This is a genomic window from Bosea sp. (in: a-proteobacteria), from assembly GCA_023910605.1.
In the GTDB taxonomy this organism is placed as follows: Bacteria; Pseudomonadota; Alphaproteobacteria; order Rhizobiales; family Beijerinckiaceae; genus Allobosea.
Genome location: JAAVVV010000001.1, coordinates 2,380,014 through 2,435,449, shown reverse-complemented (window position 1 = coordinate 2,435,449; position 55,436 = coordinate 2,380,014). Strand labels below are relative to the sequence as shown.

Here is a 55,436-nt window from a genome sequence, read left to right as displayed (position 1 = left end):
CTGGTACTGGCTGGTGATTCCGCTCTTCATGCTCGCCGTTACGCGGCTGGCCATCACGCGGGAAGAAGCGCATCTGGAGGCACGGTTCGGGTCGGCATGGCGCGATTATGCCGCGCGCGTGCGGCGCTGGGTCTGAGGATGCATCAATCCGCGCGCTCGCGGATCAAGAGGCTGCCCGTTATGCCGACATCGCGGAGGGGGCGCCGCGGCGCCGCCTGCTGGACGGGCGCAGGCGGCCTCGGATTCATGGGGCCGACCAGCGTGCCCGCAGAGGCGCGGCGTGCCCTGGGCACCGGGTTGATCCCGGGACCCGGCTGCGCGATCCGGGAATTGGCGTTCAGCGGACGACGAGCCCCGATGTCGTATCGCCCGGCCTTCCAGTCCACGAATTGCTTCTCGTTGCCGAAGAAGGCGTTGCGATCGACGTCGCCCATGATGCCGGGCACGCGGCCCGTGGTGGTGAATTGCCAGAATTCCCACGGGCGGTTCTGATAGCGCTTCTCGGGTCGGGCCGCGGTGGAGCGTATCCAGAAGGGATAGTCGTCGAACTCGGTGGTGTCCTCAAGCACGTCGGCGTGGAAGTTGATGTCGGTGTAGATGATCGGCTTCTTGCCGTAATGGGCCTCGAAGGCGCGCAGCATCTCGCGCATCTTCTGGCGCGCCACGGCCGGCGTCGCGCGCGGGCAGCTCGACTGGTTGTTCCACTCCACGTCGAGCACGGGGGGCAGCGAGTCCGCCTCCTTCGGCACGTTGCGGATGAACCACCTTATCTGGTCGCGCGCGGGGCGGCACCAGAATACGAAGTGATAAGCGCCGCGCGGCACTCCGGCCGCGCGTGATTCCACCCAGTTTTCTTGGAACTTGCGGTCAAGCAGGTCGCCACCCTCAGTGGCCTTGATGAAGGCGAAGCGCGTGCCGGCGTCCTTCACGCGCTCCCAGTCGATGTCCATCTGCCATTTGGAGACGTCGATGCCCTGGATGACCTTGCGCTTGGCATCGCGCACGCCGTGATGGGGCTCGGCGTCGCTCTTCTTGGGGAAGGGATTGCGCGCCTCGGCCGCGCCGAACGACAGCATCGTGACCAGACATGCGAACAGGGCTGGGCGGCGGAACCGTCGGGGAGCATACGCAGACATGATCGGGTCACCTGTGATGCCCGATTGATCGAGTTATTATGGTAAAGGCGCGGTTTACGCGACCGCTCGGATTGCGCGCATGGTTTATGAAGCCCTAACGCGGCGCCCCTCGCACTCCATCGACCTCAATCCTCTGTCGCAGCCGCAGCGGCGGAGCGGGCAGGCCCCGCCGGCGCTGCGGGTGGGGTCCCGCCGCGCCGCCAGGTGCGCGCGGCGATATCGTAGTCGCCGCGCAGCCAGCCGGTGAACTCCGCATCGGTGCCATTGAAGACGTTGCGGTCGACATCCCCACGAATGCCGGGGATGCGCCCCGTGGTGGTATACTGCCAGAACGCCCAGGGGCGGGCGACGTAGCGCTCCTCGGGGCGGGCGGCGACCGAGCGAAGCCAGAAGGGATAGCGATCGAACTCCCGCTCACCCTCAAGCACCTCCTTGTGGAAGGTGATGTCGGTGTAGATGATCGGCACCTTGCCGGTATGGGCCTCAAGCTCGCGCAGCATCACGCGCGCCTTCTCCAGCGCGACCTCGCGCGGGACCTTCCGCGGGCAGGTGCGGCTGTGGCCGTTCCATTCGAGATCGAGCACCGGGGGCAGCGCATCGGGATCGCGCGGAATGTGCTGGACGAACCAGTGGGCCTGCTCGTGCGCAGGGCGACACCAGAATACGAAATGATAGGCGCCGACCGGGATGCCGGCGGCCTTCGCTCCGGCCCAGTTCCGGAGGAAGCGCTCGTCCTCATGGTCGCCGCCCTCGGTGGCCTTGATGAAGGCGAAGCGCGTGCCGGCCGCGCGCACGGCTGCCCAGTCGATCTCGGCCTGCCATTTGGATACGTCGATGCCGTGCACCGGATAACCCTGGGCCGCAGCCGCGCCAGGATGGGGACGCACATCGCTCTTGCCGGGATAGCGGCCGCTGAAATCCTGGAAGCCGCACGAGCCGAGCGCGAGCCCGCACAGGGCAGCGACGGCGGCTTTCAGCGATGTAGGCAGACGGCTCGCAGGCATTACGGCTTTCGTATCGGCAAAGGTGAAAGGTCCGGTTGGCGCAGCGTGGGCGCGCCAGCGCATCGCAGGACATTCTCCCTAAAGGATTTCATTTTTGTTGACGATGGCGCATCGGGCGCTTGATCGGCCCCCATTGAGTGGTCTGGTTGGAATGTCAGTGCATTGACGGCCTCGTCGCTCTGCGACGCGAACTGGCTCGGCTTCGCGACGGAGGCCTGTGTCTACGCGGCCACAGTGTATTTCATCTGCTGCTATGCCATGTCGAAATACAGCCAGCGCCTTGAAGTCGTGCTCAACGAGGGCCAGCGTCGCTGACCAGCTGTTGCGGGAGCGGCCGCCGTTATCAGAGCCGCAATGCGCGCGGGGCTATCAGGCCAAGCAGGCCTATGCCCAGCGCCATGGCCAGCAGCGCCGGGCCTGCGCCATAGGCGAGCTTGAGCGCGCCGACCATGACGGGGCCGAGAGCATGGCCGCAGAAAAGGGCGCAGGCGAACAGCGCCACGGCAGAGCCGCGCGCTTCGGGCGCAAGTTCGGTGGCCTGGGCCTGGAAGGTGCCGTGCATCAGGAAGAAGCCGAAGCCCTGGACGATGAAGCAGCCGATGGCTGTCCACCAGGGCAGGGACGGAATGGCGAAGACCGCGATCGCGGCCGCCATGAACAGCCCACCCAGGGTGACCATGCGCACCGGCCCCAGCCTCGCCACCAGCTGGCGCACCGTAAACCCGTAGATGAGGCCGCCCAGGCCGGCGCCGCCGACCGCGAGCCCCGCCTCGGTGGGGCCGACGCCGGCGCGTTCGGCGAGGATCGCCGCGACATAGGGCATGATCCCGAAGATCAGCGCGCCTTCCGCAATGACGAGGCCATAGAGCACCAGCGTGCGCGGGTTGCCGAAGACGTTGCGGTAGCGGCCTAAAGCCCCTGCGATGCTCAATGCCTCGCGCCTTGCATCGGAACGCGGCCTGAGCACGACCAGCACGAGCGTGGCGGCAAGCCCTGCAAGACCGGCCGCCGTGACCATCACCGCGCGCCAGCCCAGATGATCAGCGATGAAGCCCGAGGCCGCCGCGCCGGCCGTCTGCCCCACGATCATCACAGTGAGGAAGCGGCCCAGCGCCACCTGGCGCTCGGCCATGGGGGCACGGTCGCCGATTGCCGCCATGGCCACGGGAATGATGCCGCCCGCGAAGATGCCCATCAGCATCCGGATGATGAACAGCGTCTCGAACTGCACGACGAAGGCCGAGGCGAGCAGCATCAGCGAGAGGGCGGCAAGACTGACCAGAATGGTCCGCGCCTTGCCGACCGCATCGGCTACCGGCCCCAGGAAGGGCTGGCCCACCGCGTAGCTGATCGAAAAAGCAGTCGCCATCATCGCGACCTCGGGGATCGTGCGTGTGAAATCCCCGGCAAGGGTCGGCACCAGTGGATCGAGAAGCCGCATGGTGAAGGTGCTGGCGAAGCCGGCGGCGCCGAGAACCCAGATCAGGCGTTTGAGGGCCGCCGCTTCCGCCGCCGCCGGCATCTAGGCGACGGCCTTGGTGATGCGGTCATAGGCCTGAAGGCGCGTCAGCAACTGCGGCATCTCCCTCAGCGGCACCATGTTGGGGCCATCCGAGGGCGCGGCGTCGGGGTTCTCATGGGTCTCTATGAACAGGCCCGCGACGCCAACTGCCACGGCCGCGCGCGCCAGCACGGCCACGAATTCGCGTTGGCCGCCGGTGGATGCGCCCTTTCCGCCCGGTTGCTGCACTGAATGGGTGGCGTCGAAGATGACGGGCGCGCCGGTCTGCTCAGCCATGATGGGCAGGGCGCGCATGTCCGAGACCAGCGTGTTGTAGCCGAAGGAGGCGCCGCGCTCGGTCAGCATCACGTTCGGGTTGCCCGCGCCCGTGATCTTGGCTGCGACATTCTTCATGTCCCAGGGCGCGAGGAACTGGCCCTTCTTGACGTTGACCACGCGGCCGGTCCGCGCGGCTGCCTCCAGCAGATCGGTCTGGCGGCACAGGAAGGCGGGAATCTGCAGGATGTCGACCGCCTCGGCAACGATGGCGCAATGATCGCGCTCATGCACGTCGGTGAGCACGGGCAGGCCCAGGCTCTCGCGGATCTCGGCGAAGACGGGGAGGGCCGCGTCCATGCCGACGCCGCGTGCGGCGCCGCCACTGGTGCGGTTGGCCTTGTCGTAGGAGGTCTTGAAGACGAGCCCGAGCCCGAGCCCAGCGCATATCTCCTTGAGCGCCGCGGCCATCTCGAGCGCATGCGCGCGGCTTTCCATCTGGCAAGGGCCCGCAATCAGCGCGAAGGGAAGATGGTTGGCGAAGGAGACCGAACCGACGGTGACCGTGTGAGCCATCAGCAACGGCTCCAGTTCAGTCCGGCATTGTCGCGACTGTATATCGGCTCCTGCCGCGTGAGGGTGGAACCGGATGCCTCCTCGCTGAATCCTGAGGGCGCCGGCGTGAAGCCGTCGGCCACGGCGCTGCGGATGCAGGCCTCGAATCGCTCGCTGCACTGGTCCAGCGTGGAGAACATGGCGGCAGCCTGTCCGGCTATCTGATCGGCGGCCTTCATCACTGCATCGCAGGCGGCCGCGGAAAGGGCCGCGCCCTGGTGGCGCTCGGCCTCGCCCGTCGTGATCACGCCGCCCCGACATTCGCCGCGCCGCCTCACATAGGCCACGAGCCCCGCGAAGACGGCCACCAGCAGGACGAGGAGCGGCTTCATGTGGCGGGAGTGCTCCATCTGGGTGCGGAGGCGGACACGCAAGAGCGCATGGTGAGTTCGGTGGGATTCGAACCCACGACCCCATGATTAAAAGTCACGTGCTCTACCGACTGAGCTACGAACTCGCACCATGCGTGCGGTGCTGATAGGCGAGGGCGCATGGCGGGTCAACCGCTGCACCGGCGCTCTGGCGCCCGAAGCCATCAAGCATGGCTGGGTACGGTCGTCGGGCGCCGCACCCGCTCGCTCGGCGTGGAGCATGTCGGCCAGACCGGCACGACCGCCGAAATCTACAGGCATTTCGGCATCGATTCCGAGGGCATCATGCGGGCGGCTCAGGCGTTGACGCCGGGGCGGGCCATGCGCCACCTGCGGGCTCTTTGAGCCGCGCCCGGCAATCCTTAACCGCGCGTCAACCATCGCTGTCTAGCGTGCTGGCATGGTCATCCGTCGTGGTCCGTCCCGCTTTCTGGCACCGCTCGCCTTCTACGTGGCTGCGTCCGCCTGCGTGGCCTATTTCATCTATCACGCGCATAATGGCCCGCGCGGGCTCGACACGCGCCAGGAACTGACCGTCCAGATCGCCGAACTCGCCGCCGAGCTGCGGCATCTGCACGAGGAGCGCGCCGAGTGGGATGCGCGGGTTGGCCTCATGCGCCGCGACGAAGTGGATCGTGACCTGCTCGAGGAGCGCGCTCGGCATATGCTGGGGCGGGTTCACCGGAATGATGTGGTGATCATCGGCCCTTAGCCGGCGCGTGGTGCGCGAACAGGCTTGCCGCAGTGCACAACAGTTGCGAACGCGCTGATTAACTCAAATCGAGTTAAATGTGATTTATCTCGCATTAACAATGACTTGAACGTGTATTTGTGTTCAATAATTGCTCTCGCCAACTGCGTTGCGGTTGCCTATTCTGACCGCAAGAAGCCCGCAGGAGGACTCCATGGCCGTTGCCGCACGAAAAGCGAAGCCCGCCGCGTCAAGGACCGGCTCCAAGCCGCCGGTCAAGCTGATCCCCAACGTGCCGCAGATGACGCGTGACGAGGATCTCCACGGCTACAAGGAAATGCTGCTGATCCGCCGCTTCGAGGAGAAGAGCGGTCAGATGTACGGCATGGGCCTCATCGGCGGATTCTGCCATCTCTATATCGGCCAGGAGGCTGTCGTCGTCGGGATGCAGATGGCCTCGAAGCCGGGCGATCAGGTCATCACCGGCTACCGCGACCATGGCCACATGCTCGCCTGCGGGATGGAATCGCGCGGGGTTCTGGCGGAATTGACCGGACGCCGCGGCGGCTATTCGCGCGGCAAGGGCGGCTCCATGCACATGTTCAGCCGCGAGAAGAAGTTTTTCGGCGGCCACGGCATCGTCGGCGCGCAGGTCTCCCTCGGCACTGGCCTGGGCTTCGCCAACTGGTATCGCGGCGAGAACAGCGTCAGCCTCGTCTATTTCGGCGACGGCGCCGCCAATCAGGGCCAGGTCTACGAGAGCTTCAACATGGCGGCGCTGTGGAAGCTGCCGGTGGTCTACATCATCGAGAACAACCGCTATGCGATGGGCACATCGGTCAACCGCGCCTCCGCGCAGACCGACTTCTCCAAGCGCGGCCTCTCATTCAACATTCCCGGCGAGCAGGTCGACGGCATGGACATCCGCGCGGTCAAGGCCGCCGGTGAGCGCGCCATGGAGCACGCGCGCTCGGGCAAGGGCCCCTATATCCTCGAAATGCAGACCTACCGCTATCGCGGCCACTCCATGTCCGACCCGGCGAAATATCGCACCAAGGATGAGGTGCAGAAGATGCGCGAGGAGCACGATCCGATCGAGCAGGTCCGCGCCCGCCTCATCAACCAGTGGAAGGTGGCCGAGGAGGAGCTCAAGGCGATCGACGCCAGGGCCCGTGACGTCGTCAACGACGCCGCCGAGTTCGCCACGCATGATCCCGAGCCCGATCCGAGTGAGCTCTACACCGACATCCTCCTCTGAGACTCAATCAGCTTTCGGGCTTATCCCATTTCAATTCTTGACGTTTCGAGCGCAACATCATGCCGATCGACATCCTCATGCCCGCCCTGTCGCCCACAATGGAGCAGGGCAAACTCGCCAAGTGGCTCAAGAAGGAAGGCGACAAGATCAAGCCGGGAGACATCCTGGCCGAGATCGAGACCGACAAGGCCACCATGGAGGTCGAGGCCGTGGATGAAGGCATCCTGGCCCGGATACTCGTCGGTGACGGAACCGACAATGTGGCGGTGAACACGCCGATCGCGGTGATCGCAGGCGAGGGCGAGGATGTGAGCGCACCGCGCGCGCCGGCGGCGGCCCCGCCCCAGCCTTCCGCGCAGGCTGCGCCCATGCCCGACATGCACGCCGAAGGACAGGCGTCGGCTCCCGCCGCCGCGACCAGCGCGGATGTCGCTCCTGTCAACACGCCGGCTGCGCCTGCCGTGCTGCGCAACACCGAAAAGCAGGCGGCGAGTGCCGAGATCCCGGAAGGGGTCGAGATGGTCACGACCACCGTGCGCGAAGCCTTGCGCGACGCCATGGCGGAGGAAATGCGCGCCGACGGCAATGTCTTCGTGATGGGCGAGGAGGTCGCCGAGTACCAGGGCGCGTACAAGGTCACGCAAGGGCTGCTTCAGGAGTTCGGCCCCAAGCGCGTGGTCGACACGCCGATCACCGAGCATGGCTTCGCTGGCATCGCGGTCGGCGCGGCCTATGAAGGGCTGCGCCCCATCGTCGAGTTCATGACCTTCAACTTCGCCATGCAGGCGATCGACCATATCATCAACTCGGCAGCCAAGACGCTTTACATGTCGGGCGGCCAGCTGGGCTGCCCCATCGTGTTCCGCGGCCCGAACGGCGCTGCCGCCCGCGTCGGCGCGCAGCACAGCCATGATTATGCCGCCTGGTATTCCAACGTGCCCGGCCTCAAGGTCGTGATGCCCTACACGGCGGCCGACGCGAAGGGCTTGCTCAAGAGCGCCATCCGCGATCCGAACCCGGTTGTGTTCCTTGAGAACGAGATTCTCTACGGGCAGTCCTTCCCTGTGCCGAAGATGGACAACTGGCTTGTGCCGATCGGCAAGGCCCGGGTCCACAAGCCGGGCAAGGATGCGACGCTCGTCTCCTTCGGCATCGGAATGACCTACTGCATCAAGGCCGCAGCCGAGCTGGAGAAGGACGGCATCGATGTCGAGATCATCGATTTGCGCACCATCCGGCCGATGGACATCGATACGGTTGTGGAATCGGTGATGAAGACCGGCCGCTGCGTGGCGGTGGAGGAGGGCTTCCCGCAATCGGGCGTCACCGCAGAGATCGCGATGCGCGTGATGGAGCGCGCCTTCGATTATCTCGATGCGCCCGTGGTGCGGGTCACCGGCAAGGATGTGCCGATGCCCTACGCCGCCAATCTCGAAAAGCTTGCCCTGCCGAATGTCGGCGAGGTCATCGCGGCCGTGAAGGCCGTGTGCTATCGCTGAGGAGCGCGGATCATGGCCATCAACATCCTCATGCCCGCGCTCTCGCCGACCATGGAAAAGGGCAACCTTGCCAAGTGGTTGAAGAAGGAAGGCGACAAGATCAAGTCTGGCGACATCCTGGCCGAGATCGAGACCGACAAGGCGACCATGGAGGTCGAGGCCGTGGATGAAGGCATCCTCGCCAGGATCATGGTTCCCGATGGCACGGCCGATGTCGCCGTCAACGCGGTGATCGCTGTCATCGCCGCCGAGGGCGAGGAAATTGGCGCTGCGTCTGCGCCCAGGCAGGCCGCTCTCGCTGCGCCCGCAGCTGCGCCTGCGCCCGCTGCGGCTCCCGCCCAGAGCGGATTTGGCGGCTCGGCCGTCGCCGCCACGATTCCGGCTGCCCCGGCAAGCGCTGGCGGCGCCCGCGTTTTCGCGTCGCCGCTCGCCCGCCGCATGGCGAAGGAGTTCGGCATCGATCTGAGCCGGGTCACAGGCTCCGGTCCTCATGGCCGCGTGGTCGAGCGCGATGTGAAGGCGGCGCAGGCCGGCGGCGGCGCGAAGGCCGTGTCCGCTCCTGAAACGAAGTCCGCAGCTACGGCAGCGCCAGCGCAGGCTGCGCTGGCGCCGAAGCCGGTCTTGGCCGCCGGTGCTTCGGACGAGGCGATCAGGAAGCTGTTCGCGCCGGGCTCCTACGAGGAAATCCCGCATGACGGCATGCGCAAGACCATCGCGCGCCGCCTCACCGAGTCCAAGCAGACCGTGCCGCATTTCTATCTCACGGTGGATTGCAACCTTGATGCGTTGCTGGCGCTGCGCGAGCAGATCAACGCGGCGGCCCCCACGGTCGACGGCAAGCCGGCCTACAAGCTTTCAGTCAACGACATGGTCATCAAGGCGTGGGCGATGGCGCTGAAGGCGGTGCCGGACGCGAATGCGAGCTGGACCGACAACGCCATGCTCAAGCACAGGCATGCCGATGTCGGCGTCGCGGTGTCGATCCCGGGCGGGCTGATCACGCCCATCATCCGCGACGCCTGCCACAAGACGCTGTCCACCATCTCCAACGAGATGAAGGACCTCGCCGCGCGCGCCAAGACCCGCAAGCTCAAGCCTGAGGAATATCAGGGCGGCTCGACCGCCGTGAGCAACCTTGGCATGTTCGGCGTCAAGGATTTCTGCGCGGTCATCAATCCGCCGCATGCCACCATCCTTGCGGTGGGCGCGGGCGAGAAGCGACCCATCGTCAAGCCGGACGGCACGCTCGGCGTGGCGACCATCATGAGCGTGACGCTCTCGACCGATCACCGCGCAGTGGACGGGGCGTTGGGAGCGGAGGCCATCTCGGCCTTCAAGAAGTACATCGAGAACCCTATGGGCATGCTGGTGTGAGCCTGGCGGCATCATGACCACCTTCCTCATCCTCCTTGGCCTGTCGCTGTTCATCCTGCGATCGCAGCTTCTGCGCGTGGCGCTCAGGGAAATGGGCGCCAGCGCGCTGGACAAGCAGATCGACCCGGCAAGGCTTCACGCATCGCCTGCGCTGGGGCCTATGAGCGGCTGGTTCTCGTTGGGCGGCGCCGCAGCGCTGATGCTGCTGGCGCTGGTGACGTCGGGCTATCTGTGGGGTTTCGGCCTCATCGTGTTCGGCATCATGGGCGGCGTTGCGCTATCGGCCTTCATGCTGCCCACCATCGGCTCGTCCATGGCGCTCGGCCATGCGGGCGGGGAGGGAGACCGCTCCATTGCCGCCTTCAACCGTCGCTTTGGCGCGCATGTCGCGTTTGGCGTCATGGCCATCGCGCTGGCGGCCTGGGCGCAGCATCTGGGCCTTTTGTGATGGGAGCGCGGTCCATTACGAGCAGAGCGAAGCAATCCACCGCGCCGTCGGCCACAACTCCGGCATTGCCGCAAACCACCGGGCCGGGTTGCTCAGCTTCGCGCCTCGCGGTGACGACGGAATTGAAAGGATCACTCCATGTCCGCCTATGACCTGATCATCATCGGCTCCGGCCCTGGCGGCTATGTCGCCGCGATCCGCGCCAGCCAGCTCGGGCTCAAGACAGCGATCATCGAGCGCGAGCATCTGGGCGGCATCTGCCTGAACTGGGGCTGCATCCCCACCAAGGCGCTGCTGCGCTCGGCCGAGATCCTGCACTACGGCCAGCATGCCAAGGCCTATGGCCTGACCCTCGACGGCACCATCACGCCCGACGTGAAGGCCGTGGTGGAGCGCTCGCGCGGGGTGTCGCTTCGCCTCAATGGCGGCGTCGGTTTCCTGATGAAGAAGAACAAGATCGATGTCATCTGGGGAGAAGCGAAGGTCACCAGGCCCGGCGAGGTCACGGTCGGCAAGGTGATGAAGCCTGCCTTCCAGCCGCAGCCGCCGATCCCGAAGGGGGTGAAGGGCGAGGGGGTCTACACCGCCAAGAACGTCATCATCGCCACCGGCGCGCGGCCCCGCTCCCTGCCGGGCATCGAGGCGGATGGCAAGCTGATCTGGACCTATTACGAGGCGATGGTGCCGCCGGCCATGCCGAAATCGCTGCTGGTGATGGGTTCGGGCGCGATCGGCGTCGAGTTCGCTTCCTTCTACAACGCCATGGGCGTGGATGTGACCGTGGTCGAGCTGCTGCCCCAGATCCTGCCGCAGGAGGATGTCGAAATCTCGGCCATGGCCCGCAAGGCGCTGGAGAAGGCCGGCATCAGGTTCATGACCGGGGCCAAGGTCGCAAAGGTCGTGAAGGGTTCGGACAGCATCACCGCCACAATCGAGGTGGACGGCAAGACGAGCGAAATGACGGCGGACCGACTGATTTCGGCGGTTGGCGTCGTCTGCAACAGCGAGCATCTCGGGCTGGAAGCGCTTGGCGTGAAGATGGATCGCGGCGTGGTGGGCGTCGATGGGCATGGCCGCACCAACGTGCCGGGAATCTGGGCAATCGGCGATGTCGCCGGCCCGCCCATGCTGGCGCACAAGGCCGAGCATGAGGGCGTGATCTGCGTCGAGACGATCGCAGGGCTCAAGGTGCACGGCATCGAGAAGGACAAGATCCCCGGCTGCACCTATTGCCACCCCCAGGTCGCCAGCGTCGGCCTGACGGAGGCCAAGGCGAAAGCTGCCGGCCATGAGCTGAAGGTCGGCCGCTTCTCCTTCGCGGCGAACGGCAAGGCCATCGCGCTTGGCGAAGACTTCGGGATGATCAAGACGATCTTCGACGCCAGGACCGGCAAGCTGCTCGGCGCCCACATGGTCGGCGCGGAAGTCACCGAGCTGATCCAGGGCTTCGTGGTCGCCATGGGGCTGGAGACGACCGAGGAAGAGCTGATGCACACGGTCTTCCCGCATCCCACGCTGAGCGAGATGATGAAGGAAAGCGTGCTCGACGCTTATGGGAAGGTCCTGAACGCCTGATCGGAACGCCATGACGGGCGGCGCAGCCGAGTGCGTAACCCACTGGCTTCGTCCCTGATGGCCGGCGGGTGATGTGTCAACGCCTGCGCCTTTCCGCCATTTTGCGCTTGGCCCGCGCTGCCCCTATATGCGCATCAATTCATGGGAATGCCGATGCCCGTTGTCCTCGACCTCCTGAAAGCCGATCCGCGCAAGGCTGACGCGCCGAAGGAACAGCCGCGCCATCCCGAAAAGCAGCGCCGCGTGGACAACCCGGTGCTGCCTAAGCCGGACTGGATCCGCGTCAAGGCTCCCGGCTCGCCCAAATGGGCCGAGACCCATGCCATCGTGAAGGCCAACAAGCTCGTCACGGTGTGCGAGGAGGCTGGTTGCCCGAACATCGGCGAGTGCTGGGAGAAGAAGCACGCGACCTTCATGATCCTGGGGGACACCTGCACGCGCGCCTGCGCCTTCTGCAACGTCAAGACCGGCGTGCCGGGTCCTGTCGATGCGGGGGAACCGGCCAAGGTGGCCGAAGCGGTGGCCAAGCTCGGCCTCGAACATGTCGTCATCACCTCGGTGGACCGCGACGACCTCGATGATGGCGGCGCGCAGCATTTCGCCGACGTCATCAATGCCATTCGCGCCCTTTCACCAAAGACGACGATCGAGATCCTGACACCCGACTTCCTGCGCAAGGAAGGGGCGATCGAGATCGTCGTGGCCGCGCGGCCCGATGTGTTCAACCACAACCTCGAGACCGTGCCGTCGAAGTATCTCACAGTCAGGCCGGGCGCGCGCTATTTCCACTCTATCCGCCTGCTGCAACGGGTGAAGGAGCTTGATCCGACCATCTTCACCAAGTCAGGAATCATGGTGGGGCTTGGCGAAGAGCGCAACGAAGTGCTGCAACTCATGGACGATCTGCGCTCGGCAAGCGTCGATTTCATCACGATCGGGCAGTATCTTGCGCCCAGCCGCAAGCATCATGCGGTCATCCGCTTCGTTCCGCCCGACGAGTTCAAGGGCTACGAGACGGTCGCCTTTGTGAAGGGCTTTCTGATGGTCTCCGCCACGCCGCTGACGAGGTCCTCGCATCATGCCGGCGAGGACTTCGCCAGGCTGCGCGCGGCGCGCGCCGCGAAGGCCGGTGGGCGCTGAGGCCGGTGCCGCCGCAGCGCATCCTCGTGATCGGCTGCTCGGGTGCGGGCAAGTCAACCCTGGGCCGCGCGCTCGCCGGGCGGTACGGGCTGCCGCTCATCCATCTGGATCATGAATACTGGCTGCCTGGCTGGGGCGAGCCGCGCCGCGAAGTCTGGCGGGAGACGGTGAAGGGGCTGGTCGCGCGCGACGCCTGGGTTATGGAAGGCAATTACAGCTCGACCTTCGACATCCGCATGCCGAGGGCGGATATGATCGTGTTCCTCGACATGCCCGTGATCACATGCCTGCGCGGCATCCTGTGGCGGCCCTTGCGCCACTGGGGCAAGCAGCGGCCGGACATGGCGCCCGGCTGCATCGAGCGCTATGATTGGCCCTTTGTGAAATATGTCTGGCTTTTCCGCCAGAAGCAGCGGCCCGTGATCGTCGCGGCGCTTGAGCGCTACGGCAAGACCGCAAGGCTCGCGCATCTGAAAAGCCGCAGCGAGGCGCGTGCGTTTCTTCAATCCCTGCCCGGCGAAGCCGGAGCGAAAGCCGCCTGAATGCCATCGTTCCGTACCGTGCGCCATGTCGCCCATCCGCCTGAACGCATGTTCGCGCTTGTCGCGGATGTTGAGCGCTACCCGGAATTCCTGCCTTTCTGCAAAAGCCTCAGCGTACGCCGCCGCACCAAAGAAGAGGATGGGCAGGAGATCGTGGTGGCGGCGATGAGCGTCGGCTACAAGGCCATCAACGAGAGCTTCACGAGCCGTGTCAAGCTCGACCCGGAGCGACTGCGCATCGTCGCCGAGTATATCGACGGCCCGTTTTCCTTCCTCGATAATCGCTGGAGCTTCACGCCGGATACGACCAAGGGGCCCAATGGCTGCGCGGTCGAATTCTACATCATCTACGAGTTCCGCAGCCGGATGCTGCAACTCGTCGCGGGCGCGGTTTTCGACAGGATCTTCCGCATGTTCTCCGAAGCTTTCGAGGCGCGGGCGGATGCTGTGTATGGCCCGGCCAGGGCTGTGACGGGGCCGACAACGGGGAGTTAAGACAGCCCTGCTGCCTTCTGATCTCCGGTTTTCACGATCGTGGTTGCTCTCCCGGCCTTCCTGCTGTTCTCGATCCAGCCTGTTTTCACCAAGATCGTGCTGCCGCAGCTCGGCGGCAGCACGCGCCTTTGGTTCGTGGCCAGGCCCTGGACGGATGATTTCCCGAACATCCTCAAGGCCGCCTGGCTGAAGTTCAACGAGAACCTGCAATCTCGGCCATGAGGCCGAGCGCCTCGATGGCCGCGGCGCGGCGAACAGCCTCGCGGCCGATCGCGCCGTAGCGGCGTTCCGCCTCGATCAGGCGGCCATCCCGCGCGGCGCATGCGAAGTGCACGAGGCCGACAGGCTTGCGCCCGCTGCCTCCGCCGGGGCCCGCGATGCCCGTGATCGAGACCGCCACGTGGGCGCGCGAACGCTCCAGCGCGCCCCTCGCCATGGCCGCCGCAACGGCCCGGCTGACGGCCCCCTCCGATGCGATGAGGTCGGCTGGCACGCCCAGCATCTCTGTCTTGGCCTCGTTCGAATACGTGACGAAGCCCCGGTCGACGACTGCGGATGATCCGGCGATGGCGGTGAGGGCTGCTGCCACCATCCCGCCCGTGCAACTCTCCGCCGTCGCTGCCATCCAGCCTCGCGCGGCGCACAGATCAAGCACCCGCCGGGCTGCGACGTCGAGATCATCCATGGCCCGCATCCCTTTGGTCGGGCGCAGCCGGCAGCCGGGCCGTGACCGTGGCCAGCGCGGCCAAACCCTCGGAGCGGCCAGTGAACCCAAGCCTTTCCGATGTCGTTGCCTTGAGGCCCACGCATTCGGACGGAATGCCAGCGATCCTGGCAATGCGCTCGACCATGGCCAGGCGATGCGGACCGATTTTTGGCCGCTCACAGACGATGCTGACATCAAGGTGATCGATGACGCCCCCGCGCGCCCGTAGGCGCGCGCAGGCGAAGGCCAGAAACTGCTCCGAGGGGGCGCCGCGCCAGCGCTCATCGCTGGGCGGGAAGTGAACGCCGATATCGCCATCCCCGATCACGCCGAAAATGGCGTCGCACAGCGCGTGCAAGGCGACGTCTCCATCCGAATGCGCCACCACGCCGCGATCATGCGGCAGCTTCACGCCCCCCAGCCAGACGTGATCGCCAGGGCCGAAGGCATGGACGTCGTAGCCAGTGGCGACGCGGGTGATGAGCGGCGCTTCTGCATTGAGGCGAGCTTCCGCCAGCATGAAATCCTCCGCATGGGTGAGTTTGATGTTCGCCGGATCGCCCGCAAAGCTGGCAAGAGGAAGGCCGGCCCATTCAATCACCGCTCCATCATCCGTGAAGTCGGAAAGGCCGGCCTGAGCCGAGGCGTCATGGGCCTGCCGGATAGTGCAGAGCCTGAAGGCCTGCGGTGTCTGGATGGTGCGCAGCCGATCGCGGTCCAGCGTGCCGGCGATGAGCCCGGCCTTTGTCACCTGCTTCACCGTGTCCGTGACGGACAACACAGGCACGGCCGCGTGGTGGTTCGCCGCTGCCGCGACGGCGCGATCGATCAAGGCAGGGCTGAGGAAAGGCCTTGCGCCGTCATGGATCAGCACCAGCGCGTCCTCATCGGCATCGCTGAAGGTAGCCAGCGCGCGTCGCACGGTTTCGGCCCGCGTGGCGCCGCCATGGACCGGGGGGGCAAGCTTGGCGCGCAGCGCGGGCTCCAGCGCCGAAACCGCCCTCTGATAATGCGCGGCATCATCAAGATGGATCGCCACCGTGACGCGAGCGACGGCGTCATGCCCGGCCATCGCCCGCAACGTGCGCGTGAGGACCATGCAGCCGCCAAGGTCGCGGTACTGCTTGGGCACCCCCCCACCAGCGCGCAGCCCGCGCCCGGCGGCGACGATCAGCGCCATGCATCGGGGAGGGTGTGGCTCTGTCAAGGCGTTGCATCCTTCGGAGGGCAGGCTGCCGTCGCCATCGCTGGCGCCCCTTCTGTCTAGTCGCTAGGGGGGGCGGCTGTCACCAGCGCGGGTGCGGCCTTCCCCCGGTCTTGTGAATCGGCTTTACCGCAGCGCACAATAATGATTAAATGCAAGGCAGAATGCAAAACGATGAAAAAATAGGCAATTGGCCTGAGGCCTTCGTTGACCATCAGCCGGGTCCGAAGGTGGCGCTGGCGCCGATGTCGGGGATCACCGACTGCGCGCTGCGCCGCATCGCCATGCGCCACGGCGCCAGCTTCGTCGTATCGGAGATGGTGGCCTCGGATGAGTTCGTGCGCGGCCATGAGGAGACACGGCTGCGCGCAGAGGGCGAAGGCGTGACCCCGCATATCGTGCAGCTTGCGGGCTGCGACGCCAACTGGCTTGCCGAAGCCGCGCGCCTCGCGGAAGCCTCCGGAGCGGACGTGGTCGACATCAACATGGGCTGCCCAGCAAAGCGGGTCACCGGCGGCTGGGCCGGCTCAGCCTTGATGCGCAACCTCGATCACGCGGTGAAGCTGGTAGAGGCCACTGTTGCGGCGACACGTCTTCCCGTGACGGTGAAGATGCGCCTGGGCTGGGATGAAGCCAGCCGCAACGCGCCAGAACTGGCTCGCCGTGCCGTTGACGCCGGCGCCCGGGTCATCACCGTGCACGGGCGCACGCGCCAGCAATTCTACAAGGGCGAGGCTGACTGGGCAGCGATCAGCGCCGTGCGAGCGGCCGTTCCTGCGGTCCCGCTTGTCGCCAATGGCGACATCCGCAGCGCAGCCGATGCACGGGCCTGTCTGGCGCAGTCGGGCGCCGATGCGGTGATGATCGGGCGTGCTGCGCTTGGGAGGCCGTGGCTGCCGGGCCTCATCGCGCACGAACTCCGCAGCGGGCAGGCGCCGGACGAGCCTGAGCTTGCGGTGAAGCTGGCCGCGGCGCTGGAGCATTTCGAGGCGCTGGTTGCGATGATGGGCCCGGCCGGCGTCCGCCATGCCCGCAAGCATCTGGCGGCTTCGCTGGATGATGCCTTCATGCATGGGGCGGCGCGCGCTTTGGCGCTGAAGCCGGCCATCTGCACCGAGGGGGACGCCGGCCGGGTCACGAGCCTGATGCAGGAGGCTTTCCGGCCGGGGGAGGTGGGTGCGCGTGCAGCTTGAGGGGTGGAGTAGCGAGATGGCGGCGGGGGCAGTCGGGACGTCTGAAGCGGGGGCCTTCCCGGATCGGGTGTTCGGGGTCCTGCCGATTCCGATCATCGTCGTCGACGCCGAGGGGCTCGTGGGCGGCGCCAACAACGCGGCTGAGGATTTCTTCCAGTCCAGTCTGCTGATGCTGCGGCGCATGAAGCTGGCCGAGCTGTTTCCCTTCGGCTCACCGGTGCTGACGCTCATCGGGGAGGTCCGACGGCGAGCAGCCAGCGTGAGCGAGTATCGGATCGATGTCAGCTCGCCCCGTCTTGGCAAGGACAAGGTGGTGGATGTGTTTGCGTCGCCGCTGCGCGAGCCGGCCGGCCACATCGTCATCATGCTTCAGGAGCGGACAATCGCGGAGAAGATGGACCGGCAACTCACCCATCGCGGCGCTGCCCGCTCCATGACGGCGCTCGGCGCCATGCTGGCGCACGAGATCAAGAACCCGCTTTCGGGCATCCGCGGCGCCGCGCAGCTTCTGGAGACATCGGTGCCTGACGAGGACCGCGTGCTGACGCGCCTCATCTGCGACGAGACCGACCGCATCGTGAAGCTGGTCGAGCGGGTGGAGATGTTCGGCGACGACCGGCCCGGCGAGCGCGGCTCGGTCAACATCCACGACGTGCTCGATCATGTCCGCTGCCTGGCGGTCTCCGGCTTCGCAAGGCACCTGCGCGTGGTCGAAGCCTATGACCCCTCGCTGCCGCCCGCGCACGCAGTGAGGGATCAACTTGTCCAAGTTTTCCTCAATCTGATTAAAAATGCGGCAGAGGCGATCGATCTGGATGCGCCAGACGGGGAGATCGTGATCTCGACGGCGTTCCGTCCTGGCATTCGGATGCAGCGGCCAGGGCATTCCGAGCGCGTGGCGCTGCCGCTTGAGATCTGCGTGCGCGACAACGGGGCCGGTGTGCCGCCCGATATCCTGCCGCATCTGTTCGATCCCTTTGTCACCACCAAGGCGCACGGAAGTGGCCTCGGTCTTGCACTTGTTGCCAAGATCATCGGCAACCACGGTGGAATCATCGAATGCGAGTCCATTCCCAGACGCACGAGCTTCCGCGTGCTGCTGCCGATCCATCGCTCGCACGATGGCAGGCACGGCTGATGATGTCCCGCGCGGAGCGTGTGTGAACTCCCCCTATGGAGACCGGCGCGGCGGTCGACGCATGACAGGACAGATCGATGCCGAATGGCAGCATCATTGTTGCAGATGACGACGCGGCGATCCGGACAGTGCTCAACCAGGCGCTGTCCCGGGCCGGCTACGAGGTGCGGTCCACCGGGCAGGCCGCAACCTTATGGACCTGGGCGGCGCAGGGGCTCGGTGATCTCATCATCACCGATGTCGTGATGCCTGACGGCAACGCCTTCGACATGCTGCCGCGCATCAAGCGCGTGCGCCCCGATGTGCCGATCATCGTCATGAGCGCCCAGAACACCTTCATGACCGCGATCCGCGCTTCCGAGCGCGGCGCTTACGAATACCTGCCCAAGCCCTTCGATCTTAAGGAGCTGGTGGCGATCGTGGGGCGTGCATTGTCGCGGCCGCGCGGCGAGACCTGCGGGGTGCAGGGCGCGGAAGCCGAGGAAATCCCGCTGGTGGGCCGCTCTGCTGCGATGCAGGAAATCTACCGCGCGCTGGCGCGCCTGATGCCGATCGACCTGACCGTGATGATCAACGGGGAATCGGGCACCGGCAAGGAGCTGGTGGCGCGCGCGCTGCATGATTACGGCAAGCGCCGGTCCGGCCCGTTCGTGGCCGTGAACATGGCCGCGATACCGCGCGACCTGATCGAATCCGAGCTGTTCGGCCATGAAAAGGGCGCATTCACGGGCGCGCTTCAGCGCAGCGCTGGCCGTTTCGAACAGGCGGAGGGAGGCACGCTCTTCCTCGACGAGATCGGTGACATGCCGATGGAGGCCCAGACGCGGCTGCTGCGCGTGCTCCAGCAGGGCGAATACACTACGGTCGGCGGGCGCACGCCGATCAAGACCAATGTGCGCATCATCGCCGCCACCAACAAGGACCTGAGGATTTCCATCCAGCAGGGCCTGTTCCGTGAAGATCTGTTCTTCCGGCTCAACGTTGTGCCGATCCGGCTGCCGCCCCTGCGCGAGCGTGTTGAGGACATTCCCGATCTGGTGCGCCACTTCTTCACAGTGGTGGAGAAGGAGGGGCTGAGCCGCAAGCAGCTTGATTCGGAAGCGATGGACCTGCTCAAGCGGCACCGCTGGCCAGGCAATGTGCGCGAGCTTGAGAACCTCGTGCGTCGCCTCGCTGCCCTGTATCCGCAGGAGACGATCACGGCGCCCATCATCGATGCCGAGCTTGTGCCGACCGCCGCGCCGCAGACCAGCGCGGGCGGGGAGCGGCCCGATTCGATCGCCGGGGCGGTGGAACGGCACATGGCCATCTATTTCGGCGGCTATGGCGAGAACCTGCCGCCGCCGGGCCTTTATCACAGGGTGCTGCGTGAGGTGGAGGCGCCGCTGATCGCAGCCGCGCTGGCTGCCACGCGCGGCAACCAGATCAGGGCCGCCGAGCTGCTGGGCCTCAACCGCAACACTTTGCGCAAGAAGCTTCGGGAACTCGACATGCAGGTGATCCGCTCGACCCGATGAGCGCATCCTGACGAAGCCGATTTCCGAGCGCCGCAGGATCGCGGTCGCAATACTGTCATATTTTGACAACACCGTTGCGGGGATGCATCACTGGACGCGCCGGTGTTCGGCACAGGCGCGCCGAAGCGCAGAATTGGCAGTTTTGTTTGTTGGCAACTACGCAATCTCGCGATCAGGGCCAGCCCGAGACAAGGGGCAGTCGCACGGCCACCTGGGTGGGCGTGGCGCTTGTGACGCTCGCCCTCAGCTCTGCGCTCGCCACCTTCATGGTCATCTCCGGCTCCACCCGGATCGTGCCGGTGCATTCGGTGGTGGTGACGCTGTTCATGGTGAACGCGTCGATCATCCTGGCGCTGCTCATCCTGGTGCTGTGGCAGGCATTCATGTTGGTGCGCGCGCGCAACCGGGGCGCGGCGGCGGCGGGGCTGCATGTGCGCATCATCCTGCTGTTCGGGCTGGTGGCGGCATTGCCGGCCATGCTGGTCGCGGTGATCGCCACCATTACCCTGGAGAAGGGGTTGGAGCCCTGGTTCTCCGGGCGGATGCGTCAGATCATCTTCAAGTCCGTCGATGTGGCAGACACCTACACGGCAAGCCAATGCACCAATCTGGGCCGCGAGATCCGGCTGATGGCGGAAGACCTCGGGGCGGTGCGGCCCCTTTTCGAAACGGACCGCAACTGGTTCGACGGCTTTCTGACGGTTCGGGCGAGGGCGCTCGGCCTGCCGATCGTGTTCCTCGTCAGGCAGCCCTACGAGATCGTCACGCGGGCGCGGCTCAACGTCATTCCCGACCCGCCGCCGCTGGTTGACGAGGCGTTCGAGGAGGCGCGAGCCACGGAAGATCCGATCTGCTCGGCCATGGGCGAATCGCGCGTGTTCAGCGCGCTGATGAAGATGCCGGAGTTTCCAGACACCTTTCTGCTGATCGCGCGTCAGGTGGATCCGCTCGCCGTGGAGTTCCCGGCCGAGGCCCGCAACGCGGCGGCGGAATATCTCGCCATCGATGCGCGCCGGCAGGGCGTGCAGATCGCCTTCGGCTCGATGTACTTCCTGATTGCCCTCACGGTGCTGCTCTCGGCGGTGTGGTTCGGCCTGCGCTTCGCAGACCGGCTGGTCGCTCCGATCCGGCGCCTGATCCACGCGACCGATCAGGTCGCGACAGGCAATTTCTATGTGCAGGTTCCGGTCAAGCGCACGGAAGGCGACCTCGCCCATCTGGGCGAGACCTTCAACAAGATGACTGCCGAACTGCGCCGGCAGCGGGACGGGCTTGTGGCGGCAAGCGAGGTTCTCGACCGCCGCCGCCGCTTCACCGAGACTGTGCTTGCCGGCGTCTCGGCCGGGGTGATCGGGTTGGACCACGAGGACTGCGTGACGCTGCTCAACCGCTCGGCAGACGGGCTGCTGGGCGTGGATGGCGCCGGCATCGGCAAGCCGCTCAGCGTGCTTGCGCCGGAATTGAGTGACGCCATCCGCGAGGCACGGCAGATGCGCCAGCGCACGGTCAACTCGCAGGTGGTGATGATGCGCCATGGCCGCGAGCGGACGCTCAACGTGCGCGTCTCGCGGGAGGGGGAGGGGCAACTGGGCCTCGTGGTGACGCTGGATGACATCACCGACCTCGTGGCCGCGCAGCGCACGTCGGCCTGGGCCGATGTCGCCCGGCGAATCGCTCACGAGATCAAGAATCCGCTGACGCCGATCCAGCTCTCGGCCGAGCGCATCCGCCGCAAGTTCGGCAAGACCATCGTCGAGGACCGGCATGTGCTGGACCAGTGCACCGACACCATCATCCGGCAGGTGGAGGACATCCGCCGCATGGTCGATGAGTTCGCCTCCTTCGCGCGGATGCCCAAGCCGTCGCCGACCAGCGACGACATCGCGGCCATGGTGCGCGAGGTGGTTTTCATGATGCGGGTGGGCAATCCTGACCTTGTCATCGAGAGCGCCGGAGTCGACGAGCCGGTCATGGCCGTGTTCGACAGGCGGCTCGTCTCGCAAGCGCTGACCAATGTGGTGAAGAACGCCGCCGAAGCGATCCATGCGGTTCCGCCTGAAGAAGGCATGCCAGCCCGCATCGATGTGGCGCTGCGGCGGCAGGGCGGACACTGGCTGCTCGATGTGGCAGACACCGGCAAGGGATTTCCCGTGGAGAACCGGCAGCGCCTGCTTGAGCCCTACATGACCACCCGAGAGGGCGGCACCGGGCTTGGCCTCGCCATCGTTGGCAAGATCTTCGAGGATCATGGCGGCCAGATCGAGCTTCTCGACCGCGAGGATGGCGGGCGCGGCGCGCATGTGCGCCTCTGGCTGCCGGCCACCAACTCTTCCGAAACCTTTCAAACTGCACAAGAACCGCCTGGCCAGCCGGATGGCGCCGGGTATGAGACGGCACAGCACCCATGAGCTCCGCAGATATCCTTGTCGTCGATGACGAAACAGACATTCGCGAGCTGGTGGCCGGCATCCTCGAGGATGAAGGCTATTCGGCGCGCCGTGCCGGTTCTGCGGATGAGGCGCTGGCGGCGATCCAGGCGCGCCGGCCCAACCTGGTCTTCCTCGACATCTGGCTACAGGGCAGCAGGCTTGACGGGCTGCAGGTGCTCGATCTCATCAAGGAATCCGACCCCGAACTGCCGGTGGTCATGATCTCGGGCCATGGCAACATCGAAACGGCCGTGTCGGCCATCCGGCGCGGCGCTTATGATTTCATCGAGAAGCCGTTCAAGGCGGATCGGCTCGTGCTCATCGCGGACCGCGCGCTCGAGGCCTCGCGCCTGAAGCGCGAGGTCAAGGACCTCAAGACACGCACCGTTCAGGCCAGCCGAATCGTCGGGCGCTCGACCGCCGCCAACCAGCTGCGCATGACGCTGGAGCGCGTGGCGCCGACGAATGCACGCGTCATGATCTCCGGTGCGCCCGGCACGGGCAAGGAACTGGCCGCGCGCACGCTCCACGCGCTCTCCACCCGTGAGTCGGGACCTTTCGTCGTCATCAATTCGGCCACGATCACGCCCGAGACCATGGAAGAGGAACTGTTCGGGGTCGAGGCTGTGGCGGGCAAGCCGCGCCGCATCGGCGCGCTGGAAGAGGCCCATAGCGGCACACTCTACCTCGATGAAGTGGCCGACATGCCCAAGGAGACGCAAGGGCGCATCCTGAGGGTTCTTGTGGACCAGAACTTCCAGCGGGTCGGGGGGACCACCCGCGTGCATGTGGACGTTCGCATCATCTCATCGACCTGCAAGGACATCGCCTCCGAGATCGCCGCCGGGCGCTTCCGGGAAGAGCTGTTCCATCGCCTCAACGTCGTGCCGATCAGGGTTCCGGCCCTGTCGGAGCGCCGGGAAGACGTGCCGGAACTCATCGACTTCTTCATGGAGCAGCTTTCGATCGCGTCGGGGCTGCCGCGCCGCGCGATCGCGAGCGACGCCATGGCCGTGCTCCAATCCCATGAGTGGCCGGGCAATGTGCGCGAGCTTCGCAACAACGTCGAACGGCTGATGATCCTGACCAAGGGCGATCCTTCGTCCGAGGTGACGACTGAAATGCTCCCGGCGGAAGTTGGCGCGCTGGTTCCCGCTACGCCAACTGGCTCCGGCGGCGAGAAGCTGATGAGCCTGCCGCTTCGTGAGGCGCGCGAGATTTTCGAGAAGGAATATCTTGTTGCGCAGATCGCCCGGTTCTCCGGCAATATCTCGCGCACGGCCGAGTTCATCGGCATGGAACGGTCCGCGCTTCACCGAAAGCTCAAGTCGCTTGGCGTCGAATAGCGGCGCAAGGCAGCTGGATTGGGGCCCCCGTGTTGCTTTCGGCGCGTTCGGCCGCAGTGGGTTGTGGAGGCGGGCAGCGAGGCGAAGCCGGATGTCATGCGATCTTTTCGCTTGCGCTCGTTCGGCAGTTGCCCAAAATTGACATCGCGCCGCGTCAGGAGGACGTGACGCAAGAGGCGCAGGCAATCGGATCAGGCCTGCGCCGATATAAAAGAGATCCCAAAAAAGGAAGACTTCGATGGCGGCCGAAAGAGCTCAAAATCTACAGGACACGTTCCTCAACTATGTTCGTAAAAACAAGATTTCGGTCACGATCTTTCTGGTGAACGGGGTCAAACTTCAGGGGGTTGTCACCTGGTTCGACAATTTCTGCGTGTTGTTGCGGCGCGATGGGCATTCACAGCTTGTCTACAAGCACGCGATCTCGACCATCATGCCGGGCAGTCCGGTCGCGCTGTTCGAGGGGCATGAAGACGCCGACAAGTGACGCATCGCGTGTGGTGAGCGCGACCATGCGCGCGGTTTCCAGATCAGGCCGCGCCCGACGGATTCTGTCGAGCGCGACCTGATGTCGTCCGGGGCTGAGCCGTCGCGGCCGTCCAGCGTTCAGACGGCCTGCCCGTGCAGGTCATAGGCGTCGGCGCGCTCGACGCGGACGGTCACGATGTCGCCGACGCGCAGGGGGCGGCGCGATCCGACATAGACATTGCCGTCGATTTCCGGCGCGTCCCAGACCGAACGGCCCTTGGCCACGGTGGGGCCTGCCTCGTCGATGATGACCTTGAGGCGCCGGCCGACCCGCGAGGCGAGGACACGGGCCGAGATCACCTGCTGCGCCTCCATGAAGCGGCGATAGCGCTGTTCCTTCACAGCATCCGGCACCGGCGCGAGCCCCAGATCATTCGCCACCGCGCCCTTCACCGGTTCAAACTTGAAGCACCCGACCCGCTCAAGGCGCGCTTCCTTGAGCCAAGCGAGAAGAAACTCGAAATCCTCGTCAGTCTCGCCGGGAAAGCCGACAATGAAGGTCGAGCGGATGCCGAGATCGGGGCAGATCTCGCGCCATTTGCGGATGCGTTCGAGCGTCTTTTCCTGGTGAGCGGGCCGACGCATGGCCTTGAGAACATGGGGCGAGGCGTGCTGGAAGGGAATGTCGAGATAGGGCAGGACCAGGCCGTCGCTCATTAGCTGGATGACCTCGTCGACATGGGGGTAGGGGTAGACATAATGCAGCCTTACCCAGGCGCCGAGCTGGCCAAGCTCCCGCGACAGATCCAGGAACCTGGCCCTGACCTCGCGGTCCTTGAAGAGGCTCGGCGCATAGCGCAGATCGACGCCATAGGCGCTCGTGTCCTGCGAGATGACCAGAAGTTCCTTGACGCCTGCGGCGACGAGTTTCTCGGCTTCGCGCAGCACTTCGCCGGCCGGGCGCGAGACCAGATCACCCCGCAGCTTCGGGATGATGCAGAAGCTGCACCGGTTGTTGCAGCCCTCTGAAATCTTGAGATAGGCATAATGGCGCGGCGTTAGCTTCACGCCTTGCGCGGGCACCAGATCAAGGAACGGATCATGGGCTGGTGGCAGCGCCGCGTGCACGGCGCCCAGCACGCTCTCGTAAGCCTGGGGGCCGGTGATGGCGAGCACGTTGGGAAAGCGCTCCGTGATCTGTTCCGGCTCCGCGCCCATGCAGCCGGTGACGATCACCTTGCCATTCTCGGAGAGCGCGCGGCCGATGTTGTCGAGCGACTCCGCCTTGGCTGAATCGAGGAAGCCGCAGGTGTTGACGATCACCAGATCGGCGCCGGCATGGGTGCGCGTCAGCTCATAGCCTTCCGAGCGCAGCGACGTGATGATCCGCTCCGAATCCACCAGCGCCTTGGGGCAGCCGAGCGAGACGAATGAAATCTTGGGAGCGGGAGCGTTCATGGAGTTTCCGATGCGAGCGTGCGCGCGCTGTCTAGCCGAAACCGTCAGCAATGGGAACCGCGCTGCCGCTCCGCCCTGGCGAGGAACCGGCCACGGCGCCGGCGGCCGATCGCTCCAGCAGAAGCTGGCCGCGCAGGCGCTCACCGCCTCGCGGAAGGGCCAGGAGACATGGACGACGGGCGCCCAGGTTTATGTTGGCATTATACTCCAGCGTGGCGCGCCCTGGCGGGTGACGATGCCGAGGGCAGGGGGGCGATTGACATAGGTTGTTTTGGTGTCTTCAAGGAAAGCCGACTTGTGGCCTGGCCTTCCCGCAGGCAAACGATGGATGGCGGCAAGATGACAAATGCAAGGGAAGATGTGGCAGTCTGCCAGCAAGACATGCCGGACATGAAATCTGCGCGACGGGGAGGTGGCTGAATGTTCGTTGTCTGCGGAGAAGCCCTTTACGACCTTTTTGCAAACGGAAAGCCGGACCCGGGCGGCAAGGTCGTGCTGAGGGCGGTTCCAGGTGGCTCACCCTTCAATGTCGCGATTGGACTGGGGCGCATGGATGTGAGCTGCGGCCTCCTATCGGCCATCCCCCGTGATGTCCTTGGCACAGCGTTGCGCGCGCGTCTGGCCACCGAAAACGTATCGGCCCGTTTTCTTCTGGAGAGCGCGGGGCTGACCACGCTCAGCTTGGTCGGTCTCAATGATGATGGCTCTCCGAGTTATTCATTCTATCAGACTGGCCAGGATGAACGCCTGTCGATTGACAATTTGTCGCCATTCGGCGCCGATGTCGTCGGCATGCATCTGGGCTCCTATGCGGCAGTCGCACCTGTCACATCCGCATGCTTCCAGGCACTGGCTGAACGTGAACAGGGTCGCCTGGTCACCTATGACCTGAACGTTCGCCTGACGGTGGAGCCGCGCACGGCGGTCTGGAAGGCGCGCGTCGCAGCGCTCCTGCCTGTCGTCAGTGCGCTCAAGGCCAGCGACGAGGATCTGACCGCGCTGTGGCCCGACCGTGATCCCGTCGATGTCGCGCGTGAATGTGCCTTGCAGGGCCCGGCGCTCGTGGTTCTGACGCGTGGGCCGAAAGGGGCGGTTGCCTTCCACCGCAGCGGCGAGTTTGCGATGTCGGCTCCGGTCACTGAGGTGAATGACACAGTCGGTGCAGGCGACGCTTTCCAGGCCCAGCTGATCGCTGCATTGCTCGAACATGGTGGCAGGTCGCGCGCCCTGATCTCAAGCATGAGCCAGGATGAGATTGCGACGATCATCCGGCGCGCCATATGGGCAGCTTCGCATACGTGCCGTCGGCAAGGCGCTGATCCGCCAACGGCGGCAGATATTGCACCATTTCTGAGCGAGCTTGGTCGCACCGCGATGGCAGACTGACAATCGGGTTAAGAGCGTTGCGCCCAAAAGCGGGCGCCGATTTTGTGAACAATCAATGCTCACTGCTGTTGTGACGGGACGATCTGGCGCGCGTCTAGAAAGCACCCTTCAATCTGGCATAGAGGTCGCGGAAACGGGGCAGGCGCTCGGCGTAGAGCCCGGCCAGTTCGGAGTCTGGCGCGAACATGTCGCGGATCGGCGGTTTGCTGCAGACCTGGGCGACGGGCTCCTGTGTGATTGCCAGCCGGGCAAGGCGCGCTGCTCCGAAGGCCGGGCCTTTCTCGCCACCGTGGTGGCGAATGAGCGGCATGTTCAGCGCGGAGGCAATGATGGTCATCCAGAAGGTGGATTGTGATCCGCCGCCGATGACGCTGAGCGCGGAAAGCTCGGTGCCTGCGCCCGAAAGGCAGTCCCTCGCGTCGACACAGGAAAAGGCGACGCCTTCGAGGACGGCGCGGACCATGGAATACGGTGTTGTGGCCTGGTCGAGGCCGATGAAGGCTCCCCGCGCCTGTGGATCATTGTGCGGAGTGCGCTCTCCGGAGAGGTAGGGCAAGAACACGAGGCCGGAGGGGCGCGGCGCGGTCGCCTCAGTCCGATCAAGCAGAAGCTGGATGTCGCCCTCACCCAATTGCTGCGCGATCCATGCCAAGCATACGGCGCCGTTGAGCATGGCCGCCATCTGGAACCAACGGTCTGGAACGGCGTGGCAGTAGGCATGCAGAAACTTCTGCGGGCAAGGCCGATAGCTGGCGGTCGCAACGAAAAGCTGCGCCGATGTTCCGAGCGACAGAAACGCATCACCATCGTCCACCGCCCCGATGCCGACAGCGCCCGCCGCTGCATCGCCCGCGCCAGCGGCTACCGCGACGCCGTCCGGCAATCCGAGTTGTGCGGCGACGCCGGGCAGCAGCCGGCCGCTGATGGCGATGCCCTCATGGACAGGCGGCATTTGCGATGGCGCGAGGCTGGATGCCGCGATCAGTTGGGCGGACCAATCGCGGGCCGCCTGATCAAGCCAGAGGGTGCCAGCAGCGTCAGAGAGGTCGGTCGCATAGCTTCCGGTCAGCTTCAGCCGAATGAAGTCCTTGGGTAGCAGCACGTGGGCTATGCGCCGGAACAACTCAGGTTCATTGCGCTGCATCCAGAGCAGTTTTGGGGCCGTGAACCCCGGCATGGCGGGCGCGCCTGCAACCATGCCAAGGCCGGGCATCGCGCTCTCGAGCACATGGCATTCCGCAGCGCTGCGTCCGTCATTCCACAGGATCGCCGGGCGCAGCACCTGTCCGGCAGCATCAAGCGTCACGGCACCATGCATCTGGCCTGACAGGCCGATGGCCGTCACGTCGCTCCAGGCCGTGCCACAATCAGATCTCAGGCCAGCCAGCGCCCGGAGCGTGGCCATCCACCAGTCCTCCGGGTCCTGTTCGGACCAGCCGGGATGGGGCGAACGCCATTCCAGCGACGCTTCCCCCGTTGCAACAACTGTCTGGCCTTCATCCACCAGAACTGCCTTGACGGCTGAGGTTCCGATATCGATGCCGATGACATGCATGGCCGGTCAGGACGCCCCAAGCCAGCGCGACAGCGCGGCGGCCACGCCATCAGCCTGCACTTCGCCGAGTGCTTTGGCGAAGTGCGCGGCAAATGCCTCATCGGCACCGACCGCTCCGTAGATATCGCGCATGGCGAGCCACTCTGCCGGGTTGGCTTGCGCTGCATGGGCGGTTCGTGTCAGGCGCTCCCAGCCTGGATCATTGGGGGCGATGACCTCGCCGCTCTCCGTCTTTCCAAGGCAGTAGCGGCACCAGAGCGCGGACAGCAGCGCCAAACCGCTGACATGACCGCCGTTCCGCAGCGCGTCGGCAATGGTCGGTACTATGAATTTGGGTTGCCGGTTCGATCCGTCGAGGCAAAGACGGCGAATGGTGTCGCCGACCTCCGGATTGGCGAAGCGCTCGGCAATCAGGCTTTGGTAACTGGCAAGCTGCGTGCCAGGCACCGGGGGCACCTGCGGGATGATCTCATCACGCGTCAGCTTGGCCAGGAAACCTGCGATCAGCGGGTGGCTCATGGCATCGTGCACGAAATGGATGCCAAGCAGGCCAGCGGGATAGGCGATGGCCGCGTGGCCGCCGTTGAGGATGCGTATCTTCATCAGCTCGAAGGGCGTGACATCGGTCGTGAAGGTCGCGCCCGCGCTCTCCAGCGCTGGCCGACCGTTCGAAAACTTGTCCTCGAGAACCCACTGCCTGAAGGTTTCGCAAAACACAGGCGCGCTGTCCTGCAGGCCGTAATTGTTCACCAGCCAGCTGCGTTGCGCGTCGGTGGTGGCCGGCGTGATGCGGTCGACCATGCCATTGGGGAAGCGGACATGCGCGGAGATCCAGTCGGCCAGAGCCGAATCCACCAGGCGTGCAAGCCCCGTGACCGCATCGCGGGTTACCTCACCATTGTGGGGGATGTTGTCGCAACTCATCACCGTGAAGGCGGGCAGCCCCGCGGCGCGGCGCAGCGCAAGGCCTGCCACGATCCTGCCGAAGACGGTTTCCGGACTGGACATCTCCCTGGCGTCAGCCAGGATATCCGGGTGGTTGGCGTCGAATTCGCCTGTCGCGGGGTCGATGAAATACCCGCCCTCCGTGATGGTCAGAGACACGATGCGGATCTGCGGATCGGCCAGCTGCGCCAGCAGGGCCGTGACGTTGGCGGGCGCGATGAAATCGATCATGCTGCCGACAATGCGGACGGATCGGCCATGAGCATCCTGCTCGACCAGTGTTGTCAGGAAATCCTGGCCCGACAGCCGCTGTCGCATCGCCTCGTCAAACCGCGTGACACCCGCGCCGACGACCCCCCAGTTACGAGCCTCGCCCCGGTTCATCAGGTCATCGAGATACACCGCCTGATGAGAGCGATGAAAATTCCCGACGCCGAAATGCACGATGCCGGGCGTGATTGCGTCGCGGCGATAATGCGGCTTGCCGACGCCGATCGGCAATTGGTCCAGTGTCGCCAGCGACAGGGGCACGGTTCGGGTCATCTTCATCAGCTCATCCATTGGCCGCCATCAACATTGAATGTCTGCGCCACGACATAGTCACTTTCACCGGATGCGAGAAAGATGGCGCATCCCACATGATCCTCGGGCTTGCCCATGCGGCCGAAAGGCACGCCTTCGCCCACGAGACGCTTCTTCTCGCCGGGCGGACGGTTTTCGTGCCGCGCGAACATGGCGTCAACCTCGGTCCACATCGGCGTGTCGACAACGCCGGGCGAGATGCCGTTGACGTTGATGCCGTGTCCGATAAGGGCGAGGCCGGCCGATTGCGTAAGGCTGATGACGGCCGCCTTCGAGGCGCAATAGACCGCGACCAACGCCTCGCCCCGTCGGCCGGCCTGCGATGCCATGTTGATGATCTTGCCACCCTTGCCGGCCGCGACCATCGACTTGGCCACGGCCTGCAGCATGAACAGCGCGCCTTTGACGTTGACGGCGAAAACGCGGTCATAGCTTGCCTCGGTGATTTCGGTCAGCGGCCCCATGTCGAAGATGGCGGCGTTGTTCACCAGGATGTCGACGCCGCCGGCGATGCGCTCCATATCGGCGACGCACCCGGCGATGGATGCGGCGCTCGTCACATCCAGACTCAGCGCGAATGCGCCCGAGCCAATCGCGGCGGCGGTGGACTTTGCATCCGCACCATTGATGTCCGCGATGCAGACGCGCGCACCTTCTGCGGCGTATCCCTCGGCGATGGCCCGACCGATGCCGCGCGCCCCGCCAGTGATGATTGCAGTCTTTCCGGCAAGCCTCACGTGCGCATGACTTTCCCTGCTGAATCGAAGCGGTGGATGCGTTCAGGCGGGAAGGCGAAACGCGCCACACCGCCCGCTTCTGCTGCGAATTCGCCAGTGGCTCGCACCACCACTGGACCAAGCTCGCCAGCATCGAGATGCAGGAACGTGTCTGAGCCCAGATGTTCCGCCAGCCGGATCGTGCCGGCATGCGGCCCTGCCTGATCGAGCGTGATGTGCTCCGGCCTGATGCCGATGGTCGCCGCGCCATAACGGCCGCTTGCCTCGCCAGCGCAGATGAGGTTCATGCGCGGCGAACCGATGAAGCCAGCGACAAACAGGTTGTCCGGCCGGTTGTAGAGTTCAAGCGGCGTGCCGACCTGCTGCACCTGTCCCTTGTCGAGCACGACGATGCGATCAGCCATCGTCATGGCTTCCACCTGGTCGTGGGTAACGTAAACCATCGTCGATTTCAGTGATTGGTGGAGTTGGGCGATCTCGAGCCGCATCTGCACGCGCAGCGAGGCGTCAAGGTTGGACAGCGGCTCATCGAACAGGAACGCCTTGGGTTCACGCACGATGGCGCGTCCTATGGCGACGCGCTGACGCTGCCCGCCGGAGAGCTGGGCAGGCTTGCGATCAAGAAAATCTGTCAGGTTCAGCGTGCGCGCCGCCTTTTCCACCTTGGCGGCAATCTCGGGCTTGGGCACATTCGCCATCTTCAGACCAAAGGCGATGTTGTTGCGCACGCTCATGTGCGGATAGAGCGCGTAGGACTGGAACACCATGGCGAGCCCGCGTTTGGCCGCGGGCAGATCGGTCACATCCGCATCATCGATGCGGATGCTGCCACCGGTCGTGTCTTCGAGACCTGCGATGAGCCGGAGCAAGGTTGACTTGCCACAGCCCGATGGACCCACGAAAACGACGAACTCACCGCCCCTGATTGCAAGGTCGACACCCTTGATGACCTTCACCTCGGCGAAGGCCTTCTCCACGCCGCTCAGTTGGATGGACCCCTTCATTTCACCGCTCCGAATGTAAGGCCGCGGACCAACTGCTTCTGGGCAAACCAGCCGAGGATAAGGATGGGGCCAATGGCCATTGTCGAGGCCGCCGACAGCTTGGCCCAGAACAATCCTTGCGGCGCCGAAAAGCTGGCGATGAACTGGGTCAGGGGCGCCGCGTTCGATGTGGTCAGGTTCAGTGTCCAGAATGCCTCGTTCCAGGCCAGGATGACATTGAGCAGCATTGTGGAGGCAATGCCGGGCAGCGCCATCGGGGCCAGCACGAACACCAGCTCCTTCCACAGCGTCGCGCCATCCATGCGCGCTGCTTCCAGGATATCAACCGGGATTTCCCTGAAATAGGTGTAGAGCATCCAGACCACGATGGGCAGGTTCATCAGGAAAAGGATCACAATAAGACCGCCGCGCGTATCCAGCAGCCCGAAATCGCGGAACAGCAGATAAACCGGGATCAACGCTCCCACTGGCGGCATCATCTTGGTCGACAGCATCCACATCAGAAGGTCCTTGGTCTTCTTCGTTGGCTGGAAAGCCATGGCCCAGGCGGCCGGAACCGCAAAGAGCAGCGCAACCAGCGTCGAGCCCAGCGCCAGCGCCACGGAATTCATGGCAAAGCGCAGGTAGTTGGAGCGCGCCTGCACGTCGGCATAGTTTTCCGTGGTCCACTGGAAGAACAGGAACTTCGGCGGCAGCGAGAAGGCGTCGAGTTCGCTCTTGAAGCTGGTCAGGATGGTCCAGAGCACAGGGAAGAAGATGAGGAAACCGACGACCCATGCCAGTGCAGTGACAAAGATGCGATGAAGCGTCGAGGTTCGGCGTGCCATGCTCAGCGATCGAGATTAGTGTTCAATTTCAGTTTTCGCGATTAGTTCTCAAGATTAGTTCTCAAGATTCTTGCCAATGAGGCGAATGAGGAAGATCGCGACGATGTTGGCAAGCACAACCGCGATGATGCCGCCTGCCGATGCACCCCCTACGTCATAGTTCAGCAGGCCCTGGAAGTAGACGAGATAGGACAGGTTCCCCGCCGTGCCGCCGGTGCCTGTGACATAGACTTCGGCAAAGATGTTCAGCAGAAAGATTGTCTCGATCAGGATCACGACAGCAATAGGCCTAGCCAAATGGGGCAGCGTGATGAAGATGAACTGGGAGAGGAACCCGGCCCCGTCCATCTCTGCCGCCTCCTTCTGCTCCCGGTCCAGAGACTGAAGCGAGGTCAGCAGGATCAGCGTTGCGAACGGAAGCCACTGCCATGACACCATGATGGAGATGGAGGTGAGCGGCAGATCGCCAATCCAGTCGATCGGTTTCAGCCCAATCGCGGTCATGCCCGCTGCCAGAATACCCGAAACCGGGTGCATCATCATGTTCTTCCAGACCAGGGCGGAGACCGTTGGCATGACGAAGAATGGCGCGATGACCATCAGGCGCACGATGCTGCGGCCGAAAATCGGCTGGTCGAGCAGCAGAGCCAGCAGGATGCCGCCGACGATGCTGATCACGATGACATTGAAGACCACCAGAAGGGTGTTGAACAGCGCCTTGAAGAAAGCGGGATCCGACAGGAAATAGCGGAAATTTTCGAGCCCGGTGAAGGTTTCACCGCCGGGATTGAGCAGGTTGTAGCGCAGCAATGAAAACCAGATGGTCAGGCCCAGCGGCACGATCATCCAGACCAGCAACACGGCCACAGAGGGCGCGACCGCGAGCCGGCTCAGTTTGTTGGCATGCTGCGTCGCCATTGGGGTGACTCGCGTTCTCGAACAAGGATCGCGGCCATCAGAGCAGATTTCAGGAGTAGAAACGCGATACTGATGCCCGGCCTCGCACGCCGGCAGGCGCGCGGGGCCGGGTCAGTTCGCATCCTGAATTACTTGATGTAGCCGGCGCGGGTCATTTCGCGTGTGCTTGTCTCCTGCGCCTGCCTCAGGGCTGCATCGACTGTGATGCCCCCGGCAAGGGCCTGCGAGAAGAGCTGGCCCACAGTCGTGGCGAGGCCCTGAAATTCAGGGATTGCGACGAACTGCACACCCACATACGGCACCGGCTTGACTGTCGGCTTCGATGGATCGGCCGCGTTGATCGAATCCAGCGTCATCTTGGCGAATGGCACCTTGGCGTATTCCGGGTTGGCATAGAGCGAGGTGCGGGTTCCGGGCGGCACGTTGGCCCAGCCTTCCTTGGCGGCGACAAGTTGCAGGTACGACTTGCTGGTGGCCCAGGAAATGAACTTTTGCGCTGCCTCCGTCTTTTTGGAGCCAGCCGGCACCGCCAGCGACCAGGCCCAGAGCCAGTTAGCCCGCTTGCCAAGGCCGTTGTCCGGCGCCAGCGCAAAAGCAACCTTGTCATGGACCTGAGATTCCTTCGGGTTCGTGACGAACGACGCTGCGACAGTGGCATCGATCCACATGCCGCATTTGCCGGCGTTGAACAGTGCCAGGTTCTCGTTGAAGCCATTGGACGACGCACCGGGAGGGCCTGCGTCCCGCATCAGGTTGACGTAGAAATCGAGCGTCGCCTTCCATTCGGGCTGATCGAACTGCGGCTTCCACTGCTCGTCGAACCAGCGCGCGCCGAAGGAGTTCGATGCGGCGGTCAAGAACGCCATGTTCTCGCCCCAACCAGCCTTGCCACGCAGGCAGATGCCGAAGGTGCCGGTCGCCTTGTCCGTCATCTTGCGGGCGGCCTCCGCGATGAAGGTCCAGGTCGGCGCATCGGGCATCTTCAGCCCGGCCTTGTCCATGAGGTCCTTGCGGTACATAACCATGGAGCTTTCACCGTAGAACGGTGATGCAAACAGCTTGCCCTCGTATGAAAGCCCGCTGCGGATGGCCGGAAGCAGGTCGTTGAGTCATAGTCGGCGCCGAGCCCGTCGAGTGGCACAAGCCAGCCGCTCTTGGCCCAGATCGGCACCTCGTACGTGCCGATTGTAAGCACATCGAACTGACCGCCTTTCGTGGCAATGTCAGTTGTCACGCGCTGGCGCAGCACGTTTTCTTCCAGCGTCACCCATTCCAGCGTGATGCCCGGGTTTTTCGAGGTGAAGTCTGCCGTCAGCCCCTGCATGCGGATCATGTCGCCATTGTTGACCGTGGCGATGGTGAGCTTGGTCTGGGCCCAGGCGAATGTCGGAAGGCCCGCACCCGAGGACAGGAACGTCGCTGTGGCAGCGACGGATAGGAACTTCGAAAGTGGAGTCATGTCTCTCTCCCTGATGTTAGACGAACGCTGATTGCGTCCTTGGTTCCAGGGTTACTGCTACACAGTAGAGTAAGCAATTGCCCAGTACGCAGGCAATCGACCATTCTCCAGGAATGATGTCAAGCGCAATGGATCTGCCACGCATGCCAGGTGGCGGTATCATTGAAACGCCTGCAAGTTCAAAAACTTGTAGCATTCTGCTCCAGCGTGGCAGGTCATTTTTGGTTCCATAATATGTCTTATGCGAATCGCAGGCAGGCAATCAGCCTGGCTCGGGCGCGGCATGCCGTCAGGCGGATCGAGAGCTTCGCAGGATATTCGACCGCAAGGTGATCGGCGGCGCGATCAGCTTTCCCCTCTCGCCCATCCCTCCTTGGTCCTGGCGATGAAGTCATCAAGCCTGCCGGCGGCGATGGCGGCGCGCAAGCCTGCCATCAGGTCCTGATAGTAAGCGAGATTGACGGCGGTCAGCAGCATCTTGCCGAGCATCTCGTCGGCCTTCACCAGATGGTGCAGATAGGCCCGGCTGTAGCTGTTGGCGGCAGCGCTGCCCGAGGCTGCGTCGACAGGCCTGTTATCCTCGGCGAACTTCGCGTTCCGGAGGTTCATCCGGCCAAACCGCGTGAAGATCTGGCCATGCCGCCCGGCGCGGGTCGGCATCACGCAATCGAACATGTCGACGCCGCGGCGCACGGCCTCGCAGATGTCGTCGGGCGTGCCGACGCCCATGAGATAGCGCGGCTTGGGCTGCGGCAGATGGGGCTCCACCGCTTCGATCATGGCCAGCATCACATCCTGCGGCTCGCCCACGGCAAGTCCGCCAATGGCGTAGCCCTTGAAGTCCATGGCGGCGAGGGTGCGCGCGCTCTCTTCCCGCAGGGGAACCGAAGCGCCGCCCTGCACGATGGCGAACAGCGCCCTGCCCGGATGGTCGCCGAAGGCCCGCTGGCAGCGCTCGGCCCAGCGCAGCGAAAGCTGCATCGCCTTTTCCGCCACCTTGTCCTCGGCCGGCAACGCCACGCATTCGTCGAGCTGCATCACGATGTCGGAGCCCAGAAGGTTCTGGATTTCGATGGACCGCTCAGGGCTCATCTCATGCTTCGAGCCATCGATGTGCGATTGGAAAACGACGCCCTGCTCACTGATCTTGCGCAGCTGCGCCAGCGACATGACCTGAAACCCGCCAGAATCCGTGAGGATCGGATGGGGCCAGTTCATGAAGGCATGGAGACCACCAAGCCGCGCGATGCGCTCCGCGCTCGGGCGCAGCATCAGGTGGTAGGTGTTGCCCAGGACAACATCGGCGCCGAGAGCCTTGACCTGCTCCGGGTACATGCCCTTGACCGTGGCGGCGGTGCCCACCGGCATGAATGCCGGCGTGCGGATGACGCCGCGCGGCATGCGGATCTCGCCCGTGCGTGCCGCGCCGTCGGTTGCGCGGATATGCAGCCCGAACGGGATCTCGCCTGCCATCAGGCGCCCCTGCCCGGCCAAGCGGACACGCCGATCAGCCAGGCATGCAGCCAGCGGGCGAACACGAACCAGAGCACCAGCCCTACGGCGAGCGCGCTCCAGTCGCGGCTCGTGAATCCGGCCGGGCGCGGCGGCAGCCTCACCCCTGCCCTCCGCTTGAGCGAGATGCGCGCCATCACCGCCCATGCAAGGAAGCCGCCAAACAGCAGGATGCTCCCGAGATCGCCATTGGCGAGCAGATGCGCTGTCGCCCAGATCTTTACGGCCAGCAGCATGGGATGCTTGACAGCGGCATGGATCACGCCGCCAGAATTGGTCGCCGCGAGCAGCACGAAGATCGGCAGCGTCAGCAGCAGAGTCAGGTGTGCCATCCAGAAGGGCGGATTCCAGACCGGAACCATGCCGGCCGCACGATAGGCGCCGAAACCGTAGACGATGAGCGCGAAGCCCAACAGCGACAGCGTGGTGTAAAGCCCCTTGAAGCCCCCTTCCCCGAGCCTGCCCACCAGAGCGGCTCTGGGTCCACGCGCCATGGATACGGCGTGGGTCCCGAGAAACAGAACGAGCCCGGCAATCAAAAGCAGCATGTCCGCACTCCCTGAGCCCGGGCCGGCGAGACCGGCCCGTCGCCAATGGACTAGCGCGGGCGATCGGCCCGGCCAAGGAAAAACAGAGTTGACCCCGATTGAAGGAGGTCAAGGTCAGAGTGCGGTTTCATTCCCGCAGGATTGCAGAAAAGAATCGTAAAACGTTGCAATAACAATGCAAACTCGGCCTTGGCGTGGCCGGGCGGGTTTCCGCCGGTCTCGACGGTGCGCAGCCATTTCCACGCCTGTCGCGACAGCGGCCTTCTGGCGACAGTCAATCAGCTTGTGGTGACGGCGGCGCGCGAGATGGAAGGCAGGCAGGCTCAGCCAACCGCCGGCATCATCGACTTTCGGAGCGTCAAATCCACCGGAAGCTGCGGGATTTGCGGCCATGATTCGGGAAAGCAGATCGAGGGACGCAAGCGCCACGTCTTCGCCTATCGCGGCTATGCGGGCGACACGCTCAAGGACGCGATGGGGGGCCAGGCATCGCATCGGTCCGCCGGCGGTCGAACGCCATTCGCCAAAGCGGTTTGAGGACTTCAAGGACCACAAGCACGAGCGCACCAGCGCCCACAGTGAGCGCGAGATCATCGATATGCAGCGGCCCGAACCGGAAAAGCTTGCTGATGAAGGGAATGAGCAGTGTCGCTCCCAGCATGAGGACCACCAGAGGAAGCACGATGGCCAGCGCCCGGTTGGGCCGCTTGATCGCCTTGAGCAGCGACGCACTGGCGGAGCGGTTCACCAGAATCAGGGCAACGATGGAAATCACGAGCGCAAAGAATGTCAGCGCGCGGACTTCGTCGACAGGCATTCCCCGATCGAGCGCGACCACGAAAATCACCGAGACCAGCCCGAATGCGAAGGCGCCCTGCAGCAGGCTCCAGATAATCATGGCGCGGGAAAAGAGCGGCTCGGCTGGATCGCGCGGCGGCCGGCTCATCACGTCATCTTCTTCGGACTCAGCCTCGAAGACGAGGGAGCACACCGGATCGATCACCATTTCGAGGAAGGCGATATGCATCGGGCCGAGCAGAATCGGCAGTCCGAAAACGAGAGGGAGCAAAGCCAATCCGGCGATCGGCACATGAACGGCGAAAATGAAGCTCATCGCCTTGCGCAGATTGTCGTAGATGCGACGGCCAAGCCTGACCGTAGTGACGATTGAGCCGAAATCGTCATCCAGCAGCACGATGGCCGCGGCCTCGCGGGCGACATCCGTGCCGCGTCCGCCCATCGCAACGCCGATGTTCGCAGCCTTCAGGGAGGGCGCATCATTCACGCCGTCGCCCGTCATGGCGACGACCTCGCCATCGGACTTCAATGCCTCGACAATGCGCAGCTTCTGCTCTGGCATGATACGCGCGAAAATCGTGGCGGTCCTCACCCGCTGCGCGAGGTCAGCGTCAGAGAGCGCAGCGAGTTGTTCTCCGCTGATGATGTCATCGCTGTCGAGCCCTGCGGCGCGGCCGACTGCCCGGGCGGTCGTCGGGTAGTCGCCGGTGATCATCACCACCCGGATGCCGGCGGTCCGGCACTCCCGGATCGCCTCAGGAACACTGTCCCGCAAGGGGTCGGAGAGCCCCACCAGACCGACGAATGAGAAATCAAAGCCATGCTGTGTTTCGGGAAGCGCCTTCCCCGCGAACGAAGCGCGCGCGACGCCCAGGACCCGAAGTCCAGCCGCTGCCATGTCATCGACCGATGCCTTGAGATTCAGGCGCGCATTCGGATCGAGGCGGCAAAGATCAGCGATGGCTTCGGGCGCGCCCTTTGCGGCGACTTCGAACGAGGCGTGATCACCGCCGCTTTGCCAGACATGCGACATCGCAAGGCAATCGGGCCGCAATGAATAGGCTTTGACGAGCGATCGCGAAGGCGTGTTGCTGCTTGTCGGCATCACGGCTCCGTCATTCGCCAGAGCATGAAAGGCTTTTTCCATGGGATCGAACGGCTCCGGCGCGCTGGCAAGCGCTCCGGCGCCAACCAGTCCCTGGAACGAAGCGGGCAGGATTTCCCTGGAGCTATCGACACGTCGCGCCGAACCATCCGCCAGGCGCAGTTCGGTGATCGTCATGCGGTTCTCAGTGAGCGTTCCAGTCTTGTCTGTGCAAAGGACCGTTGCAGACCCGAGCGCTTCGATTGCCGTCGCACGGCGCGTCAGAACGCGGGCCTGCGAGATCCGCCATGCGCCCATCGCCATGAACACGGCAAGGACAACAGGGAACTCCTCCGGCAGCATCGCCATGCCAACCGCGATGCCCGCGAGGATTGCATCGAGCCAGCCGCCGCGCAGGGTTCCGTAGAGCACGACGACGAGCAGGCTGACGGCCGCGCCAACGAGGGCGAAGATAGTGACCAGCTTTCTGGTTTGGATTTGCAGGTGCGGGGCGGCGGTTTCAAGCTGGCCGAGGGATTGGCCGATCTTGCCGATTTCGCTCCTTGGCCCTGTGGCCAATACCTCTGCCTCGCCGGCGCCGCGAACGATGAGCGAGCCGGAATAGACGAAGGGCAAATCATCGCCGCCTGGCCGCGCCGTCATGACTTGGGTCATTGGCGCCTCCCGCTTGCGGACCGGAACGGATTCGCCGGTCAGCAGCGATTCATCGGCCTCAAGATTCTGCGCTGACAGAAGTCGCGCATCTGCCGGCACGCGGTCACCCTCCGAAAGGATGATCAGATCCCCCCGAACGACCTCGCGCCCGGCAATCCGCTTGCGCTCACCGTCGCGAACAACCAATGCACGCGGGCTGGTCAGGTCGCGCAGGGCATCGAGCACACGTTCGGTGCGGGCTTCCTGAACCACGGTAATCAGCACCGAGGCGCAGGCAAACACGAGCAGGATGATGGCTTCCTTGACATCTCCAAGCGCGAGATAGACCACACCGCCGCCGATCAGCAGCGCGAGCATGGGCTCACGAATGACCTCCAGAAAGATTCTGAGGGCTGTCCGCTGATTGCTCCTCGGAAGCTCATTCGGGCCGTCTTCGAGCAGCCGCGCCTTCGCTACGGCTTCGCCAAGGCCGGAGGAGTGGACCGTCATGGGCGTGTTGCCCGTTCTGTGGCGCCGCGCGCCGCATGGGCCGAAGCCAGGGCAGACCACCTTTCTCCGAGACATTCGCCGCAGCCGTGAACGAGCATTTTGACAGCGTCGCACGGGCTGCGATCTTGCGTATTGATCTGGGTCATGGAACCCATGGCCAGATAAGTTAAAATCAAAATCCTTATCATATAGAGGCCGATCGCAAGTCATTGATTTGCGCTTAAATTTTCATTGGCAATGTATTTCTTGCAAAAAATAATCAATAAAATCTCGGAACAATCCGTATACTGGAGCTATTACACTAAAATACGAGAGTGTCTGGGGGTTTTTTCTGATAGCGCTGGTGAAATCGGCATGGACGTGCGCAATGGCCGCGACCAGTTCTTCCGGTTCGACAACGACAGGGGAAAGATCGTCATCGACAGCGTGACGCTCAAGATCAAGAGCGAAGATGCCATCCTGGCGCGACTACGGGACAACTTCCCTCCCGGGGACAGTGGCGCCACCCATCCAGAACCTGAAAGAGCGACCATGGCACAGACAACCGACCGTTACGATCCTGTTTCCCAGGCTTTCCATTGGGTTATGGCCATCGTCGTGGTGCTCGCCTACGGCTTTGGGCTTGTGCGCGAAGACATGCCCAAAGGCGATTTCAGGAACGGGTTGCTGACCCTGCATATGTCCGCCGGGCTTTTGGTCTTCGGTCTGACGATGCTGCGGTTGACCTGGCGCGCCGGACATCCTGCGCCCGCAATGCTGGTAGAGGCGCCACTCATGATGCTGGCAGCCAAAGCGGCGCACATCGCGCTCTATGCTGCGATGATCGCCATCCCGCTTGCTGGTCTCGTCAGCGCCTGGACAAATGGAAAGATCGTCAGCTTCTTTTGGGTCGCGCCACTGCCGTCCCCAATCGCGCTCGACAAGCCTTTCTCTGAAGCGTTGGAGGAAATCCACAGTGTCGCGGCCCACGTGCTGATGGTCGTCGCGGGGCTGCATGCGCTGGCTGCCATCGCTCACCATATGATCTTGAAGGACGCGACTTTGTTGAGAATGCTGCCCGCCAGCCTCCGAGGGCCGCTCGCTTCACCATCTGCCGACACAGGAAGAAACAGATGAAACGCTCTGGATTCACGTTCTGGCTGTGCGCCATGCTGGTGCTCGCACGCGGCAGGACAGATACAGATCGAGGCAGCCCTGATTAGCTAAACGGCGTCTACTCGGGAATTGTTCTTGAACTCAAACGCATGCTTCCAGTTGCTGGAGCTGACCAAGCTCATGATCACAGTGTTCACTCCCTTGGCCTCGCTGTTTGGCGGCTTCCTCATTGGTCTCGCGGCCGTCATCCTGATGGCCTTCAACGGTCGCATCGCGGGCATGACGGCGATGCTCGGCGGCCTGTTGGAGCCGCGGCACCCTGATGCCCCATGGCGGCTCGCATTCCTGGTGGGAGCCGTCGCTGCGCCGCTTGTTGCGACCTTATCGGGAGCAGAGTTCAGCTTTGCCTCGCCGACGACCGGCGTTGTCCTGGTGTTGGGCGGCGTGATCGTCGGCGTCGGGGTGACATATGCATCAGGTTGCACGTCGGGGCACGGGGTCTGCGGCATGGCCCGCCTCTCACCCAGGTCCATCGTTGCCACCGCGACATTCATGGCGACCACATTCGCCACCGTGACGCTTATCCGTCACGGCTTTGGAGGATGACCGAGATGAAGCGCATCCTGTCCGCCCTCGCTGCCGGCATGATCTTCGGCACCGGCATCGCCATCTCCGGCATGGGCAACCCTGCCAAGGTTCTGAACTTCTTTGATCCCTTCGGCACCTGGGACCCCAGCCTGGCCTTTGTCATGGGCGGCGCCCTGCTCACCGCAGCCATTGGCTACCGGCTCTTGTTCGGTCGTCGTCAGACCCCGCTCTTCGACACCAAGTTCCACCTGCCGACAGCACGGACCATCGACGCCAAGCTGGTCGGCGGCTCCGCCTTGTTCGGGGTGGGCTGGGGCATTGCCGGCTTCTGCCCAGGCGGCGCCGTCCCGGCGCTTGGCTTCGCGCCGTGGCCAACCGCCCTGTTCCTGATCTCGATGGGTGGCGGAATCCTGTTTGCGCGCTGGCTTCAGGCAATGCCCCGTCGCCACACCGCCTGACCCCATCAAGAGGAGAAAACCATGACCAGCTTTGCCCCCATCCCGCATCCCGTTGACCTCTCGGTGAAACCAGAGGTCACGGCCTTTTTCGATGCGCCGACCAATACCGTCACCTATGTGGTGAGAGACCCGCACTCGGCTTCCTGCGCGATCATCGACAGCGTCATGGACATCGACTACGCGGCGGGCCGGATCGCTTATGAATCCGCCAATCAGATCATCGCCTTTGTCCGGAAGCATGGCCTCAAGGTCGAGTGGCTGATCGAGACGCATGTCCATGCCGATCACCTGTCTGGCGCGCCGTACCTCCAGGATAAACTGGGCGGCAAGATCGGCATCGGCGAGAAGATCACCGTCGTTCAGGACACATTCGGGAAGGTCTTCAACGAAGGGACCGAATTCCAGCGCGACGGCAGCCAGTTCGACCAGCTCTTCAAGGATGGCGACGAATACAGGATCGGCTCGATGACAGCCTTCGTCATCCACACGCCCGGCCACACGCCGGCCTGCATGACGCATGTCATGGGCAATGCGGCCTTCGTTGGCGACACCCTGTTCATGCCGGATGGCGGCTCGGCCCGGGCCGATTTCCCGGGCGGCGACGCGCGCACGCTTTACCGCTCAATCCAGCGTGTCCTGTCGCTGCCAGGCGAAATGCGCCTGTTCATGTGCCACGACTATGGGCCGAATGGCCGCGACATACGCTGGGAAACCACGGTCGCCGAGCAGCGCGCGCACAACATCCATGTGAAGGATGGCATCGGCGAAGACGAGTTCGTCGCCACGCGCGAAGCCCGCGACAAGACCCTTGCCATGCCGCGGCTCATCATTCCCTCGCTTCAGGTGAACATGCGCGCCGGCGCGCTGCCGCCGCCCGATGACAACGGCAAGATCTTCCTCAAGGTGCCGGTGAATGCGCTGTGACCATCAACCAGAAGGAGACGATGACCATGACTGAATTGACCCCCGCAGTCGGCCTGCCCGGCATCAACCGCCCGGCGCCGGACTTCACCGCGCAAACCACCGACGGGCCGCGAAGCCTCGCCGACTACAAGGGCAAGTGGCTGGTGCTGTTCTCCCACCCTGCCGATTTCACTCCGGTCTGCACGACAGAGTTCGTCGCCTTCGCAAAGCACCATGCTGCGTTCAAGGCGATTGGGTGTGAGTTGCTCGGCCTGTCGATCGACAGCATCTACGCGCACATCGCCTGGCTGCGGAGCATCGAGGGAAACTTCGGCGTCGAGGTGCGCTTTCCGATCATCGAAGACCTCTCGATGAAGGTGGCCCATGCCTATGGGATGGTGCAGCCCGGTGCCAGCGACACCTCGGCAGTGCGCGCCACCTTCGTCATCGACCCCGAGGGCATTCTCCGGGCCATGCTCTACTATCCGATGAGCAATGGACGATCCGTGGCCGAGATCCTGCGGCTCGTCGGAGCGCTGCAAACCAGCGATGCGCACAAGATCGCGACGCCGGAGGGCTGGACCGCGGGCGAGAGCGTGATCGTGCCGCCGCCCAAGACGGCCGAAGAGGCCCGCCAGAGAGCCTCCCAGGGGTTTGAAACGACCGATTGGTACTTCAGCACACGCAAGGTCGCGTGACACAGATCCGGTTCGCTCACTCCGGGCGGACCGGAAGCCTCCACATGAAGCGATGGCCACTGCAAGGAGCGCGGCGCATGACACCAAAGATCATTGATCCGACCTTGTCGGTATCGGAACAGATCAAACCTGACGACATCGCTGCGCTCGCCGCCTCCGGGTTCAAATCCCTCATCTGCAACCGTCCAGATGCAGAGGCCGCTGGTCAACCTGCCTTTGCCGAGATCGAAACGGCGGCAAAGTCCGCCGGGTTAAGCGCAGCCTACCAGCCCGTCGTTTCCGGCAAGGTCGGCGACGAGGAGGCCCTGGCTTTCGGCAGGCTGATGGACGCCTTGCCGAAGCCCATATTGGCCTATTGCAAAACCGGCACGCGCTCCACGACGCTGTGGTCTCTTTCAGAAGCAGCGCGCGGCCGGCCTCTGCCGGATGTTCTGGCGAGCGCGAAAGCCGCCGGATATGACATGACCGAGGTCGTCCGGCGGATCGCCCATGCGAAGCCGTCGCTGTTGCCTGATCACGATGGCTGATCCCCTGAAAGGTGTGATCTCATCCTTGCCGATCCTGGGCTGGGCGCCGAAGTATACCCGCACGGAGGCGCAAAGCGATCTGGTCGCCGCCGCGATCGTGACGATCATGCTTGTGCCCCAGAGCCTGGCATATGCGATGCTCGCAGGCTTGCCGCCGCAGGTCGGACTTTATGCCTCGATCCTGCCGCTCATCGCCTATGCGCTGTTCGGCACAAGCCGGGCGCTGGCGGTGGGACCGGTCGCCGTGGTGTCACTGATGACCGCCGCGGCGGTGGGCCAGATCGCCGCTTCCGGGACCCCTGAATACCTGACGGCAGCAATCACGCTCGCTTTTCTGTCGGGCATCGTGCTGGTCGCGATGTCGGTGTTGCGGTTGGGATTTCTGGCGAACTTCCTCAGCCATCCGGTGATTTCAGGATTCATCACCGCCTCGGGCATCCTGATTGCGACCAGCCAGCTCAAGCACATTCTGGGGATCAAGGCGGAGGGCGATACGCTTCCGCATCTGGTGACCGGGATCTACCAAGGCATCGGTGGCATCAATCCTTACACCGTGGTGATCGGGGTCTCGGCGACGGCCTTCCTGTTCTGGGCACGCAAACGGCTCAAGCCCCTGCTGATGGCGCGAGGACTGAAGCCGCGTCCGACCGACATGATTGCCAAGGCCGGGCCAGTGGCGGCCATCATCCTGTCGATCCTCGCCGTGGTCGGCTTCGGCCTCGTGGACAAGGGCGTGAAGATCGTAGGCGAGATCCCCGCCGGTCTGCCGCCCTTTTCGCTTCCATCCTTCGACCTCGGCCTGTGGCAACAATTGCTGTTGCCAGCTGTGCTGATCAGCCTCGTGGGTTTCGTTGAATCCGTGTCCGTCGCCCAGACTCTCGCGGCGAAACGTCGGCAACGGATCATTCCCAATCAGGAGTTGACGGCGCTCGGGGCGTCCAACATCGCCGCATCGCTCTCGGGCGGTTATCCGGTGACGGGAGGCTTCGCGCGCTCGGTGGTGAACTTCGACGCGGGTGCGGAAACGCCGCTGGCAGGGGCCTACACGGCGGCCGGCATCCTTGCGGCAACCGTCTTTCTCACGCCGTTGTTTCGTTTCCTGCCGCAAGCCGTGCTGGCCGCAACCATCATCGTGGCTGTGCTATCGCTCGTCGACGTTGCCGCAATCAAGCGCACCTACGCCTATTCGAAGTCCGATTTCGCCGCGATGGCGGCTACGATCCTGACAGTGCTTCTCGTCGGTGTGGAGGCCGGAATCACAGCCGGCGTATCTTTGTCGCTCCTGCTGTTTCTATGGCGCACATCGCGCCCGCACATGGCCATTGTGGGCCAGGTGCCAGGGACAGAACACTTCCGTAATGTCGACCGCCATCAGGTCATCACCGATCCGGGCCTCCTGTCGATCCGGGTTGACGAAAGCCTGTACTTCGCGAACGCCCGTGCTCTGGAAGATGCCATTTATGAACGCATCGCGGACCAATCATTGGTGAAGAACGTCATACTGATGTGTCCAGCCGTGAACGCCATCGACGCAAGCGCGCTGGAAAGTCTGGAAGCGATTGCGCATCGGCTCCAATCCGCCGGGGTCGGCTTTCATCTCTCCGAGGTCAAGGGCCCTGTGATGGACGCGCTGCAACGTTCTGATTTCATGCAGCATTTCAAGGGGCGCATCTTCCTGTCGCAGTTCGAGGCCTTCACCGCCCTGTCCCTGCCGGAGGAACGGAATTTGGCAAAGCTAGCTTCCGGTCACCACCGACCGTCGTCGCGATAGGCTCGGGCGGTTTCGTCAGGCCGGCGCCGCCGACAAGCTGACGAGGGGTCCTCCGTCCCCGACTCGGCAGGATCATCCACGAAAAGGTGTCCGGCTAGAAATGACTGCAATGATACTGGAATCTGATACTATATGAAACTGACCGGAAAGCACCATGCAACCCTGGAAGCTGTCTTCGCCGACCCGGCTCGCGCGGGAATTGTCTGGCGCGACATCGAGGATCTGTTCGTGGCCTGCGGCGCCGAGATCAGCGAAGGGAATGGTTCTCGTATCCGGGTTGCCCTGAACGGCGCGCGCGGTGTTTCACCGTCCGCATCCGCAAAAGGAAACCGGCAAGGGCGCAGTTAAATCAGTGCGGCGCTTCCTGACAGAGGCGGAGATGCGACCATGAACACGATGACGTACAAGGGTTACGAGGCAATCGTCGAATACGACGGGGATGCCGAGCTGTTGCATGGCGAAGTGATGAATCTCCGCGACGTCATCACGTTTCAGGGGCAATCGGTTGCCGAGTTGAAACAGGCCCTTGCCGATTCAGTGGAGGATTACCTTGCCTTTTGCAAAGAGCGCGGAGAAGAGCCCGAAAAGCCCTATTCCGGGCAGTTTGTCGTGCGCGTTGATCCGCCGCTCCACCGCGCCGTCGTGACCGCAGCCCGGAAGGCTGGTCAGAGTCTCAACAAGTGGGTGGCAGCCACCCTGGAACGGGCTGCCTCGTAAGCGCAGGACGGGATCGAGAGCACGTATGCCGCTCGCTCAGGCGCGCACTCGCACACAAGTTCGCTGTGATTCCCTCTTGAAGCCGGTTCGAACGGAAGTGGGCTTGAAGCGGCCATGATACTCTGAGTATAGAACAAGATAAGCCGGGAGCCATTCGAGAATCCGGCAAAAAGGGAGACGCGACCCATGAACATGACCCGCCGAACGGGCCTCAAGGTCTTGGCGCTCGGCGCCACACTGGCGCTCGGCGCCGCCCCGGCCCTGGCCCAGACTCAGGTGACCTTCCAGCATCCTATCGGGATCAACAGCCATTACGGCGCCGGTACGACCGCCTTCAAGGAAACCTTCGAGCGTCTGACCAACAACCGCTTCCGCGTGATCTATCAGCGCAACGACAATGAGCGCGAGACGATCGAGGCTGTGCAGATCGGCACCATCGAGTGCACCATCACCTCGACTGGCCCGGTCGGCAATTTCGTGCCGGAGACCCGCAACCTCGACGTGCCCTTTCTGTTCCGTGACACCGCCCATGCCCGCGGCGTGCTGGACAGCGCGATCGGCCAGGAACTGCTGCAGCGCTTCCCCGCGCGCGGCATCCTCGCGGTGGCCTGGCTCGAGAACGGCTTCCGCCACATGACGAACAGCCGGCGCGAGGTGAACGCTCCCGCCGATGTGCGTGGCCTGAAGGTGCGAACCATGGAAAACCCGGTGCACATGCGTGCCTTCCAGACGCTCGGCGCGCTGCCAACCCCGATGGCATTCAGCGAGCTGGTGCCGGCGCTGCAGCAGGGCACCGTGGATGGGCAGGAAAACCCGATCCCAGTCATCCTGAACAACAATCTGAACCAGGTGCAACGCTACCTGACGCTGACCGGCCACGTCTATTCACCGGCGATGCTGCTCTGCAACCCGGCCTTCGTGAACAGGCTGAACGCGCAGGATCGCGCGGCGCTCGTGCAGGCAGGCGGCGATGCGGCAGTGGCGAACCGCGCGCGCGTCACCTCCGACGAGCAGACCGGCGTCGACGAACTGCGCCGCCGTGGCATGACCGTGGTGACGAAGGTGGACAGCGCCGCTTTCCAGGCCGCGCTCGCCTCTGGTTCCGCGCAGATCGAGCAGGGTCTCGACAGCGCTCTGCTCAGCCGCATCCGCGAGTGGCGTCCCGGCTCGTGAGCCTGGCTGAATTGGCCTGACCGGGGCGCAGGGCTCAAGGCCCTGCGCCCCTTTCTTTGCCGCGGTGGAGAATCGATGAACGCGATCAACGTCATGCCCCTGCAGGTGACCGCCGTCGCGACGGTCGCCGCCGTGGGCTTCGCTTTGTGGGCTGGCCACCAAGGCGGCCAGCCCGGCGGCGCGCGCGCCGTGGCGCGCCGCGCCGTTCTGACCCTCGATCGCTTCACGACCGAGATCGCGGCGATCATCGCCTGCCTTGCGCTGACAATCGCCGTGGCCGCCGGGGCCTGGCAGGTGATCGCCCGCTTCGCGACCGAGACACCCTCCGCCTGGTCGGAAGCCCTGGTGCGGGTCGCTCTGATCTGGATGGCTTATCTTGGCGTGGCGGTCGCGCTGCGCGCGGGAGCGCTGGTCTCGATCGATGTCGCGCATCGCTTTACGAGCGGCGCCTTGCAGCGGACGATCGAAGCGATGAGTCTGGCCTGCGTGCTCTCCTTCCTGGGCGTGATGTTCTGGTTCGGCTGGGCCATGGTCGAACGCGTGCAGTTCCAAACCATCGCCGGTCTCGAATTCTCGATGGCCTATGCCTATGCCGCAATCCCTCTGGGTGCGCTGCTGGCCATGGTGGGTGTGATGGCGCATTTCCTCGACCGCCGGTCGGAAGAACTGGAGAACGCGCAATGAGCGGCATGATGCTCACCGTGATGCTCGTGCTGTTTGCAGTCAGCGTCCCGGTTGCGGTGGCGATTGGCCTGGCCGCCGTGGTCGGGCTCGCCGGCTTCACCAATTTCCCGCTGATCGTTGCGGCGCAGCAGCTTTTCATCGGGCTCGACCGCTTTCCCCTGGCGGCGATCCCTTTCTTCATCCTGGCCGGCAACCTGATGGATGTCGGCGGCATCTCCCGCCGGCTTGTTGATTTCGCGAAGTCCATCGTGGGCGGCATCCAGGGGGGGCTGCCCGCGACCTGCGTGCTGACCTGCATGATCTTCGCCGCGATCAGCGGTTCTTCGGTCGCGACCACCTTCGCGGTCGGCGCGGTCATGATCCCGGCGCTGGTGCGCGCGGGGTATCCCGTGCCATTCGCCGCAGCCCTGCAGGCGACCGCCGCCGAGCTCGGCGTGATCATCCCGCCTTCCATCCCGATGATCCTCTACGGTGTCAGCACGCAGACGAGCATCCCGGAGCTGTTCATCGCGGGCTTCGGGCCGGGCATCCTCATCTCCGCCGCGCTGGTCGCGACGGTGCTGATCTGGTGCCGCATCAAGGGCTGGGGCAAGAACGACGGCGAAGGCCGCCTGCCCTTCCTGGCGGCAACGAAGCAGGCCGGCTGGGCGCTGTTGATGCCGGTGGTGGTGTTGGGCGGCATCTATGGCGGGATCACCACACCGACCGAAGCCTCGGTGGTCGCGGTGGTCTATGCGATCATCGTCGGCGTCTTCATTCATCGTGAGATCCGGCTGCTCGACCTCTACCCTATCTTCAAGAAGGCAGTGATCAGTTCCGCGGTCATCATGTTCATCATTGCAGCCGCGACGCTGTTCTCCTGGCTGCTTAACCGCCAGGGCGTGCCGGACATGGCAGCCGAATGGCTGGTGAAGACCTTCGATGATGCGCACTCATACCTGCTGGCCGTAAACCTGTTCCTGTTCGTGGTCGGCATGTTTGTAGAGACTTCGGCCTCCATTATCGTGCTGGCGCCGATCCTGGCGGAGGCAGCGCAGCGGCTGGGCATCGACGGCGTTCATTTCGGGACGATCATGGTGGTCAACCTGGCAATGGGGATGATCACGCCGCCCTTCGGTGTGAACCTCTTCGCTGCCGCGCAGGTGGCGGGCACCAGCATCGACAAGATGATGCGGTATCTGCCCGTCTTCATCGGCGTGATCTTTGCGTGCCTGATGGTGTTGTCCTACGTACCCTGGATCACGCTGGCGCTGCCGACGCTCGTCTTCCGGTGACAGGTGAGATCAGGTGACGGGCCGGCCCGCTCACCGGCCAAGGCTTCACGCTCATCCTCAGGCTCCGCATCGTTATGGCGGCGCTCGGTTGCAGGAATGTACGGACTTGCGAGACATCCATTCGATGAAGCCCTATTGGGCGGAAGGGATGATGACAATGCACAAGCTCAGGCGCGATGCAGAGCGCAAACTTCCGGTTCTCAAGCATGCTGGGGCGGTTGGTGATGTTGGGAAGGCGTGCCGGTATTTCGGCGTCAGGCGCGCCAGCTTCTGCCGCTGGCGAGCCGCCTACCAGCAGCATGGCGTGCTGGCCTTGAGAACCGCGGGACCGTCCGGAACCTTGTGTGGATCGGCTTCGGAGCTTACCCCTTTAGGCGTCCAGAAATGACCCTGTTGCTACCGCCGTTTATTGCACAAAATCATGTTTTCATCGGCATTCGGGCGGGATCAGCCTTCGGATCCGACCGCGGGTCAAATGGCGCGCCGGTTCACAATGCTGAGCATGGGGATCTCAGGAATTCGGGCCTCGTTCTGCCTCATGCCCCGAGTATCGCTCTCCATCCAAGCCCCTCATCCGTGCCGGCGCGCGGGCGATATTCGCATCCGACCCAACCTCGGTATCCGCTTTGGGCGATGTGGCGGAACATGGCCGCGTAGTCGAGACAGCCCTCGTCGGGTTCGGCGCGGCTGGGCACCGCGGCAACCTGGACATGGCCAATCAGCGGCAGGTGTCGGTCGAACAACGCCATGGCGTCGCCGCCCGTCATGCCGACATGATACACGTCAAACATGAGAGAGACCGCTGCGTGCCCGACCGCCGCGATGATTGCAGCTGCATCGTCCACGTCGTCATAGAGATAATCGGGCTTGTCCTGCCGGTTGATCGGCTCAAGCAGGATGGTGACGCCGGCGGCGGCTGCATCGGGCGCGATGCGGCTGAGATTGTCGATCAGCGTCAGACGCCCCCGGGCGCGTTCCTCTTTTGGCACGCAGCCGGCCATGACATGGATCGCCCCCGCCCCGGCCGCGCGTGCATAGGCGAGCGCCTGCGCGAACCCCGCGGCAAACTCCGCCTCGCGGCCCGGTGCGGCACCGATCCCGAAATCGCCCGGCAGGTTGCCCAGCGGCGTGTTGAGCCCGAGAAGGATCAGGCCATGCCGGTCGATCCGCGCGCGCAGATCCGCCGCCGGAACATCATAGGGCCAGTGCACCTCGACAGCCGTGAAGCCCGCCGCAGCGGCGGCGTCAACCCGATCGAGTAGCGGCCGGTCGGCCCAGAGGAAGCCGAGATTGGCGGAAAGGCGTATGGTCATGGGCTCACCTCAACGGAAATCTCTGCTTCAGCGCGGCCACGGCCTCCGCCGGAAGGGTTCGGATCGGCAGCCCGCGCGAGAGGATCAGCAGCCTTGCTGTCTCCTCCAGCTCCTCGATAGCGAAGATGGCGGCTTCGAGAGAGGCGCCGGCCACAACCGGCCCGTGATTGCCGAGCAGGATCGCGGCATGCTGCGGCGCCTTGCTCGCGATCAGCGGCGCCACGTCCGCGGAGCCCGGCATGGTGTAGGGCACGACCGGCACGCGCCCGACCCGCATCACCACATAAGGCGTGATCGGAGGCATGGCGTCATCCGGATCGACATCGGCGAGGCAGGACAGCAACGTCGCATAGGTGCTGTGCAGGTGGACCACCGCGCGGGTCGATGGCCGCGCTGCGTGGAAGGTGAGATGCAGCGGCAGCTCCTTGGTCGGCGCATCGCCAGAGATGTGGCGGCCACCTGCGTCGAGCTTCGTGATCCGGTCCGCTTCGAGAAAGCCCAGGCAAGCATTGGTTGGCGTGACGAGATATCCTTCCTCCAGCCTGACCGAGATGTTGCCGGACGAGCCGGGCGTCAGGCCGCGCCCGAACAGCGAGGCTCCCCAGCGGACCATCCCCGCGCGCAGCGATGCTTCGGTCATGGCTGCGCCCCCTCCAGCATGGCGCAGGCCTTCTCGTAGAAGTCGGGCCCGCCGAAATTGCCGGATTTGAGCGCCATGGCAAGAGGTCTGTTCTCGATCGCCAGCGCCGGCACGCCAGGGTCGATCTCCGGGCCGATGGCGAAGGCCTTGATGCCGAGCGCCGTCACGATGGCACCCGAGGTCTCCCCGCCGCCGACGGCGAGGCGCGTGAAGCCGGCGTCCACGAGCCCGACCGCCAGTTCCGCGAAGAAGCGCTCGATGCCAGCCGCAACCGCATCCTTGCCGAAGCGCTCCTGCGCGGCACTGACCGCCTCCGGCGTTGCGGTGGAGTGGATGATCGGCAGCGCGCCCTGATGCTCGACAGCGAAGGCGAGAGCCGCGGCCGGCGTCATCGCGCCAGCCAGCACGGCGCCGGGTTCGATGGCGAGCGCCGGATGACTTGCCGCATGGGCCTCGACCTGCCGGAGCGACTGGGCCGAACATGACCCGGAAAGGGACACCGCCGGGCCGCGCTGGCCGATGAAGGCGTTGCGTCCTGCGCCGATCAGGCCGGCGGCGCGGAAGTTGGCCGGCAGGCCGAGCGCGATCCCTGAGCCTCCTGTGACAAGGGCATGGCCATCAACCGCGCGGCCGATGGCGAGAAGGTCGTCGTCGGAGGTCGCATCGACCACCGCAAGGCCGATGCCGCTGCCGGCAAGATGTCCGAGCGCGGTGCGGATCGCCTCCGCGCCCTCGCGCACGATGGCCAGGCCCACATGCCCCACCTCCCCCCTCGTCTGTCGGCGCAGCCAGCGGCGGATGTCCGGGTCTGTCATCGGCGTCAGCGGGTGGTTCTGCATGCCGCTCTCCGACAGCAGCCTGTCCCCAACGAAGAGATGGCCGTTGAACAGCGTGCGGCCGGTCGCGGGAAACACCGGGCAGACCACCGCGATGCCGCCGAGCAGCGCCAGAAGCGCCTCGGCCACCGGCCCAATATTGCCCTCCGGCGTTGAATCGAAGGTGGAGCAGTACTTGAACAGGATCTGCCGGCAGCCCTGCGCCTTGAGCCAGTCGAGCGCGGCGAGCGATTGCGCCACCGCCTCGCCCGCGGGAATGGTGCGGGACTTCAGCGAGACGATGCCCGCCTCGCAGGCTTCGGGCGCCCTGCCGGCCGGAACGCCCACGAACTGCGTCACCGCCATGCCGCCCTTGGCCAGCGTGTTGCCGAGGTCGCTGGCGCCGGTGAAGTCGTCGGCGATGCAGCCCAGAATCATGTCAGCCATCCCCTACGCTACGAAAGCCTTACGCCACGAACATGCCGCCGCGCTCGTCATTGTTATGCGCTTTGACGATGGCGTCAAAATCCGGATCAACGCGAAAGCCCAGCGTCACAACGCGTTCCGCTGTGAACGATTGAGGCCAGCCTCCAATGATCATGGCGATCCCGGAAGCCCGCAGCCGGACGATCCGGTTGACCACCCTGTCCCCGGCAATCCGTCGCAATGCGTCAATCTGCCCGCCAAGCGTTGCCGAAACACATCACCCGGAACATTCATCGTGTGCTGGCGGATGTAGCGCAAGCCGAAGCCGTATCTTCTCGGCCGGGCTGCTCCACCGTCTATCGCGAGATGAAACGTCTCGGCGTCAGCCTCACTGTCGTAGGGCTTCTCATCGTTGGCGCAATTGCAACAGGGGCCTACGCCTATCCGGCCATCGCGGCGACGGCATGCCCAGGCTGTTCTATGGCGTATTCGCGAGGCACCCTATTCTGGTGGCGTGCTCGACCGATGAGTGCGACCGGCGTCTGGGAGGTCGCGGAGCACGCGCAGTCACCATGACGATTCCGTTCGTAAGCATCATAAGGCTTGCGCCGCGCGGCCTGAACTTGACGATCCTGACCCATGAGTTCTCACATGTGGAACTGCATCGTCGAATCGGCGTGTTGAAGCTCCTGCGCGGAGCCATCCCCGCCTGGTTCGATGAAGGTGTCGCGGTCATCGTTTCTGATGACGAGCGCTACCTGAATCCGGGGGCGACAGCCCATGATCGATGCAAGCGCGAGGTCGCTCGTCCCCTGCCGGTCAGCGCATTTGTTTGGGCCCCTGAAGCCGGGAAAGACCCGATGCTTTACGCCGATGCAGCTTGTCTCGCCGTGCGCTGGATGGACATCAATGGTGGAAGGGATGGTGTCTTGCGCCAGATCGATGCGATTGCGGAAGGTCAGGACTTTCAACCATAAACACCATTCCGTAAGCAGCCCGTTCGCTCTGCGTTCACGTCATCCGTTGTTTAGCGAGACACCAACGCTATGGGCAAACGGTTCTGCCAGACCGGCTTGAGTTCACGCTCGAATATGGCGCGGCGCATGGCGCGCGTGCTGTCCGCCATGGGCGCGCCCGCCAGCCACTTCTCGCCGAAGCTCTTGGCCTCCTTGATCCGGCGCTTCTCCCGCTGCTTCTCGATGGCGGGGGACCGCCCCTCGGCAATCATGCGTTTCGCGTCCAGGCACAATTCCCGCGCCCGGGCGAGCGAGATCCCGTCTCGGGCGTACCTGCCGAGATGGACGGTCTCCCGCCTGCCGTTCAGCCGATATTCGAGCCTGAACGAGATGCCGCCTGTCGGCGCGACACGCACATACATGCCGTCACGATCAGTCAACTTGTACATTTTGGCTTTTGGTTTCAGACACTTGAGTGCTGCATCCGTCAACATTCCGGGCCTCTTCGCGGAAAAAGACCGTCACGCGGTTTTTGGAGGCTTTCGACGAACATTTCTTTTTATGTTCAGCGTTTTAGGCGGAGAAAAGTACCGTCATTAGCCTCAGTCGCAATGACGGTACTTTCGATTTTCCGGATGATCAACGGGGGCGGGGTCCGTCAGCGGGCACGACAGACGCGTTTTGATGCCCACCGATAGCTACCGATAGATGTCGGTCGAATTGTTTTTATGTTTCAGGTGGTTACGTCGCATTCTGGCGTAGTTTCGGATGCGCTCGGATGGGCAAAAATCATTCCCACTCAATCGTCCCCGGCGGCTTGCTGGTCACGTCATAGACCACGCGGTTCACGCCCCTTACCTCATTGATGATCCGCGTCGCGCAGCGGCCTAGGACATCCCAGGGGAACTCAAAAAAATCGGCCGTCATGCCGTCCACCGATGTGACCGCGCGCAGCGCCAGCACATGGTCATAGGTGCGGGCATCGCCCATCACGCCCACGGTCTTCACCGGCAGCAGCACGGCAAATGCCTGCCAGATCACGTCGTAAAGGCCCGCCCTTCGGATTTCCTCAAGATAGATCGCATCGGCCTTGCGCAGGATGTCGAGCTTCTCGCGGGTGATCTCGCCCGGGCAGCGGATGGCAAGCCCCGGACCGGGAAAGGGGTGGCGACCCACGAACGCCTCCGGCAGGCCCAGTTCGCGGCCGAGCGCCCTCACCTCGTCCTTGAACAGCTCGCGCAGAGGCTCCACCAGCTTCATGTTCATGCGCGCAGGCAGCCCGCCGACATTGTGGTGGCTCTTGATCGTGACGGACGGCCCGCCCGTGAAGGACACGCTTTCGATCACGTCCGGATAGAGCGTGCCCTGCGCGAGGAAGGCGGCGCCGCCGATCTTCGTCGCCTCGGCTTCGAACACGTCGATGAAGAGCTTGCCGATGGTCTTGCGCTTGGCCTCAGGATCAGGGCCGCAGGCCTGAAGCGCATCGATGAACATG

The 55,436-nt window shown here is 64.2% G+C and carries 56 protein-coding genes, 1 tRNA gene and 2 pseudogenes (2 of these 59 cut by a window edge); 34 read left to right on the top strand and 25 right to left on the bottom strand.

Going from position 1 to position 55,436, the window contains the following annotated elements:
- A protein-coding gene (locus HEQ16_11720) for an isoprenylcysteine carboxylmethyltransferase family protein (GenBank protein MCO4054693.1) crosses the window boundary here: on the top strand, positions 1 to 136 show its final stretch. The gene continues 332 nt to the left of window position 1, outside the view; the window shows 136 of its 468 coding nt (coding positions 333-468); its start codon lies beyond the left edge, outside the window; its stop codon occupies positions 134 to 136.
- Between the two features lie 7 nt (positions 137 to 143).
- On the opposite strand, the gene HEQ16_11715 is transcribed toward HEQ16_11720, so the two are convergent.
- Both HEQ16_11715 and HEQ16_11710 read right to left on the bottom strand, forming a co-directional pair.
- Positions 144 to 1,136 carry a glycoside hydrolase family 25 protein gene (locus HEQ16_11715; protein ID MCO4054692.1) on the bottom strand — a complete coding sequence of 331 codons (993 nt, stop codon included), beginning with the start codon at positions 1,134 to 1,136 and terminating at the stop codon, positions 144 to 146.
- 125 nt (positions 1,137 to 1,261) lie between these two features.
- The gene (locus tag HEQ16_11710) at positions 1,262 to 2,140 is read right to left on the bottom strand and encodes a glycoside hydrolase family 25 protein (protein MCO4054691.1); all 879 of its coding nucleotides are present in this window, start codon (positions 2,138 to 2,140) and stop codon (positions 1,262 to 1,264) included.
- A 162-nt stretch (positions 2,141 to 2,302) separates the two neighbouring features.
- On the opposite strand from HEQ16_11710, the gene HEQ16_11705 reads away from it, so the two are divergent.
- Positions 2,303 to 2,455, top strand: coding sequence for a hypothetical protein (locus HEQ16_11705; GenBank protein ID MCO4054690.1), 153 nt, complete (start codon positions 2,303 to 2,305; stop codon positions 2,453 to 2,455).
- Between the two features lie 28 nt (positions 2,456 to 2,483).
- Here the strand turns inward: HEQ16_11705 and HEQ16_11700 are convergent, their stop codons facing one another.
- From HEQ16_11700 to HEQ16_11685, 4 genes are all read right to left on the bottom strand, one after another.
- Positions 2,484 to 3,662: an MFS transporter gene (locus HEQ16_11700; protein ID MCO4054689.1), complete on the bottom strand. Its 1,179-nt coding sequence runs from the start codon at positions 3,660 to 3,662 to the stop codon at positions 2,484 to 2,486.
- Positions 3,663 to 4,493 (bottom strand): 3-deoxy-8-phosphooctulonate synthase, encoded by an 831-nt coding sequence (kdsA, locus tag HEQ16_11695; GenBank protein MCO4054688.1) that lies wholly within the window; start codon positions 4,491 to 4,493, stop codon positions 3,663 to 3,665.
- Positions 4,493 to 4,864, bottom strand: a complete 372-nt coding sequence (locus HEQ16_11690) for a hypothetical protein (GenBank protein ID MCO4054687.1) — start codon at positions 4,862 to 4,864, stop codon at positions 4,493 to 4,495. Before HEQ16_11690 ends, kdsA begins: the two co-directional genes overlap by 1 nt.
- Positions 4,865 to 4,913: 49 nt before the next feature.
- A tRNA-Lys gene (locus HEQ16_11685) sits at positions 4,914 to 4,989 on the bottom strand.
- A 34-nt stretch (positions 4,990 to 5,023) separates the two neighbouring features.
- Between HEQ16_11685 and HEQ16_11680 the strand changes: the two genes are divergently transcribed.
- The 11 genes from HEQ16_11680 to HEQ16_11630 all read left to right on the top strand — a co-directional run bounded on the left by HEQ16_11680 (position 5,024) and on the right by HEQ16_11630 (position 14,147).
- Positions 5,024 to 5,248 (top strand): hypothetical protein, encoded by a 225-nt coding sequence (locus HEQ16_11680; GenBank protein ID MCO4054686.1) that lies wholly within the window; start codon positions 5,024 to 5,026, stop codon positions 5,246 to 5,248.
- Positions 5,249 to 5,303: 55 nt separating this feature from the next.
- Positions 5,304 to 5,615, top strand: coding sequence for a septum formation initiator family protein (locus HEQ16_11675; GenBank protein ID MCO4054685.1), 312 nt, complete (start codon positions 5,304 to 5,306; stop codon positions 5,613 to 5,615).
- 193 nt (positions 5,616 to 5,808) lie between these two features.
- Positions 5,809 to 6,852, top strand: a complete 1,044-nt coding sequence (gene pdhA / locus HEQ16_11670) for a pyruvate dehydrogenase (acetyl-transferring) E1 component subunit alpha (GenBank protein MCO4054684.1) — start codon at positions 5,809 to 5,811, stop codon at positions 6,850 to 6,852.
- A gap of 59 nt (positions 6,853 to 6,911) precedes the next feature.
- A complete protein-coding gene (locus HEQ16_11665; GenBank protein MCO4054683.1) occupies positions 6,912 to 8,351 on the top strand; it encodes a pyruvate dehydrogenase complex E1 component subunit beta in 1,440 nt (479 codons plus the stop codon).
- A gap of 12 nt (positions 8,352 to 8,363) precedes the next feature.
- Positions 8,364 to 9,725, top strand: coding sequence for a pyruvate dehydrogenase complex dihydrolipoamide acetyltransferase (locus HEQ16_11660; GenBank protein MCO4054682.1), 1,362 nt, complete (start codon positions 8,364 to 8,366; stop codon positions 9,723 to 9,725).
- Between the two features lie 13 nt (positions 9,726 to 9,738).
- Positions 9,739 to 10,173 (top strand): hypothetical protein, encoded by a 435-nt coding sequence (locus HEQ16_11655; protein ID MCO4054681.1) that lies wholly within the window; start codon positions 9,739 to 9,741, stop codon positions 10,171 to 10,173.
- Positions 10,174 to 10,311: 138 nt separating this feature from the next.
- Complete coding sequence (gene lpdA, locus HEQ16_11650; protein ID MCO4054680.1) at positions 10,312 to 11,748, top strand: dihydrolipoyl dehydrogenase; 1,437 nt, start codon at positions 10,312 to 10,314, stop codon at positions 11,746 to 11,748.
- Between the two features lie 153 nt (positions 11,749 to 11,901).
- Complete coding sequence (lipA, locus tag HEQ16_11645) at positions 11,902 to 12,888, top strand: lipoyl synthase (GenBank protein MCO4054679.1); 987 nt, start codon at positions 11,902 to 11,904, stop codon at positions 12,886 to 12,888.
- Positions 12,889 to 12,893: 5 nt separating this feature from the next.
- The gene (locus tag HEQ16_11640) at positions 12,894 to 13,430 is read left to right on the top strand and encodes an AAA family ATPase (GenBank protein ID MCO4054678.1); all 537 of its coding nucleotides are present in this window, start codon (positions 12,894 to 12,896) and stop codon (positions 13,428 to 13,430) included.
- Entirely contained in the window at positions 13,431 to 13,925 is a 495-nt protein-coding gene (locus tag HEQ16_11635) for a type II toxin-antitoxin system RatA family toxin (protein ID MCO4054677.1), read from the top strand.
- A 39-nt stretch (positions 13,926 to 13,964) separates the two neighbouring features.
- Positions 13,965 to 14,147 carry a hypothetical protein gene (locus HEQ16_11630; GenBank protein MCO4054676.1) on the top strand — a complete coding sequence of 61 codons (183 nt, stop codon included), beginning with the start codon at positions 13,965 to 13,967 and terminating at the stop codon, positions 14,145 to 14,147.
- Here HEQ16_11630 and HEQ16_11625 read toward each other — a convergent pair.
- Together HEQ16_11625 and ispD are read right to left on the bottom strand one after the other, a co-directional pair.
- Positions 14,119 to 14,610 (bottom strand): CinA family protein, encoded by a 492-nt coding sequence (locus tag HEQ16_11625; protein ID MCO4054675.1) that lies wholly within the window; start codon positions 14,608 to 14,610, stop codon positions 14,119 to 14,121. The genes HEQ16_11630 and HEQ16_11625 overlap by 29 nt on opposite strands.
- Positions 14,603 to 15,811, bottom strand: a complete 1,209-nt coding sequence (gene ispD, locus HEQ16_11620) for a 2-C-methyl-D-erythritol 4-phosphate cytidylyltransferase (GenBank protein MCO4054674.1) — start codon at positions 15,809 to 15,811, stop codon at positions 14,603 to 14,605. The genes HEQ16_11625 and ispD overlap by 8 nt, the downstream gene beginning before the upstream one ends.
- Before the next feature lie 176 nt (positions 15,812 to 15,987).
- Here ispD and dusB point away from each other — a divergent pair, with 176 nt between their 5' ends.
- The 6 genes from dusB (at position 15,988) to hfq (ending at position 23,945) form a co-directional block, all read left to right on the top strand.
- On the top strand, positions 15,988 to 17,028 hold the full coding sequence (gene dusB, locus HEQ16_11615; GenBank protein MCO4054673.1) for a tRNA dihydrouridine synthase DusB: 1,041 nt from the start codon (positions 15,988 to 15,990) through the stop codon (positions 17,026 to 17,028).
- Between the two features lie 16 nt (positions 17,029 to 17,044).
- Positions 17,045 to 18,166 (top strand): PAS domain-containing protein, encoded by a 1,122-nt coding sequence (locus HEQ16_11610; protein MCO4054672.1) that lies wholly within the window; start codon positions 17,045 to 17,047, stop codon positions 18,164 to 18,166.
- A 77-nt stretch (positions 18,167 to 18,243) separates the two neighbouring features.
- On the top strand, positions 18,244 to 19,683 hold the full coding sequence (ntrC, locus tag HEQ16_11605; protein MCO4054671.1) for a nitrogen regulation protein NR(I): 1,440 nt from the start codon (positions 18,244 to 18,246) through the stop codon (positions 19,681 to 19,683).
- Positions 19,684 to 19,898: 215 nt separating this feature from the next.
- Entirely contained in the window at positions 19,899 to 22,091 is a 2,193-nt protein-coding gene (locus tag HEQ16_11600; GenBank protein ID MCO4054670.1) for a PAS domain-containing sensor histidine kinase, read from the top strand.
- A complete protein-coding gene (locus HEQ16_11595; GenBank protein MCO4054669.1) occupies positions 22,088 to 23,458 on the top strand; it encodes a sigma-54-dependent Fis family transcriptional regulator in 1,371 nt (456 codons plus the stop codon). The genes HEQ16_11600 and HEQ16_11595 overlap by 4 nt, the downstream gene beginning before the upstream one ends.
- Positions 23,459 to 23,696: 238 nt before the next feature.
- Positions 23,697 to 23,945 carry an RNA chaperone Hfq gene (hfq, locus tag HEQ16_11590; protein MCO4054668.1) on the top strand — a complete coding sequence of 83 codons (249 nt, stop codon included), beginning with the start codon at positions 23,697 to 23,699 and terminating at the stop codon, positions 23,943 to 23,945.
- A 119-nt stretch (positions 23,946 to 24,064) separates the two neighbouring features.
- Here hfq and rimO read toward each other — a convergent pair whose 3' ends face one another.
- Positions 24,065 to 25,384 (bottom strand): 30S ribosomal protein S12 methylthiotransferase RimO, encoded by a 1,320-nt coding sequence (gene rimO, locus HEQ16_11585; protein MCO4054667.1) that lies wholly within the window; start codon positions 25,382 to 25,384, stop codon positions 24,065 to 24,067.
- Between the two features lie 420 nt (positions 25,385 to 25,804).
- Between rimO and HEQ16_11580 the strand changes: the two genes are divergently transcribed.
- Positions 25,805 to 26,770, top strand: a complete 966-nt coding sequence (locus HEQ16_11580; protein MCO4054666.1) for a carbohydrate kinase — start codon at positions 25,805 to 25,807, stop codon at positions 26,768 to 26,770.
- A gap of 94 nt (positions 26,771 to 26,864) precedes the next feature.
- On the opposite strand, the gene xylB is transcribed toward HEQ16_11580, so the two are convergent.
- From xylB to HEQ16_11535, 9 genes and pseudogenes are all read right to left on the bottom strand, one after another.
- A complete protein-coding gene (gene xylB, locus HEQ16_11575; GenBank protein MCO4054665.1) occupies positions 26,865 to 28,325 on the bottom strand; it encodes a xylulokinase in 1,461 nt (486 codons plus the stop codon).
- A gap of 6 nt (positions 28,326 to 28,331) precedes the next feature.
- Complete coding sequence (locus HEQ16_11570) at positions 28,332 to 29,813, bottom strand: mannitol dehydrogenase family protein (GenBank protein ID MCO4054664.1); 1,482 nt, start codon at positions 29,811 to 29,813, stop codon at positions 28,332 to 28,334.
- A gap of 5 nt (positions 29,814 to 29,818) precedes the next feature.
- Positions 29,819 to 30,589 carry an L-iditol 2-dehydrogenase gene (locus HEQ16_11565; protein ID MCO4054663.1) on the bottom strand — a complete coding sequence of 257 codons (771 nt, stop codon included), beginning with the start codon at positions 30,587 to 30,589 and terminating at the stop codon, positions 29,819 to 29,821.
- The gene (locus tag HEQ16_11560) at positions 30,586 to 31,593 is read right to left on the bottom strand and encodes an ABC transporter ATP-binding protein (GenBank protein MCO4054662.1); all 1,008 of its coding nucleotides are present in this window, start codon (positions 31,591 to 31,593) and stop codon (positions 30,586 to 30,588) included. Before HEQ16_11560 ends, HEQ16_11565 begins: the two co-directional genes overlap by 4 nt.
- On the bottom strand, positions 31,590 to 32,420 hold the full coding sequence (locus tag HEQ16_11555) for a carbohydrate ABC transporter permease (protein ID MCO4054661.1): 831 nt from the start codon (positions 32,418 to 32,420) through the stop codon (positions 31,590 to 31,592). Before HEQ16_11555 ends, HEQ16_11560 begins: the two co-directional genes overlap by 4 nt.
- Before the next feature lie 54 nt (positions 32,421 to 32,474).
- Positions 32,475 to 33,338 carry a sugar ABC transporter permease gene (locus HEQ16_11550; GenBank protein MCO4054660.1) on the bottom strand — a complete coding sequence of 288 codons (864 nt, stop codon included), beginning with the start codon at positions 33,336 to 33,338 and terminating at the stop codon, positions 32,475 to 32,477.
- A 128-nt stretch (positions 33,339 to 33,466) separates the two neighbouring features.
- Positions 33,467 to 34,797 (bottom strand): annotated as a pseudogene (locus tag HEQ16_11545) (sugar ABC transporter substrate-binding protein).
- A 345-nt stretch (positions 34,798 to 35,142) separates the two neighbouring features.
- Entirely contained in the window at positions 35,143 to 36,270 is a 1,128-nt protein-coding gene (gene tgt / locus HEQ16_11540; GenBank protein ID MCO4054659.1) for a tRNA guanosine(34) transglycosylase Tgt, read from the bottom strand.
- The gene (locus HEQ16_11535) at positions 36,270 to 36,857 is read right to left on the bottom strand and encodes an NnrU family protein (protein MCO4054658.1); all 588 of its coding nucleotides are present in this window, start codon (positions 36,855 to 36,857) and stop codon (positions 36,270 to 36,272) included. Before HEQ16_11535 ends, tgt begins: the two co-directional genes overlap by 1 nt.
- Positions 36,858 to 36,998: 141 nt before the next feature.
- Here HEQ16_11535 and HEQ16_11530 point away from each other — a divergent pair, with 141 nt between their 5' ends.
- Entirely contained in the window at positions 36,999 to 37,394 is a 396-nt protein-coding gene (locus HEQ16_11530) for a hypothetical protein (GenBank protein MCO4054657.1), read from the top strand.
- On the opposite strand, the gene HEQ16_11525 is transcribed toward HEQ16_11530, so the two are convergent.
- Positions 37,321 to 39,903: a cation-translocating P-type ATPase gene (locus HEQ16_11525; protein MCO4054656.1), complete on the bottom strand. Its 2,583-nt coding sequence runs from the start codon at positions 39,901 to 39,903 to the stop codon at positions 37,321 to 37,323. The two genes, HEQ16_11530 and HEQ16_11525, sit on opposite strands and share 74 nt — an antisense overlap.
- A gap of 354 nt (positions 39,904 to 40,257) precedes the next feature.
- On the opposite strand from HEQ16_11525, the gene HEQ16_11520 reads away from it, so the two are divergent.
- The 12 genes and pseudogenes from HEQ16_11520 (at position 40,258) to HEQ16_11465 (ending at position 49,791) form a co-directional block, all read left to right on the top strand.
- On the top strand, positions 40,258 to 41,019 hold the full coding sequence (locus HEQ16_11520) for a cytochrome b (protein MCO4054655.1): 762 nt from the start codon (positions 40,258 to 40,260) through the stop codon (positions 41,017 to 41,019).
- A gap of 159 nt (positions 41,020 to 41,178) precedes the next feature.
- Positions 41,179 to 41,604, top strand: a complete 426-nt coding sequence (locus HEQ16_11515) for a YeeE/YedE family protein (GenBank protein ID MCO4054654.1) — start codon at positions 41,179 to 41,181, stop codon at positions 41,602 to 41,604.
- Between the two features lie 5 nt (positions 41,605 to 41,609).
- On the top strand, positions 41,610 to 42,044 hold the full coding sequence (locus HEQ16_11510; protein ID MCO4054653.1) for a YeeE/YedE family protein: 435 nt from the start codon (positions 41,610 to 41,612) through the stop codon (positions 42,042 to 42,044).
- A 21-nt stretch (positions 42,045 to 42,065) separates the two neighbouring features.
- A complete protein-coding gene (locus HEQ16_11505; GenBank protein MCO4054652.1) occupies positions 42,066 to 42,968 on the top strand; it encodes an MBL fold metallo-hydrolase in 903 nt (300 codons plus the stop codon).
- Positions 42,969 to 42,994: 26 nt separating this feature from the next.
- Positions 42,995 to 43,645 (top strand): peroxiredoxin, encoded by a 651-nt coding sequence (locus tag HEQ16_11500; protein MCO4054651.1) that lies wholly within the window; start codon positions 42,995 to 42,997, stop codon positions 43,643 to 43,645.
- Positions 43,646 to 43,722: 77 nt separating this feature from the next.
- Complete coding sequence (locus HEQ16_11495) at positions 43,723 to 44,172, top strand: TIGR01244 family phosphatase (protein ID MCO4054650.1); 450 nt, start codon at positions 43,723 to 43,725, stop codon at positions 44,170 to 44,172.
- Positions 44,165 to 45,943 carry a sulfate permease gene (sulP, locus tag HEQ16_11490; protein MCO4054649.1) on the top strand — a complete coding sequence of 593 codons (1,779 nt, stop codon included), beginning with the start codon at positions 44,165 to 44,167 and terminating at the stop codon, positions 45,941 to 45,943. The genes HEQ16_11495 and sulP overlap by 8 nt, the downstream gene beginning before the upstream one ends.
- 132 nt (positions 45,944 to 46,075) lie before the next feature.
- A pseudogene (locus HEQ16_11485) lies at positions 46,076 to 46,334 on the top strand (type II toxin-antitoxin system HicA family toxin).
- A complete protein-coding gene (locus tag HEQ16_11480) occupies positions 46,331 to 46,660 on the top strand; it encodes a type II toxin-antitoxin system HicB family antitoxin (GenBank protein MCO4054648.1) in 330 nt (109 codons plus the stop codon). The pseudogene HEQ16_11485 and the gene HEQ16_11480 overlap by 4 nt, the downstream one beginning before the upstream one ends.
- 186 nt (positions 46,661 to 46,846) lie before the next feature.
- The gene (locus HEQ16_11475; GenBank protein ID MCO4054647.1) at positions 46,847 to 47,833 is read left to right on the top strand and encodes a DctP family TRAP transporter solute-binding subunit; all 987 of its coding nucleotides are present in this window, start codon (positions 46,847 to 46,849) and stop codon (positions 47,831 to 47,833) included.
- A 75-nt stretch (positions 47,834 to 47,908) separates the two neighbouring features.
- Entirely contained in the window at positions 47,909 to 48,517 is a 609-nt protein-coding gene (locus HEQ16_11470; GenBank protein MCO4054646.1) for a TRAP transporter small permease, read from the top strand.
- On the top strand, positions 48,514 to 49,791 hold the full coding sequence (locus HEQ16_11465; GenBank protein ID MCO4054645.1) for a TRAP transporter large permease: 1,278 nt from the start codon (positions 48,514 to 48,516) through the stop codon (positions 49,789 to 49,791). The genes HEQ16_11470 and HEQ16_11465 overlap by 4 nt, the downstream gene beginning before the upstream one ends.
- Positions 49,792 to 50,327: 536 nt before the next feature.
- On the opposite strand, the gene HEQ16_11460 is transcribed toward HEQ16_11465, so the two are convergent.
- Genes HEQ16_11460 through HEQ16_11445 form a run of 4 tightly spaced genes read right to left on the bottom strand, consistent with a single transcriptional unit; the run spans position 50,328 to position 53,202 of the window.
- The gene (locus HEQ16_11460) at positions 50,328 to 51,098 is read right to left on the bottom strand and encodes a TIM barrel protein (protein ID MCO4054644.1); all 771 of its coding nucleotides are present in this window, start codon (positions 51,096 to 51,098) and stop codon (positions 50,328 to 50,330) included.
- A gap of 10 nt (positions 51,099 to 51,108) precedes the next feature.
- The gene (locus HEQ16_11455) at positions 51,109 to 51,744 is read right to left on the bottom strand and encodes an aldolase (protein ID MCO4054643.1); all 636 of its coding nucleotides are present in this window, start codon (positions 51,742 to 51,744) and stop codon (positions 51,109 to 51,111) included.
- The gene (locus HEQ16_11450) at positions 51,741 to 52,997 is read right to left on the bottom strand and encodes a four-carbon acid sugar kinase family protein (GenBank protein ID MCO4054642.1); all 1,257 of its coding nucleotides are present in this window, start codon (positions 52,995 to 52,997) and stop codon (positions 51,741 to 51,743) included. The genes HEQ16_11455 and HEQ16_11450 overlap by 4 nt, the downstream gene beginning before the upstream one ends.
- 28 nt (positions 52,998 to 53,025) lie before the next feature.
- On the bottom strand, positions 53,026 to 53,202 hold the full coding sequence (locus tag HEQ16_11445; GenBank protein ID MCO4054641.1) for a hypothetical protein: 177 nt from the start codon (positions 53,200 to 53,202) through the stop codon (positions 53,026 to 53,028).
- 355 nt (positions 53,203 to 53,557) lie between these two features.
- On the opposite strand from HEQ16_11445, the gene HEQ16_11440 reads away from it, so the two are divergent.
- Positions 53,558 to 53,962 (top strand): hypothetical protein, encoded by a 405-nt coding sequence (locus HEQ16_11440; protein ID MCO4054640.1) that lies wholly within the window; start codon positions 53,558 to 53,560, stop codon positions 53,960 to 53,962.
- 50 nt (positions 53,963 to 54,012) lie between these two features.
- Here the strand turns inward: HEQ16_11440 and HEQ16_11435 are convergent, their stop codons facing one another.
- Positions 54,013 to 54,435 (bottom strand): DUF4102 domain-containing protein, encoded by a 423-nt coding sequence (locus tag HEQ16_11435; protein MCO4054639.1) that lies wholly within the window; start codon positions 54,433 to 54,435, stop codon positions 54,013 to 54,015.
- Between the two features lie 295 nt (positions 54,436 to 54,730).
- On the bottom strand, positions 54,731 to 55,436 hold the 3' end of the coding sequence (gene guaA, locus HEQ16_11430; protein ID MCO4054638.1) for a glutamine-hydrolyzing GMP synthase. 851 nt of this gene lie beyond the right edge of the window; 706 of the gene's 1,557 nt are visible here — the last part of the coding sequence; its start codon lies off the right edge, out of view; the stop codon is at positions 54,731 to 54,733.

What these genes read in the sequence shown, in the direction of transcription:
- HEQ16_11715 (MCO4054692.1), bottom strand. Translation starts at nt 1,136, where the DNA reads ATGTCTGCGTATGCTCCCCGACGGTTCCGCCGCCCAGCCCTGTTCGCA.
- HEQ16_11710 (MCO4054691.1), bottom strand. Translation starts at nt 2,140, where the DNA reads ATGCCTGCGAGCCGTCTGCCTACATCGCTGAAAGCCGCCGTCGCTGCC.
- HEQ16_11700 (MCO4054689.1), bottom strand. Translation starts at nt 3,662, where the DNA reads ATGCCGGCGGCGGCGGAAGCGGCGGCCCTCAAACGCCTGATCTGGGTT.
- kdsA (MCO4054688.1), bottom strand. Translation starts at nt 4,493, where the DNA reads ATGGCTCACACGGTCACCGTCGGTTCGGTCTCCTTCGCCAACCATCTT.
- HEQ16_11690 (MCO4054687.1), bottom strand. Translation starts at nt 4,864, where the DNA reads ATGAAGCCGCTCCTCGTCCTGCTGGTGGCCGTCTTCGCGGGGCTCGTG.
- HEQ16_11680 (MCO4054686.1), top strand. Translation starts at nt 5,024, where the DNA reads ATGGCGGGTCAACCGCTGCACCGGCGCTCTGGCGCCCGAAGCCATCAA.
- HEQ16_11675 (MCO4054685.1), top strand. Translation starts at nt 5,304, where the DNA reads ATGGTCATCCGTCGTGGTCCGTCCCGCTTTCTGGCACCGCTCGCCTTC.
- pdhA (MCO4054684.1), top strand. Translation starts at nt 5,809, where the DNA reads ATGGCCGTTGCCGCACGAAAAGCGAAGCCCGCCGCGTCAAGGACCGGC.
- HEQ16_11665 (MCO4054683.1), top strand. Translation starts at nt 6,912, where the DNA reads ATGCCGATCGACATCCTCATGCCCGCCCTGTCGCCCACAATGGAGCAG.
- HEQ16_11660 (MCO4054682.1), top strand. Translation starts at nt 8,364, where the DNA reads ATGGCCATCAACATCCTCATGCCCGCGCTCTCGCCGACCATGGAAAAG.
- HEQ16_11655 (MCO4054681.1), top strand. Translation starts at nt 9,739, where the DNA reads ATGACCACCTTCCTCATCCTCCTTGGCCTGTCGCTGTTCATCCTGCGA.
- lpdA (MCO4054680.1), top strand. Translation starts at nt 10,312, where the DNA reads ATGTCCGCCTATGACCTGATCATCATCGGCTCCGGCCCTGGCGGCTAT.
- lipA (MCO4054679.1), top strand. Translation starts at nt 11,902, where the DNA reads ATGCCCGTTGTCCTCGACCTCCTGAAAGCCGATCCGCGCAAGGCTGAC.
- HEQ16_11635 (MCO4054677.1), top strand. Translation starts at nt 13,431, where the DNA reads ATGCCATCGTTCCGTACCGTGCGCCATGTCGCCCATCCGCCTGAACGC.
- HEQ16_11625 (MCO4054675.1), bottom strand. Translation starts at nt 14,610, where the DNA reads ATGGATGATCTCGACGTCGCAGCCCGGCGGGTGCTTGATCTGTGCGCC.
- ispD (MCO4054674.1), bottom strand. Translation starts at nt 15,811, where the DNA reads ATGGCGCTGATCGTCGCCGCCGGGCGCGGGCTGCGCGCTGGTGGGGGG.
- dusB (MCO4054673.1), top strand. Translation starts at nt 15,988, where the DNA reads ATGCAAGGCAGAATGCAAAACGATGAAAAAATAGGCAATTGGCCTGAG.
- HEQ16_11610 (MCO4054672.1), top strand. Translation starts at nt 17,045, where the DNA reads ATGGCGGCGGGGGCAGTCGGGACGTCTGAAGCGGGGGCCTTCCCGGAT.
- ntrC (MCO4054671.1), top strand. Translation starts at nt 18,244, where the DNA reads ATGCCGAATGGCAGCATCATTGTTGCAGATGACGACGCGGCGATCCGG.
- HEQ16_11595 (MCO4054669.1), top strand. Translation starts at nt 22,088, where the DNA reads ATGAGCTCCGCAGATATCCTTGTCGTCGATGACGAAACAGACATTCGC.
- hfq (MCO4054668.1), top strand. Translation starts at nt 23,697, where the DNA reads ATGGCGGCCGAAAGAGCTCAAAATCTACAGGACACGTTCCTCAACTAT.
- rimO (MCO4054667.1), bottom strand. Translation starts at nt 25,384, where the DNA reads ATGAACGCTCCCGCTCCCAAGATTTCATTCGTCTCGCTCGGCTGCCCC.
- HEQ16_11580 (MCO4054666.1), top strand. Translation starts at nt 25,805, where the DNA reads ATGTTCGTTGTCTGCGGAGAAGCCCTTTACGACCTTTTTGCAAACGGA.
- xylB (MCO4054665.1), bottom strand. Translation starts at nt 28,325, where the DNA reads ATGCATGTCATCGGCATCGATATCGGAACCTCAGCCGTCAAGGCAGTT.
- HEQ16_11570 (MCO4054664.1), bottom strand. Translation starts at nt 29,813, where the DNA reads ATGACCCGAACCGTGCCCCTGTCGCTGGCGACACTGGACCAATTGCCG.
- HEQ16_11560 (MCO4054662.1), bottom strand. Translation starts at nt 31,593, where the DNA reads ATGAAGGGGTCCATCCAACTGAGCGGCGTGGAGAAGGCCTTCGCCGAG.
- HEQ16_11555 (MCO4054661.1), bottom strand. Translation starts at nt 32,420, where the DNA reads ATGGCACGCCGAACCTCGACGCTTCATCGCATCTTTGTCACTGCACTG.
- HEQ16_11550 (MCO4054660.1), bottom strand. Translation starts at nt 33,338, where the DNA reads ATGGCGACGCAGCATGCCAACAAACTGAGCCGGCTCGCGGTCGCGCCC.
- tgt (MCO4054659.1), bottom strand. Translation starts at nt 36,270, where the DNA reads ATGGCAGGCGAGATCCCGTTCGGGCTGCATATCCGCGCAACCGACGGC.
- HEQ16_11535 (MCO4054658.1), bottom strand. Translation starts at nt 36,857, where the DNA reads ATGCTGCTTTTGATTGCCGGGCTCGTTCTGTTTCTCGGGACCCACGCC.
- HEQ16_11525 (MCO4054656.1), bottom strand. Translation starts at nt 39,903, where the DNA reads ATGACGGTCCACTCCTCCGGCCTTGGCGAAGCCGTAGCGAAGGCGCGG.
- HEQ16_11520 (MCO4054655.1), top strand. Translation starts at nt 40,258, where the DNA reads ATGGACGTGCGCAATGGCCGCGACCAGTTCTTCCGGTTCGACAACGAC.
- HEQ16_11515 (MCO4054654.1), top strand. Translation starts at nt 41,179, where the DNA reads ATGATCACAGTGTTCACTCCCTTGGCCTCGCTGTTTGGCGGCTTCCTC.
- HEQ16_11510 (MCO4054653.1), top strand. Translation starts at nt 41,610, where the DNA reads ATGAAGCGCATCCTGTCCGCCCTCGCTGCCGGCATGATCTTCGGCACC.
- HEQ16_11505 (MCO4054652.1), top strand. Translation starts at nt 42,066, where the DNA reads ATGACCAGCTTTGCCCCCATCCCGCATCCCGTTGACCTCTCGGTGAAA.
- HEQ16_11500 (MCO4054651.1), top strand. Translation starts at nt 42,995, where the DNA reads ATGACTGAATTGACCCCCGCAGTCGGCCTGCCCGGCATCAACCGCCCG.
- HEQ16_11495 (MCO4054650.1), top strand. Translation starts at nt 43,723, where the DNA reads ATGACACCAAAGATCATTGATCCGACCTTGTCGGTATCGGAACAGATC.
- sulP (MCO4054649.1), top strand. Translation starts at nt 44,165, where the DNA reads ATGGCTGATCCCCTGAAAGGTGTGATCTCATCCTTGCCGATCCTGGGC.
- HEQ16_11480 (MCO4054648.1), top strand. Translation starts at nt 46,331, where the DNA reads ATGAACACGATGACGTACAAGGGTTACGAGGCAATCGTCGAATACGAC.
- HEQ16_11475 (MCO4054647.1), top strand. Translation starts at nt 46,847, where the DNA reads ATGAACATGACCCGCCGAACGGGCCTCAAGGTCTTGGCGCTCGGCGCC.
- HEQ16_11470 (MCO4054646.1), top strand. Translation starts at nt 47,909, where the DNA reads ATGAACGCGATCAACGTCATGCCCCTGCAGGTGACCGCCGTCGCGACG.
- HEQ16_11465 (MCO4054645.1), top strand. Translation starts at nt 48,514, where the DNA reads ATGAGCGGCATGATGCTCACCGTGATGCTCGTGCTGTTTGCAGTCAGC.
- HEQ16_11455 (MCO4054643.1), bottom strand. Translation starts at nt 51,744, where the DNA reads ATGACCGAAGCATCGCTGCGCGCGGGGATGGTCCGCTGGGGAGCCTCG.
- HEQ16_11450 (MCO4054642.1), bottom strand. Translation starts at nt 52,997, where the DNA reads ATGATTCTGGGCTGCATCGCCGACGACTTCACCGGCGCCAGCGACCTC.
- HEQ16_11440 (MCO4054640.1), top strand. Translation starts at nt 53,558, where the DNA reads ATGACGATTCCGTTCGTAAGCATCATAAGGCTTGCGCCGCGCGGCCTG.
- HEQ16_11435 (MCO4054639.1), bottom strand. Translation starts at nt 54,435, where the DNA reads ATGTTGACGGATGCAGCACTCAAGTGTCTGAAACCAAAAGCCAAAATG.